At 65.2% G+C, this 57099-nt stretch carries 53 protein-coding genes (1 of these 53 only partly in view); 37 read left to right on the top strand and 16 right to left on the bottom strand.

The window, feature by feature from the left end:
- From ACE3SS_RS00005 to ACE3SS_RS00015, 3 genes are all read left to right on the top strand, one after another.
- Positions 1–228: acyl-CoA dehydrogenase C-terminal domain-containing protein (locus ACE3SS_RS00005; protein ID WP_374589990.1), on the top strand; the 228-nt coding region annotated here is incomplete at its 5' end.
- 63 nt (positions 229–291) lie between these two features.
- Complete coding sequence (locus ACE3SS_RS00010; RefSeq protein WP_374589992.1) at positions 292–609, top strand: Dabb family protein; 318 nt, start codon at positions 292–294, stop codon at positions 607–609.
- Entirely contained in the window at positions 606–962 is a 357-nt protein-coding gene (locus tag ACE3SS_RS00015) for a DUF1304 domain-containing protein (protein ID WP_374589994.1), read from the top strand. The genes ACE3SS_RS00010 and ACE3SS_RS00015 overlap by 4 nt, the downstream gene beginning before the upstream one ends.
- Positions 963–969: 7 nt before the next feature.
- Here ACE3SS_RS00015 and ACE3SS_RS00020 read toward each other — a convergent pair whose 3' ends face one another.
- From ACE3SS_RS00020 to ACE3SS_RS00045, 6 genes are read right to left on the bottom strand one after another with little or no spacing between them, the layout of a single operon-like run.
- A complete protein-coding gene (locus ACE3SS_RS00020; protein ID WP_374589996.1) occupies positions 970–1470 on the bottom strand; it encodes a hydrogenase maturation protease in 501 nt (166 codons plus the stop codon).
- Positions 1467–2966: a Ni/Fe hydrogenase subunit alpha gene (locus tag ACE3SS_RS00025; RefSeq protein ID WP_374589998.1), complete on the bottom strand. Its 1500-nt coding sequence runs from the start codon at positions 2964–2966 to the stop codon at positions 1467–1469. Before ACE3SS_RS00025 ends, ACE3SS_RS00020 begins: the two co-directional genes overlap by 4 nt.
- A gap of 7 nt (positions 2967–2973) precedes the next feature.
- Positions 2974–3516, bottom strand: coding sequence for an NADP oxidoreductase (locus ACE3SS_RS00030; protein WP_374590000.1), 543 nt, complete (start codon positions 3514–3516; stop codon positions 2974–2976).
- A 2-nt stretch (positions 3517–3518) separates the two neighbouring features.
- Complete coding sequence (locus tag ACE3SS_RS00035) at positions 3519–4229, bottom strand: 2Fe-2S iron-sulfur cluster-binding protein (RefSeq protein WP_374590002.1); 711 nt, start codon at positions 4227–4229, stop codon at positions 3519–3521.
- A 20-nt stretch (positions 4230–4249) separates the two neighbouring features.
- Positions 4250–6052, bottom strand: a complete 1803-nt coding sequence (locus ACE3SS_RS00040) for an NAD(P)H-dependent oxidoreductase subunit E (protein ID WP_374590004.1) — start codon at positions 6050–6052, stop codon at positions 4250–4252.
- Between the two features lie 43 nt (positions 6053–6095).
- The gene (locus ACE3SS_RS00045) at positions 6096–6644 is read right to left on the bottom strand and encodes a hemerythrin domain-containing protein (protein ID WP_374590006.1); all 549 of its coding nucleotides are present in this window, start codon (positions 6642–6644) and stop codon (positions 6096–6098) included.
- A 145-nt stretch (positions 6645–6789) separates the two neighbouring features.
- On the opposite strand from ACE3SS_RS00045, the gene imuA reads away from it, so the two are divergent.
- The 3 genes from imuA to ACE3SS_RS00060 are packed head-to-tail and all read left to right on the top strand — an operon-like array spanning position 6790 to position 12401.
- Positions 6790–7650 (top strand): translesion DNA synthesis-associated protein ImuA, encoded by an 861-nt coding sequence (imuA, locus tag ACE3SS_RS00050; RefSeq protein WP_374590008.1) that lies wholly within the window; start codon positions 6790–6792, stop codon positions 7648–7650.
- Entirely contained in the window at positions 7616–9088 is a 1473-nt protein-coding gene (locus ACE3SS_RS00055) for a DNA polymerase Y family protein (protein ID WP_374590010.1), read from the top strand. Before imuA ends, ACE3SS_RS00055 begins: the two co-directional genes overlap by 35 nt.
- A complete protein-coding gene (locus ACE3SS_RS00060; RefSeq protein WP_374590012.1) occupies positions 9081–12401 on the top strand; it encodes an error-prone DNA polymerase in 3321 nt (1106 codons plus the stop codon). Before ACE3SS_RS00055 ends, ACE3SS_RS00060 begins: the two co-directional genes overlap by 8 nt.
- A gap of 24 nt (positions 12402–12425) precedes the next feature.
- On the opposite strand, the gene ACE3SS_RS00065 is transcribed toward ACE3SS_RS00060, so the two are convergent.
- Together ACE3SS_RS00065 and ACE3SS_RS00070 are read right to left on the bottom strand one after the other, a co-directional pair.
- Positions 12426–14735 (bottom strand): sensor histidine kinase, encoded by a 2310-nt coding sequence (locus ACE3SS_RS00065; RefSeq protein WP_374590014.1) that lies wholly within the window; start codon positions 14733–14735, stop codon positions 12426–12428.
- Positions 14736–14757: 22 nt separating this feature from the next.
- Positions 14758–15516, bottom strand: a complete 759-nt coding sequence (locus ACE3SS_RS00070) for a LuxR C-terminal-related transcriptional regulator (protein WP_374590016.1) — start codon at positions 15514–15516, stop codon at positions 14758–14760.
- Between the two features lie 236 nt (positions 15517–15752).
- Between ACE3SS_RS00070 and surE the strand changes: the two genes are divergently transcribed.
- The 5 genes from surE (at position 15753) to rlmD (ending at position 20926) form a co-directional block, all read left to right on the top strand.
- Entirely contained in the window at positions 15753–16502 is a 750-nt protein-coding gene (surE, locus tag ACE3SS_RS00075; protein WP_374590018.1) for a 5'/3'-nucleotidase SurE, read from the top strand.
- Between the two features lie 16 nt (positions 16503–16518).
- Complete coding sequence (locus ACE3SS_RS00080; RefSeq protein ID WP_374590020.1) at positions 16519–17454, top strand: protein-L-isoaspartate(D-aspartate) O-methyltransferase; 936 nt, start codon at positions 16519–16521, stop codon at positions 17452–17454.
- A 67-nt stretch (positions 17455–17521) separates the two neighbouring features.
- A complete protein-coding gene (locus tag ACE3SS_RS00085) occupies positions 17522–18424 on the top strand; it encodes a peptidoglycan DD-metalloendopeptidase family protein (RefSeq protein WP_374590022.1) in 903 nt (300 codons plus the stop codon).
- Between the two features lie 25 nt (positions 18425–18449).
- Positions 18450–19427: an RNA polymerase sigma factor RpoS gene (gene rpoS, locus ACE3SS_RS00090; RefSeq protein WP_374590024.1), complete on the top strand. Its 978-nt coding sequence runs from the start codon at positions 18450–18452 to the stop codon at positions 19425–19427.
- A 50-nt stretch (positions 19428–19477) separates the two neighbouring features.
- Positions 19478–20926: a 23S rRNA (uracil(1939)-C(5))-methyltransferase RlmD gene (gene rlmD / locus ACE3SS_RS00095; RefSeq protein WP_374590026.1), complete on the top strand. Its 1449-nt coding sequence runs from the start codon at positions 19478–19480 to the stop codon at positions 20924–20926.
- A 69-nt stretch (positions 20927–20995) separates the two neighbouring features.
- Here rlmD and ACE3SS_RS00100 read toward each other — a convergent pair whose 3' ends face one another.
- The 4 genes from ACE3SS_RS00100 to ACE3SS_RS00115 form a co-directional block, all read right to left on the bottom strand.
- Positions 20996–21946: a C1 family peptidase gene (locus ACE3SS_RS00100; protein ID WP_374590028.1), complete on the bottom strand. Its 951-nt coding sequence runs from the start codon at positions 21944–21946 to the stop codon at positions 20996–20998.
- 114 nt (positions 21947–22060) lie between these two features.
- Positions 22061–23719, bottom strand: a complete 1659-nt coding sequence (locus tag ACE3SS_RS00105; RefSeq protein WP_374590030.1) for a PhoH family protein — start codon at positions 23717–23719, stop codon at positions 22061–22063.
- 203 nt (positions 23720–23922) lie between these two features.
- Entirely contained in the window at positions 23923–24402 is a 480-nt protein-coding gene (locus ACE3SS_RS00110; RefSeq protein ID WP_374590032.1) for a peroxiredoxin, read from the bottom strand.
- A gap of 110 nt (positions 24403–24512) precedes the next feature.
- Complete coding sequence (locus tag ACE3SS_RS00115) at positions 24513–24893, bottom strand: Mth938-like domain-containing protein (protein ID WP_374590034.1); 381 nt, start codon at positions 24891–24893, stop codon at positions 24513–24515.
- 166 nt (positions 24894–25059) lie between these two features.
- On the opposite strand from ACE3SS_RS00115, the gene ACE3SS_RS00120 reads away from it, so the two are divergent.
- The 9 genes from ACE3SS_RS00120 to clpB all read left to right on the top strand — a co-directional run bounded on the left by ACE3SS_RS00120 (position 25060) and on the right by clpB (position 34787).
- The gene (locus ACE3SS_RS00120) at positions 25060–26286 is read left to right on the top strand and encodes a pyridoxal phosphate-dependent aminotransferase (protein WP_374590036.1); all 1227 of its coding nucleotides are present in this window, start codon (positions 25060–25062) and stop codon (positions 26284–26286) included.
- Positions 26287–26341: 55 nt separating this feature from the next.
- Positions 26342–27652 (top strand): homoserine dehydrogenase, encoded by a 1311-nt coding sequence (locus ACE3SS_RS00125; protein ID WP_374590159.1) that lies wholly within the window; start codon positions 26342–26344, stop codon positions 27650–27652.
- 17 nt (positions 27653–27669) lie between these two features.
- Positions 27670–29082, top strand: a complete 1413-nt coding sequence (gene thrC / locus ACE3SS_RS00130) for a threonine synthase (protein WP_374590038.1) — start codon at positions 27670–27672, stop codon at positions 29080–29082.
- A gap of 20 nt (positions 29083–29102) precedes the next feature.
- On the top strand, positions 29103–29660 hold the full coding sequence (mobB, locus tag ACE3SS_RS00135; protein WP_374590040.1) for a molybdopterin-guanine dinucleotide biosynthesis protein B: 558 nt from the start codon (positions 29103–29105) through the stop codon (positions 29658–29660).
- Positions 29635–30912 carry a gephyrin-like molybdotransferase Glp gene (gene glp / locus ACE3SS_RS00140; protein WP_374590042.1) on the top strand — a complete coding sequence of 426 codons (1278 nt, stop codon included), beginning with the start codon at positions 29635–29637 and terminating at the stop codon, positions 30910–30912. Before mobB ends, glp begins: the two co-directional genes overlap by 26 nt.
- Positions 30909–31178, top strand: a complete 270-nt coding sequence (locus ACE3SS_RS00145) for a MoaD/ThiS family protein (protein WP_374590044.1) — start codon at positions 30909–30911, stop codon at positions 31176–31178. The genes glp and ACE3SS_RS00145 overlap by 4 nt, the downstream gene beginning before the upstream one ends.
- A gap of 22 nt (positions 31179–31200) precedes the next feature.
- Complete coding sequence (locus ACE3SS_RS00150; RefSeq protein ID WP_374590046.1) at positions 31201–31710, top strand: molybdenum cofactor biosynthesis protein MoaE; 510 nt, start codon at positions 31201–31203, stop codon at positions 31708–31710.
- 13 nt (positions 31711–31723) lie between these two features.
- The gene (gene crcB, locus ACE3SS_RS00155) at positions 31724–32101 is read left to right on the top strand and encodes a fluoride efflux transporter CrcB (protein WP_374590048.1); all 378 of its coding nucleotides are present in this window, start codon (positions 31724–31726) and stop codon (positions 32099–32101) included.
- 91 nt (positions 32102–32192) lie between these two features.
- Positions 32193–34787 (top strand): ATP-dependent chaperone ClpB, encoded by a 2595-nt coding sequence (gene clpB, locus ACE3SS_RS00160; RefSeq protein ID WP_374590050.1) that lies wholly within the window; start codon positions 32193–32195, stop codon positions 34785–34787.
- A gap of 89 nt (positions 34788–34876) precedes the next feature.
- Here the strand turns inward: clpB and ACE3SS_RS00165 are convergent, their stop codons facing one another.
- Positions 34877–35854, bottom strand: coding sequence for an NADPH:quinone oxidoreductase family protein (locus ACE3SS_RS00165; protein ID WP_374590052.1), 978 nt, complete (start codon positions 35852–35854; stop codon positions 34877–34879).
- 94 nt (positions 35855–35948) lie between these two features.
- On the opposite strand from ACE3SS_RS00165, the gene nadB reads away from it, so the two are divergent.
- Both nadB and ACE3SS_RS00175 read left to right on the top strand, forming a co-directional pair.
- On the top strand, positions 35949–37571 hold the full coding sequence (gene nadB / locus ACE3SS_RS00170; protein WP_374590054.1) for an L-aspartate oxidase: 1623 nt from the start codon (positions 35949–35951) through the stop codon (positions 37569–37571).
- 94 nt (positions 37572–37665) lie between these two features.
- Positions 37666–38550: an acyltransferase gene (locus ACE3SS_RS00175; RefSeq protein WP_374590056.1), complete on the top strand. Its 885-nt coding sequence runs from the start codon at positions 37666–37668 to the stop codon at positions 38548–38550.
- A gap of 56 nt (positions 38551–38606) precedes the next feature.
- Here ACE3SS_RS00175 and ACE3SS_RS00180 read toward each other — a convergent pair whose 3' ends face one another.
- Positions 38607–38897 carry a hypothetical protein gene (locus ACE3SS_RS00180; RefSeq protein ID WP_374590058.1) on the bottom strand — a complete coding sequence of 97 codons (291 nt, stop codon included), beginning with the start codon at positions 38895–38897 and terminating at the stop codon, positions 38607–38609.
- 258 nt (positions 38898–39155) lie between these two features.
- On the opposite strand from ACE3SS_RS00180, the gene ACE3SS_RS00185 reads away from it, so the two are divergent.
- The 10 genes from ACE3SS_RS00185 (at position 39156) to ACE3SS_RS00230 (ending at position 51708) form a co-directional block, all read left to right on the top strand.
- Positions 39156–41507, top strand: a complete 2352-nt coding sequence (locus ACE3SS_RS00185; RefSeq protein ID WP_374590060.1) for a Tex family protein — start codon at positions 39156–39158, stop codon at positions 41505–41507.
- Between the two features lie 28 nt (positions 41508–41535).
- Positions 41536–42636: a phospholipase gene (locus ACE3SS_RS00190; protein WP_374590062.1), complete on the top strand. Its 1101-nt coding sequence runs from the start codon at positions 41536–41538 to the stop codon at positions 42634–42636.
- A gap of 45 nt (positions 42637–42681) precedes the next feature.
- On the top strand, positions 42682–43992 hold the full coding sequence (locus ACE3SS_RS00195) for a hemolysin family protein (protein ID WP_374590063.1): 1311 nt from the start codon (positions 42682–42684) through the stop codon (positions 43990–43992).
- Complete coding sequence (locus tag ACE3SS_RS00200) at positions 43989–44264, top strand: DUF1653 domain-containing protein (protein ID WP_374590064.1); 276 nt, start codon at positions 43989–43991, stop codon at positions 44262–44264. The genes ACE3SS_RS00195 and ACE3SS_RS00200 overlap by 4 nt, the downstream gene beginning before the upstream one ends.
- Positions 44265–44448: 184 nt before the next feature.
- The gene (locus ACE3SS_RS00205) at positions 44449–45186 is read left to right on the top strand and encodes a TetR/AcrR family transcriptional regulator (RefSeq protein ID WP_374590066.1); all 738 of its coding nucleotides are present in this window, start codon (positions 44449–44451) and stop codon (positions 45184–45186) included.
- Positions 45187–45228: 42 nt separating this feature from the next.
- Positions 45229–46623 carry a 3-oxoacyl-ACP reductase gene (locus ACE3SS_RS00210; RefSeq protein WP_374590068.1) on the top strand — a complete coding sequence of 465 codons (1395 nt, stop codon included), beginning with the start codon at positions 45229–45231 and terminating at the stop codon, positions 46621–46623.
- An 11-nt stretch (positions 46624–46634) separates the two neighbouring features.
- The gene (locus tag ACE3SS_RS00215) at positions 46635–47519 is read left to right on the top strand and encodes a MaoC family dehydratase (protein ID WP_374590070.1); all 885 of its coding nucleotides are present in this window, start codon (positions 46635–46637) and stop codon (positions 47517–47519) included.
- A 56-nt stretch (positions 47520–47575) separates the two neighbouring features.
- A complete protein-coding gene (locus ACE3SS_RS00220; RefSeq protein WP_374590072.1) occupies positions 47576–48865 on the top strand; it encodes an acetyl-CoA C-acetyltransferase in 1290 nt (429 codons plus the stop codon).
- Between the two features lie 154 nt (positions 48866–49019).
- Complete coding sequence (locus ACE3SS_RS00225) at positions 49020–50771, top strand: AMP-binding protein (RefSeq protein WP_374590074.1); 1752 nt, start codon at positions 49020–49022, stop codon at positions 50769–50771.
- An 82-nt stretch (positions 50772–50853) separates the two neighbouring features.
- Entirely contained in the window at positions 50854–51708 is an 855-nt protein-coding gene (locus ACE3SS_RS00230; protein WP_374590075.1) for a YbgC/FadM family acyl-CoA thioesterase, read from the top strand.
- Here ACE3SS_RS00230 and ACE3SS_RS00235 read toward each other — a convergent pair.
- On the bottom strand, positions 51703–52536 hold the full coding sequence (locus ACE3SS_RS00235) for an NRDE family protein (RefSeq protein ID WP_374590077.1): 834 nt from the start codon (positions 52534–52536) through the stop codon (positions 51703–51705). The genes ACE3SS_RS00230 and ACE3SS_RS00235 overlap by 6 nt on opposite strands.
- 39 nt (positions 52537–52575) lie before the next feature.
- Positions 52576–53544 (bottom strand): folate-binding protein YgfZ, encoded by a 969-nt coding sequence (locus ACE3SS_RS00240; protein ID WP_374590079.1) that lies wholly within the window; start codon positions 53542–53544, stop codon positions 52576–52578.
- Positions 53545–53637: 93 nt separating this feature from the next.
- Here ACE3SS_RS00240 and mltG point away from each other — a divergent pair, with 93 nt between their 5' ends.
- The 5 genes in view from mltG to ACE3SS_RS00265 are tightly spaced (at most 59 nt apart) and all read left to right on the top strand, a layout consistent with a single transcriptional unit that may run on beyond the window.
- Positions 53638–54684, top strand: coding sequence for an endolytic transglycosylase MltG (gene mltG, locus ACE3SS_RS00245; protein ID WP_374590081.1), 1047 nt, complete (start codon positions 53638–53640; stop codon positions 54682–54684).
- Positions 54684–55355: a dTMP kinase gene (gene tmk / locus ACE3SS_RS00250; protein ID WP_374590083.1), complete on the top strand. Its 672-nt coding sequence runs from the start codon at positions 54684–54686 to the stop codon at positions 55353–55355. The genes mltG and tmk overlap by 1 nt, the downstream gene beginning before the upstream one ends.
- A gap of 2 nt (positions 55356–55357) precedes the next feature.
- Positions 55358–56416 (top strand): DNA polymerase III subunit delta', encoded by a 1059-nt coding sequence (locus ACE3SS_RS00255; RefSeq protein WP_374590085.1) that lies wholly within the window; start codon positions 55358–55360, stop codon positions 56414–56416.
- A 26-nt stretch (positions 56417–56442) separates the two neighbouring features.
- The gene (locus ACE3SS_RS00260; protein WP_374590087.1) at positions 56443–56844 is read left to right on the top strand and encodes a PilZ domain-containing protein; all 402 of its coding nucleotides are present in this window, start codon (positions 56443–56445) and stop codon (positions 56842–56844) included.
- A 59-nt stretch (positions 56845–56903) separates the two neighbouring features.
- Positions 56904–57099, top strand: partial view of a TatD family hydrolase gene (locus tag ACE3SS_RS00265; RefSeq protein ID WP_374590089.1) — the 5' portion only. It continues 578 nt past the right edge of the window; only the first 196 of its 774 coding nucleotides appear in the window; the start codon lies at positions 56904–56906; the stop codon falls past the right edge of the window.

Below are 57099 nucleotides of genomic sequence, written 5' to 3' on the forward strand. Positions count from 1 at the left end.
GCCAACGCCACGCCGTATCTGCAAGCCTTCGGGCACACCGTGCTGGCCTGGATCTGGCTGGAGCAAGCCGTGGCGGCGTCGCAAGGCGAGCCGACGGCGCTCAAGCAGGGCAAGTTGTCGGCGGCGCGTTATTTCTTTCGCTACGAGCTGCCTAAGATCGAGCCCTGGCTGGCGGTGGTGTCCACCCGCGACGACACCTGCCTGAACATGTCGCCAGATTGGTTCTGAGCAGAAGAGCCACGTTGCTGCAACCGGCGACGACATCCATCAACTGACCAAAAAAACACCTACATGATTCGCCATATCGTGATCTGGTCCATGCACCAGCCAACAGACGCTCCGCGCTTCAAGGCGCTGCTCGAAACCTGCGCCGGCATCGTGCCCGGCATCATCGAGTTCGACGTGGGCATTCGCACCGACGGGCTCGAAGCCAATGCCGACGTGGTGCTGGTGTCCACCTTCGAGAGCCAGGCCGTGCTCGACGCCTACCAGGTGCACCCGCATCACAAAGGGGTGCTCGGCCAACTCGGCCCGCTGCGCAGCGCGCGGCATGTGGTGGACTATTTCGTGGACAACGTCGGCGCCTGCATCCAAGGATCTTGCTCATGAATCTCGCAGCGAACGTGCTGATCGGTCTGGTCGCGGCCTTGCACGCCTACTTTCTGGTGCTTGAAATGTTCTTGTGGGACAAGCCCGCCGGCCGCAAGGCCTTTGGCTTGAAGCAGGACTTCGCGACCGCAACCAAGGTGCTCGCCGCCAACCAGGGCTTGTACAACGGCTTTCTGGCCGCCGGCCTGGTGTGGGGGTTGCTGCAGGGCGATGCCGGGCGGCCCGACAAGGTTTTCTTTCTGGGCTGCGTGATCGTGGCCGGGGTGTTCGGTGCCGCCACGGCCAGCCGCAAGATTCTGTTCATTCAGGCGCTGCCGGCCGCGGCGGCGCTGGCGGCCGTGTTGCTGGCCTGAGCCGCGACTAGCGAATCTGGCGGGTCTGGTCGTCCACCCACGCCTGCAGCCGTGTCCAGGCGGCTTCCAGGCGCTCGCGTCCGGCGGCCGAGAGCGCGGCGCCCAACTCGAAGCCATCCGCCACCACGGCCAGCAATTCGGCCGGGGGCGGCGTGGCCCGCATGTGCGCCCGAAACAGTCCGAGCAGATCGGTCGGGCTCACGCGGTGACTCGTCACCACCGGAGCGAGCGCCGGCTCGAGCGTGATCAGCGAGACCGGCTCGGCGCCTTGTGCGGCCGCGTCGAGAAACAAGGCAGCCTGACGCCCGACCAGATCGAGCACGTGCTCCACCACCAATTGCTGCTCCGCGATCACCTCGACCTGCGCTTGCGCCGGCCAGCCTCGCCGCGCCAGCTCGGCTTGCAGCCGCTCGCCCAGCAGCGGGCCGATGGCGTCGTCGCCCCGGCTGGGGTTGCCAATGGCGAAGACGACGATGGGCGCAATGCCCGAGGCCGTGGGGGCGGTCATTCGACGGCGGGGCGTTCGATGCGACCGTCTTCGTGCTTGAACAGCAGGTCGAGCGGGCGCTCGTGCTCGTCTACCAGCTCGACTCGCAGCGGCATCTTGCCCACGGCGTGCGTGGCGCACGACAGACAGGGGTCGTAGGCGCGAATGGCCACCTCGATGCGGTTGAGCAGACCTTCAGTCAGCTCGCGGCCATCGAAATACTGGGCCGCCACACTGCGCACGGCCTCGTTCATCGCGTGGTTGTTGTGCGTGGTCGAGACGATCAGGTTGGCGTGGCTGATGAGGTCGTTTTCACCGATGCGGTAGTGGTGAATCAGCGTGCCGCGTGGCGCCTCGATGATGCCCACGCCTTCGCGTAGCGGCTCGCCGGAGGCCATCAGATCGGTGCCGGTGATGTCGGGGTCGTGCAGCAGGCGCTCAATGCTCTCGGCGCAGTGCAGCATGTCGATCATGCGGGCCCAGTGCTGGGCGAGCGACGCGCCCACCGGCTTGCCGCCGCCCCAGGCGACGAAGGCCTGCCGGGCGGCTTCGGCGCGCGGGGTGTCGAAAAAGCTGGCGTTGTTGACGCGCGCCAGCGGCCCGACGCGATACCAGCCGTGCTCGGGGCCCAGCGCGCGCAGGTGCGGGAACTTCATGTACGTCCACGGCTTGACTTCTTCGACGATCAGCGACGCGTAGCTCGCGTTGGCTTCGTGGTCGAACACGATCTGCCCGTTGGCGTCTTTCACGCGCAGCCCGCCGTCATACAAGTCGCCCGCGCCGTCCGGGCGCACCAGCGACATGAAGAGCGACGGGAAGTTGGCGAACGCCCCTTGCTCGTCGATCTTGGCCAGAAATACGTCGCGGGCCAGGTCGAGCGCGGCGGCGCACCAGTCGATGATCTGGCCGATCTCGGCACGCAGCGCATCGCGGTCGGCCACGCTGAGCGCGCGGTTGAAGCCACCGGGCACCGAGCCCGTGCCGTGCACGCGCTTGCCGGTGAGGGTGCGGATCACCTCTTGCCCGTACTTGCGGATCTTGATGCCCTGCAGGCCCAGCTCGCGGTGGTCTTGCAGCACGCCGACGATGTTGCGGTGGGGCACGGCATCGTCAAACCCGAACAGCAGGTCGGGCGAGGCGAGGTGGAAGAAATGCAGCGCGTTCGACTGCAGCACCTGCGCCACGTGCAGCAGGCGGCGCAGCTTTTCGGCGGTGGGCGTGATGCGGTTGGAGCCGATGACGAACGGGTCGCACGCCTTGCTGGCCGCCAGCAGGTGGCTGACGGGGCAGATGCCGCACAGGCGCTGCACGAGCGTCGGCACCTCCCAGTAGGGCCGGCCCTGGATGAAGCGCTCGAAGCCGCGAAACTCGACGATGTGCAGGCGCGCCTGCTTCACGCGGCGCTGGGCATCGAGCAGCAGGGTGACCTTGCCGTGGCCTTCGACCCGGCTCACGGGCTCGATCACCACGCGCTGCAGGCCGTCGGTGGAGGCTGCGGTTTCGAGATGCTGGTTCATGGCGGGGTCAGTCAAAGTGCCGGGCCTCGCGCGGCAGCGTGGCGGCGCGGTGTTCGAGTTGGGCCACGATCAGCTCGCGGAACGCGGCAGCGGGTGGCGGGCAGCCGGCCAGCGTCACGTCGATGGCCACCACCTCGTGCAGCGGCAGCACGTTCTTGAGCAATGGCGGCAACTCGGGGTCGCAGGGCACCTGCGGGTTGAGCAGGTCGGCGCCCAGGTAGGCCTCGTGGACCAGCTCGGCCACCGGGATGCCGTTGCGCAGCGCGGGCACGCCGCCGTACATCGCGCAGGCGCCCACGGCCACCAGCAGCGTGCAGCGGGCGCGGAATTCGCGCAGCACCTCGACGTTCTCGCGGTTGCACACGCCGCCTTCGATGAGGCCGATGTCCACGTGCTCGCTGCAATGTTTGATGTCGGTGAGCGGGCTGCGGTCGAACTCGATGTGCTCGATCAAATCGGCCAGGGCCTCGTCCACATCGAGGAAGGACATGTGGCAGCCGAAGCAGCCGGCCAGCGAGCAGGTGGCGATGCGGAGTTTCGGGTGCGCCATGGTCAAGTCTCGTGCGGCTGCTCGCCAATATCGGCGTGGTCAAAGGCGCGCTGGCCGATGGGCGTCTTGAAGCCCACGCGCTTGACCATCAGGGCGCCCACCGGGCAGACCGACATGGCGCGGTCGGTGGCGGCGATGGCGCTGTCTTTCAACTGGCCGCTCGGGCTGTTGATGATGAGCTCGGTCTGGAGGCCGCGTCCGGCCATGGCGAACACGCTCTTGCCATCGACGTCGCGGCTGGCGCGCACGCACAACTCGCACAGCACGCAGCGGCTGCGGTCCAGAAAGACGTCGGGGTGCGAGGCATCGACCTCATGCCGCGGGTAGACGTGCACGAAGTGCGTGTCCTGCATGCCGAAGTGGTAGCCCAGTGCCTGCAGGTGGCAGTCGCCGCTCTTTTCGCAGAACGGGCAGTGGTGGTTGCCTTCAACGAACAGCATCTGGATGAGCCGTTTGCGCTCGGCGTTCAGCTCGGGTGTTTCAGACTCGACCACCAGCCCCGCGCTGGCCGGCCAGGTGCACGAGGCGGCATGCCGCCCGTTGATCTTGACGCTGCAGACCTTGCAGCTGCCGATGGGCGAGAAGTCAGGGTGGTGGCACAGGTGCGGCACGTAGACGCCCGCTGCCTGCGCCGCCTGCATCACGGTCTGACCGGGCTCGAAGGGCACCGCGCGGCCATCGAGCGTGAAGGTGGGGCGGGTGGCGTCGCTCATTGGATCGCTCGTTGCATCGTTCATGAGATGGCTTTCATGTCGACCACGGCGGCGTCGAGGTCGAAGGCCTGGGCATCGTCCACCAGACGGCGCTGCACTTGATCGGGGAAGTGCGCCAGCACGTCGAGCAGCGGGTTGGCGGCAGTCTGGCCCAGGCCGCAGTGGCTCATGGCGTGCATCAGATGGCCGGTTTCGAGCAGGCGGTCTACATCGCGCTGGCTGGCGTGGCCGCGCACCAGGCGGTCGGCGGTTTCGACCAACTGGCCGCAGCCCACGCGGCAGGGCGTGCAGAAACCGCACGATTCATTGGCGAAGAAGTGCGTGTACTGACGCGCCACGTCGAGCAGGTCGCGGCTGGTGTTGAACACCGTGAAGGCGCCGCCGGTGGGCAGGTCTTCGAAGCTGATCTGGCGCTGCAACTGGCTGGCGTCGATCAGCTTGCCCGAGGGGCCGCCGACGAGCACGGCTTGCACGTCCGCCTGGGTTGCATCCACGCCAGCCCAGTCCAGCACCTGCGCCACGGTCACGCCCCAGGGCACCTCGTAGAGACCGGGCCGGGCCACGTCGCCCGAGACGCTCAAGATGCGCGTGCCACGCGAGTGCTCGGTGCCGTGCTGCGCGAACCACTCGGCGCCGTGCAGGGCGATCTGCGCCACTTGCACGAAGGTCTCGACGTTGTTGTTGACGGTGGGCTGGTTGAGATAACCGCGATCGACCGGGAAGGGCGGGCGCGAGCGGGGGATGCCGCGTTTGCCTTCGACCGACTCGATCAGCGCGGTTTCTTCGCCGCACACGTAAGCGCCCGCGCCGAGGTGGATCTCGATGTCGAAGGCCTGGCCGCTGCTCAACACGTTGTCTCCCAGCAATTGGGCGGCGCGGCGCGCGGCCAGCACGGCTTGCAGCGCGGGCTCGATGAAGGCGTACTCGCCACGCAGATACAAGAAGCCTTGCGCGGCGCCCACCGTAAGCGCGGCGATGGTCATGCCTTCGAACACCTCGTGCGCCCAGTGCATCAGCAGCATGCGGTCTTTGAAGGTTCCGGGCTCGCCTTCGTCGGCATTGCAGGTGATGGCACGCGGGCCGGGGGCGTTGCGACAGGCCTGCCATTTCTGCCAGGTGGCAAAGCCGGCGCCGCCACGGCCACGCAGGCCTGCATCGCGCAAGGTCTGCAGCATCGTTTCGGGGCCACCAGTCAAAGCCGCGCGCAAGGCGGCTCCCGGCGCGATGGGGTGGCTCAGCGTGGCCCCGGTGCGCCAGATCGGGTTGTGGATGGCAAACCAGTCGGCGGGCCATTGCGCCAGCGGCACGTCGGCGTCGATGAGTTGCGCCATCTGGCGAGCCCGCTCGGGCGTCAGGCGGGTGAGGGGCTGGCCGTTGACGAGCCCTGCCGGCCCCTGGTCGCACAGCCCGGTGCACGAGGTGCGGTGCAGCGACACGCGGCCATCGGCGCGCGTCTGGCCTTCTTGCACGCCGAGCGACTGGCACAGCGCCTCGATCACGGCCTCGTTGCCCTGCATGCGGTCGGTGGGGCTGTCGCTGATGTAGATCGTGAACGCGCCGCGCGGCTCGAAACTGAGGAAGTGATAGAAGCTCACCACGCTGCGCACGGCGGTCAGCGGCAAGGCCCAGGCTTGGGCGATGGTGCTGATGGCGGCGGGTGGCACGTGACCATGCTCTTGCTGCACCTGCCGCAGCACTTGCAGCAGCGAGCGGGGGCCGGCCTGGTAGAGCGGCAGCAGACGCTCGACCCATGCTTGCACGGTTGCATCGCTTGGCGCGTCGGGTTGGAGCGGGCTGACAAGAGTGGGCGGCGAGACGGTCATCGGCTAATCGGGCGGGCGAGACGGCAGCCGTGGCGGGCTGGGATCAGGCTGAGCCAAAGGGCACGCCGCGTCGTTGCGCCATGGCCTGCCCGAGTTGCGTCAGCTCGTCGGGTGTCAACATGGCTTCGCCGGGGTCGTACACCTCGCGCTCTTCCAGCTCGATATGTTGCGCGTAGAGCGCGACGAATTCGTGAACCTGAGCAGGCTGGTAGGCCGTGGCGTCGCCCTCGGTCAGCTGCAGCAGCGCCACGCGCAGGGCGGCCCAGGCCTGCTCCATGCGGCGGTGGTCGCGCTCCAGCTGTTCGATGCCGGCCAGCACGCCCGCGTAGCCCGGGGCGGCGGTGTGGGCGCGCAGCAGCGGAAAGAGGTTGTCTTCTTCGTCGGCATGGTGGTGCACGCCGGCGATGTCGAAGTAGCGCAGCACGGCCTGGGCGGCCTGGCGGGCCTGTTCGTCCGCGCCGTGTTGAGCCAGGTGTGCTTCCAGTCGTTGCAGCGTCTTGCACTGGCGTTGAATGCGTTCGTGGCAGGCGCGCAGCACGGCCAGTGGCTGGTCGAACCCCGCCGCGGGGCTGCTGTTGAGAAGGCTGTTCATGCAACGCAGCATAGCGAACCCGGTGCCTCGCCGGTTTGATGAGCCTCGTGGCGGGGCGGATACCGGGGCGGTTACATAAAACCTCCCCGCGCGGCCGGCATCCCCGTATACTGTACATAAATACAGTATCTGTGCGGCGCCTCGCATGAATGCCTTCACCACCATCCAACGCACCCTGGTTCAACAAGCCTTGACGCAACTGCCTCACGAGGTCGCTTCAGCCTTGTGGCGAGGCGATCAATTGCAGGCCGGGCATGCCGCAGGCTCGGCCGTCGTGTGCTCGAGCGGGTTTGCCGCGCTCGACGCCGAGCTGCCGGGCGGTGGCTGGCCCACACGGGTCGTCACCGAGATTCTGCAGCCGCACGACAGCTGGCTCGAATGGCGCCTGTTGCTGCCGGCCTTGCAGCGCTGCGTGGCTCACCATCAGATCAGACGCGGTCGCCCGCTGATCCTGTTGGGGCCGCCGTGGCCGCCGCATCTGCCGGGGTTGGTGCAGGCCGGGCTCGACGCGCGTGACGTGATCTGGGTGCGCAGCCAGGGGCCGCGCTTGCTGTGGGCGGCCGAGCAGGTGATCAAGGCCGAAGGCGCCGGCGCGGTGCTGGCCTGGTTGCCACACGCGCGGCCCGACCATCTGCGGCGTTTGCAAACGATGGCGCAGGCCTGCTCGGCGCCGGTGTTCGTGTTTCGCCCGGCCAGCGCGCAAGCCGAATCGTCGGCCGCACCGTTGCGGGTGTTGCTGAGCCTGGGGCAGGCAGCGGGGCCGGCGGCCTTGCAGGTGCAGATCCTCAAGCGGCGCGGGCCCACGCATGCCGAGCCATTGGCGCTCACGGCCTGGCCCTTGGGTCTGGCGGATCTGGTGCGTTTGCCATCCGTGTCCGCAGAACTCGCTGCACCTGACGGCGTGGCGTCGGTTGGCGGCAGTCGGCGCCCGGTCGAAAAGGTGTCGGCTCAACCTCCAGCGGTGCCTGCTCATGCTGTGGCTGTCGATCTTTCCATGGTCAGCTGACGAGGTCGCTGCAGGGGGCGGTGGAGCGGCGCGTGAGGCCGACCTGGCCACACGCTGTCTGCCGCTGGCCTGGTGGGCCTTGCAATTCACGCCGCGGGTGGCTTGCGTCGAGGGGGCGGTGCTGCTGGAGGTCGCCGCCAGCCTGCGCCTGTTCGGCGGGGCAAATGCCTTGCGCCACACCCTGCTGCATCAGCGCGAGCGCGGTTGGGCGCCAGCGTTCGAGGCGCTGGCCTGGGCGCCTACTGGCTTGGCGGCGCTGGCCTGGTCGCGCCACATCCGGGCGCAGTCGGCCGTGCGAGGAGAGGGTGCCGCGCAGCCTGCCCCGGTGTGCGACGACGCAACCGAGCGGCCCCTGGCTGATCAACTCGATGCGCTGCCCTTGCACACGCTCAGTGCCGTCGCGGCGCACCGCCCGATGCTGGAGCGGCTGGGCTGCCGAACCCTGGGCGAGGTGCGACGCTTGCCGCGAGCCGGGCTGGCCCGGCGTTTTGGCAGCGAACTCTTGCAGGCGCTCGACCAAGCCTATGGCCTGCAGCCCGAGGCCTACACCTGGGTGACCTTGCCCGACGTGTTTGATGAGCGGCTCGAATTGCCCTGGCGGGTCGACTCGGCCCCGGCCCTGATGACGGGGGCCGACGTGTTGCTGCGCCGCTTGCAAGCCTGGCTGATGGCCCGCCATGCCGGTGTGCGCGCCGTGGTGCTGCGCTGGCAGCACGACTTTGGCGCCCGGTCCGCCGGGGCCGGGGGCGAGTTGACGGTGCGTACGGCGCAGCCGGCTCAGCAGGTCGATCACCTGGCGCGGCTGCTCGCCGAGCATCTGGCGCAGACCACCTTGCTCGCGCCGGTCGGCGAGCTGGCCTTGCAGGCGGTCGACATCGAGCCTTTGCCGCCCAGCGTCTGGTCACTCTTGCCGCCCGACGTTTCGGCCTGGTCCGCCACCGACGAGGCCGGCGCCCGGGCCTGGCAAACCGTGGCCGAGCGGCTCAGCGTGCGGCTGGGGGCGGCGCAGGTGCTGCGCCCCATGCTGCAAGACGACCACCGCCCCGGCCACCTGCAGCGCTGGGAGCCGGTCTGCGCCGAGCAGTTGGCTGGCGTGACCGCGCCGATGCGGGTAGCCGAGCCTCGTGCCCCTTACGGACCGCACTGCCCGGCTGACCACACACCGCAGCCGTGCTGGCTGCTCGACGAGCCGCAACCCCTGAGCGTGCATCAAGACCGGCCGCACTACCAAGGCCCGCTGCGCTTGCTGGCCGGGCCGCACCGGGTTGAGAGCGGCTGGTGGGACGTGGCCGAATCGGGCGGCGCTCCCGGTGCTTTGGGCGCTTCGGGTGGCAGCATGGCGCGCGACTACTTCGTGGCCGCGTCCCCCCGGGCCGGGCTGCTGTGGATCTTTCGCAGCCACGCCTGCGGCTGGTTCTTGCACGGCATCTATGGCTGATGACATCACCCCAGCGGGCTTGCCGGGCTACGCCGAGCTGCACTGCCTGTCGAGCTTCAGCTTCCAGCGCGGGGCTTCGCAGCCGGCCGAGTTGGTGGAGCGCGCGGCCGAGCTCGGCTACGAGGCCATCGCGATCACCGACGAATGCTCGCTGGCCGGCGTGGTGCGGGCGCATGCCCGGCTCAAACAGCTGAAGGCCGAGCGAGACCAGGCCCGGGCGGCCCGGCACGACCCGACCGGCTACGCCGCCGATACCGGCCGGGCTCCGGTTGCCGAGGCCGGGGGCCCGGCCTTGCCACGTCTCATCGTGGGCAGCGAATTCGTGATCGACCTGTCGGCGGTGCTGGACGAGGAAGGCGACGCGGACGATGCCGGTGACCGCGCCGGACCGAATGTCTTCAACGATTGGCGTCTCGTGCTGCTGGCGCGCAACCGCGCCGGCTATGCGCAGCTCAGTCGTCTCATCACCCAACTTCGGCGGCAGGGCGAGAAGGGCCGCTATCGCCTGACTGCAGAACACATTGCTCAGGCTGAGTCCTTGCCCGATTGCGCCGCGCTGCTGGTGCCGGCGCGGGCCGCGTCTGACGAGGCGCTGCAACGCGGCGTGGCCTGGGCGCGCTCGCTCTTTGGCGGGCGCTTGTGGCTGGCGGTCGAGCAATTGCTGTCCCTGGACGACGCGGCTTGGTTGCGGCGGCTGCGGCTCGTCAGCCGGCACCTGGGCGTGCCCCTGGTGGCGGCCGGCGACGTGCAGATGCACCTGCGCTCGCGCAAGCCCTTGCACGACGTGCTCACTGCGATCCGTCTCGGGCGCCCGGTGTCGGTGTGCGGCCGTGCCTTGCAGCCGCACGCCGAGCGGCACCTGCGTTCGCGCCTGCGGCTGGCTCGGCTCTACCCCCCCGACTTGCTTGCCGCCACGCTCGACGTAGCCCGGTCATGCCAGTTCAGCCTGGATGAGCTGCGCTACGAATATCCCGATGAGGTCGTGCCGCCGGGTCACAGCGCCGGCTCGTATCTGCGGCAGGTGACAACCGAGGGCTTGCAGCGGCGCTATCCCCTTGGTGTGCCACCGACGGTGGTGCGGCAAGTCGAGCATGAGTTGAGCCTGATTGCCGAGCTCGGTTTCGAAAAATACTTCCTCACCGTCTACGACATCGTCCGCTTTGCGCGCGACGAGGCCGGCATCCTCTGCCAGGGGCGCGGCTCGGCGGCCAACTCGGCCGTGTGCTACTGCCTGGGCATCACCGAGGTCGACCCGTCATGCAGCAACCTGCTGTTCGAGCGCTTCATCAGCCGCGAGCGCAACGAGCCGCCCGACATCGATGTCGATTTCGAGCACCAGCGTCGCGAAGAGGTGATCCAGTACCTCTACAACAAATACGGCCGCGACCGCACCGCGCTGGCCGCCACCGTCATCACCTACCGCACCCGCAGCGCCGTGCGCGACGTGGGCAAGGCGCTGGGTTTCGGGCTGGACGTGGTCGATGCCATGGCCAAGAGCCACCAGTGGTGGGAAAGCCGCGAGGCGCTGGCCGAGCGTTGCGCGGAGCTGGGGCTCGACCCCGACGACCCGCGCGTCCAGCATTGGCTGGCCCTGACCGGGCAGATCATCGGCTTCCCGCGCCACCTCAGTCAGCACGTGGGCGGTTTCGTCATCGCCAAGGGCCTGCTCAGCGAACTGGTGCCGATCGAGAACGCGGCCATGCCCGAACGCACCGTGATCCAGTGGGACAAGGACGACCTCGAATCGCTGTGCCTGATGAAGGTCGACGTGCTGGCCCTGGGCATGCTCAGCGCCATCCGGCGCGCGCTCGACCTGATCGGCCAGCGGCGCGGTCAAGCGTTTCGCATGCAGGACGTGCCGCGCGAAGACCCGGCCACCTACGCCATGATCTGCCGCGCCGACACCATCGGCGTCTTCCAGATCGAAAGCCGCGCGCAGATGAGCATGCTGCCCCGCCTGCAGCCGCGGGCGTTTTATGACCTCGTGGTGCAGGTTGCCATCGTGCGGCCCGGGCCCATCGAGGGCGGCATGGTTCACCCCTATCTGCAAAGCCGCGAGGCGCAACGGCGCGACCCGGGCTGGCAGCCGCGCTACCCCCGGGTACTGCGCCGCGCGCTCTGCCGCACGCTGGGCGTGCCGATCTTTCAAGAGCAGGTGATGCAGATCGTGATCGACGGCGCGGGCTTCACGCCCGGCGAGGCCGACCAGTTGCGCCGCGCCATGGCCGCCTGGAAGCGCAAGGGCGGGCTCGGCCCGTTCGAGCATCGCATCGTCGAAGGGCTGGCCTTGAGCACGGGCGATCGCGTTTTTGCCGAGAACATTTTCAAAATGATCAAAGGTTTCGGCGAGTACGGCTTCCCGGAGTCGCACGCCGCCAGCTTTGCGTGGCTGGCCTACGTGAGCGCGTGGCTCAAGCGACACGAACCAGCGGCCTTTCTGGCGGGGCTGCTCAACTCGCTGCCGATGGGCTTTTATTCGGCCAGCCAACTGGTGCAGGACGCCCGGCGCCACGGCGTCGAGGTGCGGCCGGTCGATGTGTCGCACAGCCACGAGCACAGCAGCCTGGAAGAAAACCTCGGCGACGAGTCGGGCACGCCTGGGGCGCAGCCCGCGGTGCGCCTGGGGCTGGACCACATCGCCGGCTTGGGCGCGGCGGCCTCGGCGCGCATCGTGGCCGCGCGCCGTGAGCGGGCTTTCGACGGCACCGATGATCTGGCCCGCCGCGCCCGGCTCGATGCCGCCACGCTGCGCACGCTGGCCGCTGCCGATGCGCTGGCCAGCCTCGCGGGGCACCGTCGCCAGCAGGTCTGGCAGGCGGCGGCCTGGCAGGCGCCACCGGCCTTGCTGCACGAGGCGCCGGTGCACGAGGCGGGTTTGTTGCTGCCCCCCGCGCCCGAGGGCGAGGAGATCGTTTTCGACGTGGCCGCCACCCGCCTCACGCTGCGGCGCCATCCGCTCGCCTTGCTGCGCCCGCGTCTGGCGCGGCATCGCCTGCAGCCGGCCGAGGTGCTGCACACCTATCCGAATGGTCGCCTGGCCCGCGCCTGCGGCATCGTCACCATGCGCCAGCAGCCCCAAACGGCCAAGGGCACGATCTTTCTGTCGCTCGAAGACGAAACCGGCTCGGTCAACGTGATCGTCTGGCCCTCGCTGCGCGATCGGCAGCGCTCGGTGCTGTTGCAGGCGCGGTTGATGGCGGTGTTCGGCATCTGGCAAAGCCAGGGCGGGGTGAGCCATCTGGTGGCCCGGCATTTGGTTGATTTGAGCTCAGCGCTGGGCCGGCTGGGCACGAGTAGCCGGGACTTTCGCTAAGCGGCTCGGCCACTCGAAACAAGCTCAGCGCATGTTTTCGTTGCACTTCGAGAGCCGGGGCACATGCACACGGCAGACGATGCCCTTGGGTTCGTTGCCGAGCCACTCCACCACGCCGCCGAGTTGCTTGACGCGCTTGCGCACGCCCCCCAGGCCCAGGCCGTGCGGCCAGTTCTCGGGCGTGCTGCCATTGCCGTTGTCCGCCACGCTCAGGTTCAACTGGTCGTTGAACAGCGCGATATCCACCGCCACCCGGCTGGCGCGGGCGTGGGCAATGGTGTTGCTGACCAGCTCGCGCAAGATGCGCGTCATGGCCGACCACTGCACCATCGTCAGCTCGATGTCCTGATCGAACTCGAGGTGCCATTGCAGGTCGCAATGCGCCAACGCCAGGCGCTGGCTCAGGTCGGCCTTCCACTCGCCGGCGGCGTCAGACAGCCGATGGTTCTGCGCCGCCAGGCCGCGGGTGAGCGTCTTCAGGTCTTGCAGCGTGTGCCGGATGTAGTCTTCGATGTCCGGGTTGGGAGCCTGGTACATCAGCGTCAGCAACCGTGCGCCGATGTCGTCGTGCAAATCCTGGGCGATGCGGGTGCGCTCTTCGCTGCGGCCTTGCTCGACGGCCCGGTCGAACGCGACGGCGCGGTGCAATTGCTCGACGATGCGGTCGGTGAGGCGGGCGTCCTCGGAGGTGAACAGATGCTGCCCCTTGCGGGCGTGCCTCACCAGCAGCGAACGGATGTTGGCTTCGCCCGGCTGCATCTCGCCCAGCAACGGAACCGGCACCACCAGCCCCGCGCCGTTGCTGACGACACGCGAGCTCAAGACGGCATCGCGCAACTGCACCACCTCCAGCGGCTCGAACAACTCGCGCAACAGCCGCGTCACCAAGGCGGGCGAGCGCTGCGGCTTGGCTTCGAGCTCGCGGGCCATGCGGTACAGCCGCTCGAACAGCCGCTCCATCGTCAACTTGCTGTTGCCCAGCAAGTGGCTCAGGATCCATTGCCGCGCCACCAGGTAGACCCCCAGCGACAAGAACAAGGACAGCGTCATCGAGGTGAACGGGCCCAGCGAGAACACCGCCACGAACAGCAAGTCGAGCGACGTGGCGACCGTGCTGGTGGCAGCCAGCAGCGAGAACTCCCGCAGGATCTGCTGCGAGCGCGACAGATACGGCACCAGCAGCAGCAGCGAGGCCAGAAAGACGTACCAGATCATCGAGCCGATCGACGCAACGTTGACGCGCAAGTCGGGTCGATTGAGCGACGCGGCCAGGGCGCAGGTCAGCAGCAGCCACGACCCCAGTGTGATGATGCCGAAGCGCCGCAGCACCAGCCGAAAGGGGTGGGGCGCCCGGCGATTGGCGAGAGAAATCAGCAGCAGTGCGGCCGCGCCCAACGCCGCGCAGCCGACCTGCACCCACCACCAGGCATGCGGCACGAGCCGTACATAGCAGGCCCAGGCGATTGCCAGCGCCGCCAGCCAGCCCAGCGCTGACCACAGGCGATGCATCGGTGCGCGTGTCGGGTGCATCGCGGCAATTTGCAACATGGCGGCGGCTGTGACGAGGTCGAAGCAGCCGCGCGCAACCCAGTCCCAAGACGGAAACGCCCGAGGCATGGCGACACCCAGGCTGGCTTCCAGCGCAATGAACAACAGATTTCCGCATTGAGCCAGCGCCATCAGCGCATAAGCCAGATTCACCGCGCCCGGCCCCGCGAGGATCACCACCATCGCAACCAGATACAGCACCAGCGCCAGCGAACACAGCACCCAGTACACCAGCGGCAGGTCGGCCAGGCCACGAGCAGCGGGCGTTACGCGAACCTGCGAGCCGTCGGTGAATTTCAGCGTGAGACCGGTCTCGCTGCCGCCAGCGGCAAACGGTCGCGACAGGGCTGCACGGGCCCGGTAGTAGCGCTCGCGCTGCAGGTCGTCGTCGATCCAGCGTGACGAGCGCTCGAAGATCACTGAATCGACCGGGATGATGTGGCCGCCGGCGCCGATCACTTCTTCGACGGTGCGCCCCTCGAATGGTCGCAGCGCGAGGTTGTCGGTGGCGCCGACCTGGATGCGTCCTTCGTGCGACAACACCCAATGGGCATGCAGATGAGTCTGCCGGGTCAGCCAGAGAGTCTGGCCGAACAGCCCCAGGCACCCCGCCAACACGGCGACCACCAGCAGGCGCAACCGCCAGCCGATCCAGCGCGGCAGGTGCGCGCCGTCTTTCAGGATGTCGTCGAGCGAGCGGGGCGTCGGCTCGGCGTCGCGCGCGTCGCTCGCCCGAGCTTGCGGTGCGCCGGTGGTGCCCGAGTCGGGGCAGGTGGCGGACGCCATCTTGACGGGCCCCGCCCGATCCTCAGACCAGGCCTTGCTTGCTGGCCAGCACGGCGGCTTCGGCGCGGCTGGATACGTTGAGCTTCTTGTAGATCGACTTGATGTGATCGTTCACCGTGAACCACTTGATGCCCATCAGGTTGGCGATCTCCTTGATCGTGAACCCCTTGCTCAAGTAGGTCAGCACCTCGTTCTCGCGCGGGGTGAGGCGTTCGTGATCGGGAGCCTGGCGCTCGATGGGCGCGGGGCGGCTGTGCTGAAAGTCGGGAGCCTGGTAGCCCGATGTCTGGAACCCGGAGTTCTGGAAGCCACGCTCGCCATGCGCCGGGTCGCCTTGCCGAAAATGCGTCAGCAGACGCCGCGCAATGGCTGGCGACAACGGGGGTTGCCCACGCACGATCTTCTGCAGCTCTTCAACGAGCACCTCGAAGCGGTCTTCCTTGAGCAAATAGCCATCGGCACCGCACTGCAGCGCCGGAAAGAGATGCTCGTCGTCCGAATACAGCGTGGTCACGATGCGCGTGGCAGGGTAGGCGGCCAGCTCGCTCAGCAATTCGAGACCGCTGCCGTCGGGTAGCTCGAGATCGACCAGCACGAGCTTGAAACCGTCGGGCGTGGCCGAGGCGCGCTGACCGGCTCGATGCCCCAACAGATGGCGCGCTGCTTCGAGATCGCCGGCCTCGACGATGCCGGAGACATCGCTGAAGCTCTCACGAACCACTCGGCTCAAAAAGCCCCGCGCCACCGGGTTGTCTTCGACGATAAGTACTTTGACGCCCATAGGTCGCTTGCCTTGCCGCGATCGGATGGGCCGAAGCGCATCGATGCAGCCACGAAAATGATAGAGATTTGTTCGATGGTTACAGCTGCGAGCGATTATCCACGTTCGCTTCTGCATAACCAGCGATGCGCCTCGCCGTGGCGGACGGCCCGCTCATGCAGGGGGTGTGCCGATGCAATGCCATTGCATCCGCATACGACGACCGACGGATGAGGGGACTGCCTACAATGCACGCCATGCGTATCCTGGTTGCCAACGATGACGGCTATCTGGCCCCTGGCCTGCAAGCGCTGGTGCGCGCCTGCGAAGGCTTGGGCGAGATCGATGTTTTTGCACCCGAGCAGAATGCCAGCGGCACATCGAACTCGCTCACGCTCAACCGACCACTGAGTCTGTACACGGCGGCCAACGGCTTCCGCTACATCAATGGCACGCCTTCCGACTCGGTTCACCTCGCGCTCACGGGTCTCCTGCCTGTCAAGCCCGATCTGGTGGTGTCCGGCATCAACAACGGGGCCAACATGGGCGACGACACGGTGTATTCGGGCACCGTGGCCGCCGCCATGGAAGGCTATCTGTTTGGCGTGTCCGCGATCGCGTTTTCCTTGACCGAGAAGGGGTGGCCGCATCTCGATGAGGCTGCCGCCGTGGCGCGGCGCGTGATCCAGCAAGCCATCGAACGTCCACCGACCGCGGGGCCTTGGCTGCTCAACGTGAACATCCCGGCGCGCGTTGGTGTCAGTCGGGCTCCTTGGGTCGTGACGCGTCTGGGGCGCCGGCATGCCAGCGAGCCGGTGATCGCGCAGACCAATCCGCGCGGCGAGCCCATCTACTGGATCGGCGCGGCCGGCGATGCCCGCGAAGCCGGAGAAGGCACCGATTTCCATGCCGTGGCGCAAGGCCATGTCTCCATCACTCCGCTGCAGGTCGACTTGACGCACCACGCTGCGTTGCCCGCTATGCGGCAATGGGCGTCCGGCGCCTGAGCCACAACAGTCCGGCATGAGCAGCCAAGATTCCCCCAAGGGCCGACGCGGCGGGCAATTTCCGCTGCGGCTCGATCAGGTGTCGGCGCCCGCGGCGCGTCGACTGGTCGATCCGGATCAGGTCGTGCCGCCAGGGGTGGTTGGCCGCAAGGCAGCTCCGGTTGGCGCGGCAGCCTCATCCAGACTCGTGACGCCTCCGGCGCATCAGCCCATGCTGCGGCCGCAAAGGCCGGTATCCGAAGCTGCCCGCGATCAGCGGCTGGTGCACAGCCCGTCTGGTCTGGGGCTCGACTCGGCCGGCGTGCGTCGTCGCATGGTCGAGCGATTGCAGCAAGGCGGCGTGCAAGATCCTCGCGTGCTGATGGCCATGGACGCGGTGGAACGTCACGCCTTTGTCGATACGGCGCTGGCTGGCCAGGCATACGAAGACACCAGCCTGCCGATCGGGTTGGGGCAGACCATCTCGAAGCCGTCGTCGGTTGCGCGCATGATCGAGCTGCTCTGCCAGCGCCCGAACGCGGCGGCCGAATCGCCGACTCCGCTTGGGCGGGTGCTCGAAATCGGCACCGGCTGTGGTTATCAGGCCGCAGTGCTGGCTCGTTTGGCCAAGCAGGTCATTTCGATCGAGCGGCTGAAGCCCTTGCATGAGAAGGCCCGTCACCACTTGCGAGCGCTGCACGCACACAATCTGCGACTGGTGTACGGTGATGGCATGCTGGGGCATGGGCCAAATGCGCCTTACGACTGCATCATCGCGGCGGCGGGCGGGCAAAACCTGCCGCAGTCCTGGCTCGACCAACTGGCTCCCTGCGGACGCTTGGTCGCGCCGATCGAAGATGCCCGCGGTGGCGGGCAAAGCCTGTTGATCGTCGATCGATTGGTCAGCGGGGAGTTGGTGCACAGCACCCAGGAAGCGGTACATTTCGTCCCCCTAAAATCTGGAGTCGTCTGAAACGCGCTGAAGCTGTCCGAGCGCGAGTTCGGCGTTCCATTCGCTGCTCAAGCAGCCGAAGTCATTCATGAACATGCAACTAGTTTCACGCCCCTCGTACTCTGCGCTTGTCTGCCGCACCACGGTTTGGGGCTCGACGCTTGCGCTGCTGATGCTGGCTGGTTGTGCCACGCGCACGCATCAGGCACCCGTCGAAGACCGAGGCGGCGCCTCGTCGTCTGAGGCCAGTTCCAGTGCAGCGGCCAAGCCGCTGCCGGGCACCGAGAACGCCGGCAAGCCGGGCTACTACACGGTGAAGCAGGGCGACACGCTCATCCGCATCAGCCTGGAGTCGGGGCAGAACTGGCGCGACCTCGTCAAGTGGAACAATCTTGATAACCCGAACCTCATCGAGGTGGGGCAGGTGCTGCGCGTGGCGCCGCCCGGCGTCGAGGCGCCTTCCGCCGTGGCCGCCAAACCGGTTGCCACGGCAAAGGTGGATGCGCGGCCGTTGGAGAGCAAGCCACTGCCCCCGGCTTCCGCGACCTCGACACCCGCGCCGGCGGCGGTTGCGTCTTCCGGTACTTCGGCGGCGTCCGGCGCCGCAGCCAAGGATGGAGACGACGACATCGCCTGGGCTTGGCCGGCCGGCGGTTCGGTGGTCGGTGCGTTCGATGACGTGCGCCACAAAGGAATCTCGGTGGGCGGCAAGGCCGGTGACCCGGTCGTGGCTGCCGCAGATGGTCGCGTGGTCTATGCCGGATCGGGCTTGCGCGGCTACGGCAATCTCATCATCATCAAGCACAACGCGACGTATCTCAGTGCCTATGCTCACAACCAGGTCTTGCTGGTCAAGGAAGACCAGGCCGTTCGTCGCGGCCAGAAGATTGCCGAGATGGGTTCGACCGAGGCAGACCGGGTCGAACTGCACTTCGAGATCCGGCGCCAGGGGCGGCCGATCGATCCCATGAAACTGTTGCCGGCCAAGTAGCCGGGATCGCGTCGGGAGATTCATCATGGCCAGAAAAAGCTTGACTCCCGATGCAACGTCCAACCGAGCCGCGCAGATCGATCAAAGCGGCGCGCCGCGGACGGTGAGTCTCGATGACCCCGGCTCGGCGAGTTCGGCGCTTGACGCCCTGGATGGCGAGGCTCTCGACACCCTTCAGCTGTATTTGCGCGAAATTCGCCGCGTCGAATTGCTCGCCCCGGACGAAGAATTTGCCACCGCCGTGCGGGTTCAGGCCGGCGACTTCCAGGCGCGGCAGCTCATGATCGAGCGCAACCTCCGACTGGTGGTGAGCATCGCTCGACACTACCTGGGGCGAGGGCTGGCGCTGGTTGACCTGATCGAAGAAGGCAACCTGGGCCTCATGCACGCCATCGTCAAATTCGAGCCCGGTCGCGGGTTTCGCTTCTCGACCTACGCATCGTGGTGGATCAGGCAAGCCATCGACCGGGCCATTTCGCATCAGGCGCGCCTGATCCGACTGCCGGTGCACGTGGTGCGGGAGCTCAATCAGGTGTTGCGCGCCCTGCGCACTCTGGAGGCCAATGCAGCCTTTGAAGGCCAGCCAGGTGGCGTGCCGATCGAGTGGGTGGCGCAATCGGTGGGCATGAGCGTGCAGCACGTCTCCGGCCTGCTGAAATTCGCCGAGTGGCCGACTTCGCTCGACGAGCCCCTCGAACGCGACAGCGTTGAAACTTTCCTGGATCTCGTCGCCGATACGCAGGCGCAAGACCCGGCGGGCGTGACGTTGCATCACGAGCTGGAGCGGCATCTCGTGCTGGGGCTGGGTGAGCTGAGCGAGCGAGAACGCGAAGTCGTGGCCGGTCGCTTCGGACTCGACGAGCGGGAGCCCGAGACGCTGGAGATCCTGGCCGAGCGGCTGGGCTTGACTCGCGAGCGCATTCGCCAGATCCAGCAAGAAGCGCTGCACAAGCTCAAGCGGCGCATGCTCAACCAAGGCATCGATCGCGATTCGGTGTTTTGATAGCCGGCATGGTCGCTGGGTGGGGCGGCCCGACCTGAGACAATTCGGCCATGAGTTCCGAACAGTTCGCCCATCCTTCAAACGCTTCCCCCATCGACTCATCGTCTGCCGCGTTCAACGAGCCGAGTGCTGCCGTCGTCAACAAGATCCCCGTTGATTCGCAAGCATGGTTGACCGTCGAGTCGCTCGATCTTGAGGCGCAGGGCGTGGCCCACCGCGCAGACGGCAAGGTTGTTTTCATTGACGGTGCCTTGCCAGGCGAGCAAGTGCGGGTGCATGTCAACCGCAAAAAGAACAACTGGGAGCAGGCCACCATGACCGAGCGTCTGCGCGACAGCTCGCAGCGTGTGGTGCCGGGGTGCCGCTATTTCGGCCTGTGCGGCGGCTGCGCCATGCAGCACTTCCATGCGGCCGCGCAGCTCGCGGTGAAGCAGCGCACGCTCGAAGACAACCTCTGGCACCTCGGCAAGGTCAAGCCCGAGATGGTGTTGCGCCCCATCGAAGGGCCGTCCTGGGGCTATCGTTTCCGGGCACGCCTGTCGGTGCGCTATGTGCCCAAGAAGGGCAAGGTGCTGATCGGCTTCCATGAACGCAAGTCTCGCTACGTGGCGGACATGGAAAGCTGCGAGATCCTGCCCAGGCACGTGTCTGGCCTGATGATGCCCTTGCGCGATCTGATCGCCGGCATGGACCAACGCGACCGCCTGCCGCAAATCGAGTTGGCCATCGGCGAAGACGTGACCGCGCTGGTGCTGCGTCATTTGGAGCCCTTGTCGGCCCCCGATCTGCAGCGCTTGCGCGCCTTTGGCCAGGCCCACGCCGTTCAGTGGTGGCTGCAGCCCAAGGGGCCCGACACCGTGCATCGGCTCGACGATGGCCCCGACCTGTTGCGTTACACCTTGCCCGAGTTCGGCGTCACCATGCCGTTCAAGCCCACCGATTTCACCCAGGTCAACCACCAGATCAACCGCGTGATGGTGTCGCGCGCCTTGAGTCTGCTCGACGTGCAGCCGCACGAGCGCGTGATCGACTGGTTCTGCGGCCTGGGCAATTTCACCTTGCCATTGGCCACCAAGGCCCGCGAGGTGCTGGGCATCGAAGGCAGCGAGGCGCTGGTGGCGCGCTCGCGGGAAAACGCGGCCTTCAACCAGTTGCAGGACAAGACCCGCTTCGAGGCGCGCAATCTGTTCGAGATGGAGGCCGCCGATCTTGTGTGCTACGGCGTGGCGGCCAAATGGTTGGTCGATCCGCCGCGCGAAGGGGCCTTCGCCTTGGTGAAGGCATTGGCTGACGTGCACCAGAATGCGTCGAGCTGGCCTGACTACACCCCTCCTCGGCGCATCGTCTACGTGAGCTGCAACCCCGCTACGCTGGCGCGCGACGCAGGTCTGCTGGTTCATCAAGCCGGCTATCGATGCGTGGCGGCCGGGGTCATCAACATGTTCCCGCACACGGCGCACGTCGAGAGCATCGGGGTGTTCGAGCGGGACGCCGTTTGATCCGATTGGGGCTGCTCTGCAAGGAAAAAGCCGAGGTGAGTGCCTCGGCTTTTTTGTTGGTTGGCGAGATCAAGCCTCGATCAGACGAATGGTCCAGAAGTCGTCGGACAGTCCTTCCTCGGTCAAGTAGGCGTAGGGCATGTAGAAGTAGCCCTTGTCCTGGTTCTTCGCCCCCCAGGAGTTGCGCACGATGAAGACCTGTTTTGCGTCGTCATAGCCAACGGCCAACACCGCGTGGCCTCCCAGCAATTGGTCTTTTGGACCAGGCAGCAGCACCGTGTTGAGCGGCTTGCCGTCGGCGCCATACAAGTTCTCGTACACCGAGAAGCCGAACACGAACGGGTAGCCCTCGGCCAGCACGCCCCGGAAAGCATTCAGTGTGCGCGGCAAGCGCTGGTACGAAATGGCCTGGTATTTGGCGGCCTCGGTGTAGGCGGCAGCAGACGGTTTTTGTGCCGGCTTGGCACCCGTGGGCCAGGGGCCGCCGTCCGACAGGGCGGGGGTGTCGTCATAGGCCCAAAGTGATTCGGGAGGCACGCCCAGCTTGGCTACTTGCTTGATGCCGTCGCGAATCTGTGCGCCAGAATCGGTCGTGATCGATCCTTCGACCGCCCGCTCGTTGTAATAGACGAACAAGCGAGACGGCACGAAGTCCGGCTTTTGCTTGTTCTTGCTGCGATCGAATTGAATGGCTGCTGCGATTGCGTTGGCGGTGCAACTGCCGATGCGCCCCTGATCGTAGACCGGCGGAAGTTTTGCTCGCAAATCGACCTTGGCTGGCAGTTTCTTCAGGACGGCCGGAATGGCGGCGTAGATGTGGTCGCGATGATCGGGGATGTCGGGGGTCCAGCCGAATCGGGCGATCTGACGCTGTGTCGACGCCTTCGGTGTCGTCTTCTTTGCCTTGCGGGTCACGGCCTTCTTGGCCGGGGTCTTGTTGCCTGCAGCTGCCATGGTCTTGCGCTCCTGTGTCGATGCGTGATTGATGACCGTTGCAGCGTAGACCGGCCCCGCAAGCACAGCAAGACGGCACCCCTAGGTTGTCAGAAACAAGCGACCCCGCCAGGCAAGCGCACAGGCGGGGTCGATGAGGGGGCTGCGGCAAAGGCGCCGGCAGACTGTTCAGTCCAGGCTCTACAGCACCTCGGAGGCAAAGTCTGCCAAGCGTGAGCGCTCCCCGCGCGCCAGCGTCACATGTCCGCTGTGCGGCCAACCCTTGAACCGGTCGACCGCATAGGTCAGCCCCGAGCTCCCTTCTGTGAGGTAGGGTGTATCGATCTGCGCCAAGTTGCCCAGGCAAACGATCTTGGTGCCCGGCCCAGCCCGTGTGATCAGCGTCTTCATCTGCTTGGGCGTGAGGTTCTGCGCCTCGTCGATCAGCACGAATTTGTTCAAGAAGGTGCGGCCCCGCATGAAGTTCATGCTCTTGATCTTCACCTTCGACCGCACGAGCTCTTGCGTGGCTGCGCGGCCCCACTCGCCCGCGCCGGAATCGGTGCGCGCCAGCACCTCGAGGTTGTCATCCAGCGCGCCCATCCAGGGCGACATTTTTTCTTCTTCAGTGCCGGGCAGGTAACCGATGTCTTCGCCCACCGGCACGGTTACGCGCGTCACGATGACTTCGGTGTAACGCCGGTCGTCAAGGATCTGCGACAGCGCCGACGCCAGCGACATCAACGTCTTGCCCGTACCGGCCGTGCCGGTGAGGGTGACGAAGTCGCACTCCGGGTCCATCAGCAGATTGAGGGCGAAGTTCTGCTCGCGGTTGCGCGCGGTCACGCCCCACACGGCATTCTTCTGGTGCGAGTAGTCCTTCAAGGTCTTGAGGACGGCGGTCTTGCCCGTGATCTCGGTCACCTTGGCGTACAGCGGCGCCACGCCTGGGCTTTCAAGGTAGACAAATTGGTTGACCAGCAGCGATGGCACCAGCGGCCCGCTGATGCGGTAGAACGTGGAGCCGCCTTGCTGCCAGCTTTCCATCGTCTTGCCATGACGATCCCAGAAGTCGCCCGGCAGCGGTAGCACGCCGGTGTAGAGCAGGTCGCCGTCCTCAAGCGTCTTGTCGTTGAAATAGTCTTCGGCGGGCAGGCCCAATGCGCGGGCCTTGATGCGCATGTTGATGTCTTTCGACACCAGCACCACGTCGCGATCTTTGTGCTGATCGCGCAGCGACTGCACGACCCCGAGGATCTGGTTGTCAGCCTTGCCCTGCGGCAGCCCGACGGGCAGTTGAACGTTGAGCAGCGTGGTCTGGAAGAACAACTTGCCCAGCGCCTCGCGATGTCCGGTCTTGGCCAGCGCGATGCCTTCGCCCGAGCCAAGCGAGCTGTTGACAGCCAGCGCGTCGAGCTCGCGGCTGACCTGGCGGGCGTTGCGCGCCACCTCGGTCATGCCCTTCTTGTGGTTGTCGAGCTCCTCGAGCGTGATCATCGGCAGGTAGACGTCGTGTTCGTCGAAACGAAACAACGACATCGGGTCGTGCATCAGCACGTTGGTATCCAGCACGAAGATCTTGGGTGGCCCGACATGACGAGGTTTGCGTTCGCGTGTGGCTTTGGTCGCGACTTTGGGGGCGTCGCTCACCACTGATGCGACCGGGGGCCGCACTTTCTTGACGGCCTGCGCGGCAGCGGCAACCGGAGCAGCGGGTTCAAGCAACTCGAGCAGCGCCGGCGCGGCCGGCGGCTCAGATTTTTGCGTCGAGCCTTTGCGAGGACGAGGGGCCGCCTGGTTTTCGTAGTCTTGCGGGCTGAGGATGGATGCGCGCTTGGCAGGGGGCTTGGGCAGAGGCATGTTTGAACGTCAGCAGGCTTTGAAAAGCAAAAAGCCGCTCGGGCAACCGAAGCGGCTTTTTGGTGGGGACTCATTGAGTTCGCTCAAGAGCATGTGTGCATTATGCATACACAACTCACCAGATGCGGTGCGGCAAACTCGCGTCGTGAAAAAGGTACATGAGCGATAACCAGCGGTGAGCCGGTTGGCTCACATGAGCCAGGTTAGGCGGCTTCCTTCTTGAGCGTCTTGACAGCCTTGAGCACTTCATCGACGTGTCCGGCAACCTTGATGCCGCGCCATTCTTCACGCAGCACGCCATCGCCATCGATCAGAAAGGTGCTGCGTTCGATACCCTTGACCTTCTTGCCGTACATGATCTTGTTCTTGACCACGCCGAACATGTGACACAGTTTTTCTTCGGTATCGGCGATCAGCTCGAACGGCAACTCAAGGTTCTGCTTGAACTTGTCGTGAGATGTCATGTTGTCTCGCGACACACCGAAAACGACCGCGCCAGCCTTGGCGAAGTCCTTGTGCTTGTCGCGAAACTGCATCGACTCGGTGGTGCAGCCTGGTGTATGGTCTTTTGGGTAGAAATAAAGCACCACGATCTGACCGGCGAAGGCTTGGGGGCTGAACTTCACGCCTCCGGTTGCAAGCGCTTCAAATTCCGGCAGAGGTTTGTTGAGAGCTGGCGTCATGAAGTTTGGGGATGAATGCCGTCACGTGAATAGTCGGCGATTATAAATCTTTGTGCCGGCTTTCTTGCGAAAACGACATGCAATGGCTGAGCCCGGCGTATGAATTGGCTTCAGGTCGACGCCTGCAGCAGCAAGGCCGCCACGACGTTGCGCCCCTCGGCGGCCAGCACGTTGAAGGTTCGGCACGCGGCGGCGGTGTCCATGGTTTCGATGCCGATGCGGCGCGCCATCAGCGCGGTCAGCAAGATTGGCTGAACGAAACGCAAGCGTGGGCCGCTGCCAAAAATCACCAATTCCGGCGACACATTCAGGATCCGGCCAAAGTGTTCGACTGTCAGGTCTTCGTGATTCGTCACGTGCCATGGCAGGACGGTTCCGCTGGCTGGCAAAAGCACGGACTCACGCCATGCTTGCCCGTTGATCACGATGTGCTCGTTGGTGCACGCGTTCACCACGTTGACGCCGATGGCGCGATCAGGCTGGAGTTTCAAGGTTCAGGGCACTTGTTCGATGGGCCGCACCACATTCGCGCCCGGGGCGCGTCGTGGCCTGTGTGGTTTAATTTTATCTTTTCGCGCCTGCGCAACACAGGCACCGGCGTGGCGCGGCCGGATCGGTTCAGTGCGTGTGTCTTTCTCTTCTATCTGGAGCCATCCCTTGAAACCCGTCGTGAAGTCCAGCAAGCTCGCCAACGTGTGTTACGACATTCGTGGACCCGTGCTGGCGAAGGCGCGGGAGATGGAGGAAGAGGGGCAGAAGATCATCAAGCTCAACATCGGCAACCTGGCCGTGTTCGGGCTGGAGCCGCCCGACGAGATCGTGCAGGACATGATCCGCAATCTGCCCGACGCCGCCGGCTATACCGATTCGAAGGGTCTGTTCGCGCCGCGCAAGGCTGTGGTGCATTACTGCCAAGAGAAAAAGATCGGCGGGGTGACTGTCGATGACGTCTATCTGGGCAATGGCGCGTCCGAATTGATCGTGATGGCGATGAACGCCTTGCTGAACGACGGCGACGAAGTGCTGCTGCCGGCGCCCGATTACCCGCTCTATACAGCTGCGGTGTCGTTGTCGAGTGGACGCCCGGTGCATTACCTGTGTGACGAGCAGAACGAGTGGCTGCCGGACATCTCAGATATCCGGGCCAAGATCACACCGCGCACCAAGGCGATCGTCGTCATCAACCCGAACAACCCGACCGGGGCGTTGTACCCCGAGTCGATCCTGCAAGAGATCGTGCAGGTGGCTCGCGAGCACGATCTGATCGTGTTTGCCGACGAGATCTACGACAAGACGCTGTTTGATGGCAACACGCACACCAGCATCGCCTCGTTGGCCGACGATGTGTTTTTCGTGACCTTCAACGGGTTGTCGAAGAACTACCGTTCCTGCGGCTACCGTGCCGGCTGGATGGTGGTGTCGGGCGAGAAGAAGCACGCCAAGGACTACATCGAGGGTCTGAACATGCTGGCTTCGATGCGCCTGTGCGCCAATACGCCGGGGCAGTTGGCGATTCAGACTGCACTGGGCGGCTACCAGAGCATCAAGGATCTGGTCGCGCCGACCGGTCGGCTGTGCCGCCAGCGCGATCTGGCCTACGAGATGCTCAGCGCCATCCCGGGCGTGAGTGTCGTCAAGCCCAAAGCGGCTTTGTACATGTTCCCGCGGCTCGACCCCAAGATGTATCCGATCGAGGACGATCAGCAATTCGCTTATGAGTTGCTGGCCGAAGAGAAGGTGCTGATCGTGCAAGGCTCGGGCTTCAACTGGCCGGGCACCGACCATTTCCGGCTGGTCTTCTTGCCGAATTCGGACGACCTGGCCGAGGCCGTGAAGCGCATCGGGCGCTTCCTCGACGGCTACCGCAAACGTCACGGTCAATAAAACAACATCGTCGCCAGCTCTCGGCGACTGGAGCATCAAGATGAAAGCACCCTCCCTGGGCCCCATCCGCGTCGGCTTGCTCGGCATCGGTACCGTTGGCAGCGGCACCTTCAATGTGCTGCGCCGCAACCAAGACGAAATTCGCCGTCGCGCCGGGCGTGGCATTGAAATCACTGTGGTGGCCGATCTCGATGTGGAGCGCGCACGCGCCATCGTCGGCGACGGCGTGAAGGTGGTGGGCGACGCCAAGGAGGTGATCGCCGACTCGAACGTCGATATCGTCATCGAGTTGATCGGCGGTTATGGCGTGGCACGCGCTCTGGTGCTGGACGCCATCAAGGCTGGCAAGCACGTGGTCACCGCCAACAAGGCCTTGCTGGCCGTGCACGGCACCGAGATTTTTGCCGCGGCCCGAGAGCGCGGCGTGATGGTGGCTTTTGAGGCAGCGGTGGCCGGGGGCATCCCGATCATCAAGGCACTGCGTGAAGGCCTGACCGCCAACGAGATCCAGTGGATCGCCGGCATCATCAACGGCACGACCAACTTCATCTTGAGCGAAATGCGCGACAAGGGGCTGGACTTCGACGTCGTGCTCAAGGAAGCTCAACGCCTGGGCTACGCCGAAGCCGACCCCACCTTTGACATCGAAGGCGTGGACGCTGGCCACAAGGCCACGATCATGAGCGCCATCGCGTTCGGCGTGCCGGTGCAGTTCGACAAGGCTTACGTCGAGGGCATCACCAAGCTGCAGGGCGCGGACATCGCTTACGCCGAGCAACTGGGTTATCGCATCAAGCTGCTGGGCATCACGCGGCGCCGTGAGCACGGCATCGAGTTGCGCGTGCACCCCACGCTGATCCCGGCCAAGCGCCTGATCGCCAACGTCGAAGGCGCGATGAACGCCGTGGTGGTGCAGGGCGATGCCGTGGGCACCACGCTCTACTACGGCAAGGGTGCGGGCTCCGAGCCCACTGCCTCGGCTGTCATCGCCGATCTGGTCGATATCACCCGCCTGCATACCGCCGACCCCGATCATCGCGTGCCGCATCTGGCCTTCCAGCCCGACGAGCTGTCGAACACGCCGATCCTGCCCATCGAGCAGGTTCGTACTTCGTTCTACCTGCGCCTGCGCGTGGCCGACCAGACCGGCGTGCTCGCGACGCTCACGCGCATCCTGGCCGACAACGAGATCTCGATCGACGCGGTGTTGCAGCGCGAGGCCGGCGAGGACGAGAAGCACACCGACCTGATCATCCTGACCCACGACACCGAAGAGGGCCGCATGAATCAGGCGCTGGCTCAGTTGCAGGCGCTGCCAACCGTGCTCGCACCCATCGTGCGGATCCGCAAAGAAGAATTGGCCTGATAGCGGCCTGACTGACCATGAAATACATCAGCACCCGTGGCGACCAGGCGGCGCGTGGTTTTTCGGAGATCCTGCTTGAAGGTCTGGCCCCGGATGGCGGGTTGTATCTGCCGACGCATTACCCCAAGGTCGATGACGCCACGCTTACCAAGTGGCGCAACCTGCCGTATCACGAGTTGGCGTTCGAGATCCTGTCGCTCTATATCGACGACATCCCGGCCGCCGATCTGAAGGCGCTGACGGCCAAGACGTATACGCAGCAAGTGTTTGGCACCCCGCAAATCGTGCCACTCAAGCCGCTCGAAGCGGGCGTGCAGCTCGAAGCCTTGTCCAACGGCCCGACGCTGGCCTTCAAGGACATGGCCATGCAGTTGCTCGGTAACCTCTTCGAGTACGAATTGGGTCGCCGTGGCGAGCAGCTCAACATCCTGGGTGCCACCTCGGGCGACACCGGCAGCGCGGCCGAATACGCCATGCGCGGCAAGAAGGGCGTGCGCGTGTTCATGCTGAGCCCCCACGGCCGCATGAGCCCGTTTCAGCAGGCCCAGATGTTCAGCCTGCAAGATCCGAACATCCACAACCTCGCCGTTGAAGGTGTGTTCGACGACTGCCAGGACATCGTCAAGGCGGTCAGCAACGACCTCGAATTCAAGCGCCAGTACAAGATCGGTACGGTCAACTCGATCAACTGGGCGCGTCTGCTGGCGCAGGTCGTTTACTACTTCGCGGGTTACTTCCAGGCCACGAAGAACAACGACGAAAAGATCAGCTTCACGGTGCCATCGGGCAACTTCGGCAACATCTGCGCGGGCCACGTGGCTCGCCAGATGGGCCTGCCGATTCACAAGCTCGTGGCGGCGACCAACGAGAACGACGTGCTCGACGAGTTCTTCCGCACCGGCACCTACCGCGTGCGCAAGGGCGCCGAGACGTACGAAACATCGAGCCCGTCGATGGACATCTCGAAGGCCTCGAACTTCGAGCGCTTCGTGTTCGACCTGCTGGGCCGTGATGGCCATCGCACCCGCGCCTTGTTCAAGGACGAAGTCGAGCAGCGCGGGGCCTTCACGCTCGCGCCGGCTGAATTTGGCCGGGTGACGCAATTCGGCTTCGCGTCGGGCAAGAGCACGCACGCCAACCGTCTGGCGACCATCAAGGACACCTTCGAGCGCTTCGGCGTGATGATCGACACCCACACGGCCGACGGCCTGAAGGTGGCGCGCGAACACCTCGACCCGGGCATCCCGATGCTGGTGCTCGAGACCGCCTTGCCGGTGAAGTTCGCCGAAACCATTCGCGAGGCGTTGGGGCGCGATCCGGTTCGACCGGCAGGGTTGGAAGGGCTCGAAGCCTTGCCCAAGCGCTTTGTGGTCAAGCCGGTCAACACCCAGGCGATCAAGGACTACATCGTTCAGCATTGCGCTGACTGATCGCCATCCGGGTTGGTTCGATGTCCGTCATTCGCGTGATTGGCTTTGCAGGGTGGTCCGGCTCGGGCAAGACCACGCTGATCGAGCAGGTGATCCCGCTGCTGTGCGAAGCGGGGTGCTGGGTAGGCGTCATCAAGCATGCCCATTGCCGCTTCGACATGGATGTGCCGGGCAAGGACTCCTGGCGGCATCGGCAGGCCGGTGCCAGCGAGGTGGTGGTGGCCTCGGCGCGCCGCACGGCCGTCTTGCGTGAGCACGCTGTCGAGGCCGAAATGAGCCTGCCGGACCTGCTGAGCGAGTTGCGCCCGCCGCGTGACGGCTCGCCAGCCTGGGTGCTGGTCGAGGGGTTCAAGTACGACCCGATTCCGAAAATCGAGGTGTGGCGCGCTGTCTGTGCCCAGCCGTTGCGCCATCTGAATGACCCGCAAATCGTGGCGGTGGCAACCGACCCTGACCCTGTCTGGCCCGATTCCGGCGTGCCGGCTTTGCCCGTCTTGAACCTGAACGACCCCAAGGGCGTCGCCGCGTTTCTGCTGGACAATGCAGGCCGCTATGAATACCCCTTTCCCTTCCGCTGAGCCCGCGTCGCCCGGCCAGCCGGCTGGCAGCAAAAGCCTGATGACGCTCGACGCCGCACTGGCGCAGGTGCTGGCCACCATATCCGGGCCGACCGATATCGAGTTGAGCGACACTTTCGACGCGCTAGGCCGCACCTTGGCGCAAAACCTGCACTCCACCGTTGACGTTCCGCCACTCGACAACAGCGCGATGGACGGCTACGCCGTGCGCTGTGCCGACGTGGCCGAGGCGGGGCAGAGCCTGCCAGTCAGCCAGCGCATTCCAGCCGGCACGATCGGATCGGAGCTGCAGCCGGGTACGGCTGCACGCATCTTCACCGGCGCGCCGGTGCCCCCCGGAGCCGATGCCGTCGTCATGCAAGAGCAATGCGAAGCCAGCGGCCAGGGCGTCGATCTCGTTGTCAAGGTGATGACGGTGCCTCGCCCGGGACAGAACATCCGCCGCCGCGGCGAAGACATCGCACAAGGTGGCGTGGTGCTGCCGCAAGGGGCGTGCTTGTCGCCTCAGGCGCTTGGAGTCGCCGCATCGGCCGGCTTGGCGAAGGTGCCGGTGTGGCGCCGCCCCCGCGTGGCGCTTTTCAGCACGGGCGACGAGCTGGCCATGCCCGGGCAGCCGCTCAAGCCGGGCGGCATCTACAACTCCAACCGCTTCACCTTGCGAGGGCTGATCCAGGCGGCAGGTGCCGAGTGCATCGATCTGGGCATCGTGGCCGATTCGCTGGACGCCACCCGAGCGGCGCTGCGCCAGGCGGCCCAGGGCGCCGACCTGATCGTGACCAGCGGCGGCGTGTCGGTGGGCGAAGAAGACCACCTGAAGCCCGCCGTGCAGGCCGAAGGCGAGCTGTCGTTGTGGCAGTTGGCGATCAAGCCGGGCAAGCCGCTGGCTTTTGGCCGCGTGGCCCGTACGCCCTTCATGGGCTTGCCGGGCAACCCGGTGGCCAGCTTCGTGACGTTCTTGATCGCGGTGCGGCCGGTGCTTGCCAAGCTGGCAGGTCGAGCCCAGGTTGCGCCAACCCATCGGATGCTGCGTGCCGATTTCGACTGGCCCAAGGCCGACAAGGCGCGGCGCGAATTCTTGCGGGTGCGACGAAATGAGCAAGGCGGCGTCGAGCTGTATCCCAACCAGGGTTCCGGCGTGCTGACCTCGGCCGTGTGGGCCGATGGCTTGGTGGACCTGGCGCCCGGCCAGGTGGTGCAACGCGGCGAGTTGGTTCGATTCATCGCGTTTTCAGAGTGGGGCTTGGGAGCATGACGACCGTACGTGTGCAAGTGCGCTATTTCGCTTCGGTCCGCGAGGCATTGGGCGAGGGCGAGGTGCTCGACGTGGCCGATGGCACGACGCTGTCGGCCTTGCGCGACCAGTTGATTGCCCGCAGCGCCGCTCACGCCGAGGCATTGGCGCACGACCGCCCACTGCGCTGCGCGCTGAACATGGACATGTGCAGCGATGCCGAACCCATCCGCGCTGGCGGGGGGGCGGTCGAGGTAGCGTTCTTTCCGCCGGTAACGGGCGGCTGACCGGCGGCAGGTGAGAGACTCTATGAGCTGGCAGGTACGCATCCAGACCGAGGACTTCGATCTCAGCCGCGAAGTGGCGGCGCTGCGGGCGGGCGACCTCGAAATTGGCGGCGTGACGGCGTTTGTCGGCACGGTGCGCGACGTGGCGCCGGCCGGCAGCGAGCCCGGTCTGCAGGCCATGGAGCTGGAGCACTACCCGGGCATGACCGAGCGGGCCATCGAGCAGATGATGGGCGAGGCCCGTCGCCGCTTCGATCTGCGCGCCGGCCTGGTGATTCACCGGGTCGGGCGGCTGTTGCCGGGCGAGCAGATCGTGCTGGTGGCGGTGGCGTCCAGGCACCGTCATGCGGCCTTTCAAGGTGCCGAGTTCTTGATGGACTGGCTCAAGACCGATGCGCCGTTCTGGAAGAAGGAACACACGGCCCAAGGTGGTCAGTGGGTGTCAGCCCGGCAAAGCGATGACGAAGCCGTGGCTCGCTGGGGCGTGCGCTCGGGCAACGCCGGGGTCCAACCGGTGCCGAAGCAGGAGTGATGCGGTGGGCAGCATGAACCTGATGCAACTGTTGGCCGTGGTCATTGGCTCAGCCTTGGGCGGGGTGGTGCGGTGGCGGGCGGGGCTCTGGCTGAATCCGGCTTGGCATGGCTTTCCACTGGGCACCCTGGCCGTCAATTGTGCGGGCGGCATGTTGGCAGGCATGGGGCTGGTCTACTTTCAGCGCAGCCCGAACGAAACGCTGCGGCTGCTGTGCGTGGTCGGTTTTCTGGGCGGGCTGACCACGTTTTCGACCTTCTCGGCCGAGTCGCTGTCGCTGCTGCTCAAGGGGCGCTTCGAGCTGGCCGCGTTGCACAGCTTTATCCACGTTTTCGGCGCTTTGGCGGCTGCGGCGGCGGGCGCGCGCTGGATGCGCAGCTGGCTGGCCTGACGCACCGCACAAAAAACACGGGGTTCACCGCAAGACCGGGCTTGAAAAGTCGCCCACACTCCCTATCTGCTGAGCAGACCAAGGAGACCTTATGCGACTCGACAAGCTCACCACCAAGTTCCAAGAAGCGCTGGCCGAAGGCCAAAGCTTGGCACTCGCGCGAGACAACCCCTACATCGAGCCGGCGCACGTGCTGCTGGCGATGATCCAGCAGACCGACGGCCCCAAGGCCCTGCTGGCCCGGGCGGGCGTCAACACCGCTGGCTTGGCCAAGGCCCTTGAAACCGAGCTGAGCTGCATCCCCCAAGTGCAAGGCGGCGAGACGGTGCAGGCCGGGCGCGACACCGTGGCGCTCATCCAGGGCGCCGAGAAAGAAGCCCTCAAGCACGGCGACCCCTACATCGCCAGCGAGATGTTCTTGCTGGCGCTCACCGACCACAAGGGCGACACCGCCAAGCTGGCGCGCGAGCACGGCCTGACCCGCAAATCGCTCGAAACCGCCATCGAGGCGGTGCGTGGCGGCCAGAAGGTGGACAGCCCCGATGCCGAGGGCCAGCGCGAGGCGCTCAAGAAATACACGCTCGACCTCACCGAGCGCGCCCGCCTGGGCAAGCTCGACCCGGTGATCGGTCGCGACGACGAAATCCGCCGCGCCATCCAGGTGCTGCAGCGTCGCTCGAAGAACAACCCGGTGCTGATCGGCGAGCCGGGCGTGGGCAAGACGGCCATCGTCGAGGGCCTGGCCCAGCGCATAGTCAATGGCGAAGTGCCCGACACCCTGCGCGATAAGCGCGTGCTGGTGCTCGACATGGCCGGCCTGCTGGCAGGCGCCAAGTTCCGCGGCGAGTTCGAAGAGCGCTTGAAGGCCGTGCTGAAGGAGGTGGCACAGGACGAAGGCCGCATCATCCTGTTCATCGACGAGATCCACACCATGGTCGGGGCTGGCAAGGCCGAAGGTGCCATCGACGCCGGCAACATGCTCAAGCCCGCCCTGGCGCGCGGCGAGTTGCATTGCATCGGCGCGACCACGCTGGACGAGTACCGCAAGTACGTCGAGAAAGACGCCGCCCTGGAGCGCCGCTTCCAGAAGGTGATGGTTGACGAGCCGACGGTGGAGGCGACCATTGCCATCCTGCGCGGCCTGCAAGAAAAGTACGAGGTGCACCACGGCGTGGAGATCACCGACCCGGCCATCGTGGCGGCGGCCGAGTTGAGCAATCGCTACATCACCGACCGTTTCTTGCCCGACAAGGCCATCGACCTGATCGACGAGGCCGCAGCCAAGATCAAGATCGAAATCGACTCGAAGCCCGAGGCGATGGACAAGCTCGACCGCCGGCTCATCCAGCTCAAGATCGAGCGCGAGGCCGTGCGCAAGGAGAAGGACGAAGCCTCGATCAAGCGCATGGGCCTGATCGAGGAAGAAATCTCGAAGCTCGAGCGCGAATACGCCGATCTCGAAGAGGTCTGGAAGGCCGAGAAGGCCCAGGCCCAGGGCTCGGCGCAGGTCAAGGAAGAGATCGACAAGATCAAGTTCCAGATCGAAGAACTCAAGCGCAAGGGCGACTTCAACAAGGTCGCCGAGCTGCAATACGGCAAGCTGCCGGAGCTGGAAAAGCGCCTGAAAGAGGCGCAAGCCAAAGAAGCGTCCAAAGAACAGGGCGGTTCCGGGCCGAAGCTGCTGCGCACCCAAGTGGGCGCTGAAGAAATCGCCGAGGTGGTGGCGCGTGCCACGGGCATCCCGGTCAGCAAGCTGATGCAGGGCGAGCGCGAGAAACTGCTGCAGATGGAAGGCAAGCTGCACGAGCGCGTGGTGGGGCAGCACGAAGCCATCGTGGCCGTGAGCAATGCCATCCGCCGTTCTCGCGCGGGGCTTAGCGACCCGAACCGGCCGCTGGGCAGCTTCTTGTTCCTGGGCCCGACGGGCGTGGGCAAGACCGAGCTGTGCAAGGCGCTGGCCGGCTTCTTGTTCGACAGCGACGACCACATGGTCCGCATCGACATGAGCGAGTTCATGGAGAAGCACTCGGTCAGCCGCCTGATCGGCGCGCCTCCGGGCTACGTAGGCTACGAAGAAGGCGGGGCGTTGACCGAGGCCGTACGGCGCAAGCCCTACAGCGTGGTGTTGCTCGACGAGGTCGAGAAGGCCCACCCGGACGTCTTCAACGTGCTGTTGCAGGTGCTTGACGATGGTCGCCTGACCGATGGCCAAGGGCGCACGATCGACTTCAAGAACACGGTCATCGTGATGACGTCAAACCTGGGTTCGCACCAGATCATGCAACTGGCCGGCCAAGACCCCGAAATCATCCGCGAGGCGGTGTGGGTCGAGGTGAAGCAGCACTTCCGCCCCGAGTTGCTCAACCGCATCGACGAGACGGTGGTGTTCCACGCGCTCGACGAAGCGAACATCAAGTCGATCGCGAAGATCCAGCTCAAGGGCCTGGAGCGGCGCCTCGAAAAGATGGAGATGAAGCTCGAAGTGAGCCCGGCCGCGCTGGCCGAGATCGCCAAGGTCGGCTTCGACCCGGTGTTCGGGGCGCGTCCGCTCAAGCGGGCCATCCAGGCGCAGATCGAGAACCCGGTGGCCAAGCTGATCCTGGAAGGGCGGTTCGGCGCGAAGGACGTGATCCCGGTCGAGGTGAGCGAAGACGGCAAGTTCACCTTCGGGCGCACGGTGCACTGAAGCGGGCAAGCCTCACGGCCTTGAGTCCAACGAAAAGCCCCGCGCGGTTGCGGCCGCAGCGGGGTTTTTTTATTGCGAGCAGAGCGGGCTCAGTCGTTGAGCAGCACCACCTTGCCGTGGACCTTGCGAGAGGCCATCAGCGCAAACGCTTCTTTGAGTTCGGTCATCTTGAACTGGCTCTCGACGACCGGCTTGATCTTGCCCTCGGCGTACCACATGGCCAGTTGCATGACCACGCCCACGTTGTTCTGCGGCTCGCGCTTGGCGAACTCGCCCCAGAACATGCCCATGATGCTGGCACCCTTGAGCAGTGGCAGGTTGAGCGGGATGGCCGGGATGTTGCCTTGCGCGAAGCCCACCACCAGGTAGCGACCGCGCCAGCCGATCGAGCGGAAGACCGGCTCGGCCAGGTCGCCGCCCACCGGGTCGTAGACCACATCGGGGCCCTTGCCGTCGGTGAGCTGCTTGATCTGCTCGCGGATGTCGCCCTGGCTGTAGTTGATGGTGGCGTCTGCTCCCAGTTGTTTGCAGAACGCACATTTGTCGTCCGACGAGGTGGCGGCAATCACCTTGGCACCCGCTGCCTTGGCGATCTGGATGGCCGCGGTGCCCACGCCACCCGCGGCGCCCAGCACCAGCACCGTCTCGCCTGCCTTGAGCGCGGCGCGGTCCATCAGCGCGTGGTAGGTGGTGCCGTAGGTGCACAAGAAGGCAGCCGCGTCCGCAAAGGTGAAGTTGGGCGGCAGGGGCATGAGCACGGCGGCAGGCGCCACGACGTGGGTGGCAAAGCCGCCCAGGCCGCCGAAGCCCGCTACGTTCATGCCCGGTGCAAGGTGCTTGACGCCTTCGCCCACGGCTTCGACCACCCCAGCGAATTCGGCGCCCGGCACGAATGGCGTGGGCGGTTTCATCTGGTATTTGTTCTGCACGATGAGCAGATCGGGGAAGTTCAGGCTGGCCGCCTTGATGGCCACGCGCACTTCGCCCTTGCCGGGTTCTGGCGTGGGTTGCTCTTTCCAGGTCAGGGCTTCGGGGCCGGTGGGGTTGTCGCAGATCCAGGCTTGCATGATGGGGTGTCCTCGGTACGGATGTTGTTCGTTGCTGCGGCCGGCATGCTAACGCGGTCAAGGTGGATCGAGGGGGTCGATAGAATCGCGCGCCATGAGCATGCCTTCTGCTGAACTTCCTGTTGTTGTGGTGGGTGCCGGTCTGGCGGGCCTCACCGTGGCTTTGCATCTGGCGCAATCCCGCCCCGTGATCGTGCTGGCCAAGCGACAGCTCGAAGAAGCCGCCACGGCCTGGGCGCAAGGCGGCATCGTTGGGGTGCTGGGCAGCGACGACAGCATCGCCAGCCATGTGCGCGACACGCAAGAAGCCGGTGCCGGGCTGGTGGATCAGCACACCGCCGAGTTCATCGCCCAGCACAGCGCGCGAGCCATCGAATGGCTGGTGGCGCGCGGCGTACCGTTTTCGCCCGACCCCGAGGGGCCATTGGGCCTGCACCTCACGCGCGAGGGCGGCCACACCGTGCGGCGCATCGCTCACGCCGCCGACGCCACGGGCAAGGCGATCCACGATGTGCTGCTCGCCGAGGCGCGTCAGCATCCCAACATCACGCTGCGCGAGCGCTGGATTGCGATCGATCTCATCACCGGGCGGCATCTCAAGAAGAGCGACACGACCCCTGATCGCTGCTACGGCGTCTATGCACTCGACATCGATGGGCAGCGCGTCGAAACCTTGGCCGCGAGTGCCGTGGTGCTGGCCAGCGGCGGCGTGGGCAAGGTCTACCGCTACACCACGAACCCCGACACCTCGACGGGCGACGGCATCGCCATGGCGTGGCGGGCAGGCTGCCGCATCGGCAACATGGAATTCGTGCAGTTCCACCCGACCTGCCTGTATCACCCGCAAGAGCGCAGTTTTCTGATCACCGAGGCATTGAGAGGCGAGGGCGCCATTTTGCGTCTGCCCGATGGCACACGGTTCATGAAGGACCACGATGAGCGAGGCGAGTTGGCGCCGCGCGATATCGTGGCCCGCGCCATCGACTTTGAAATGAAAAAGCATGGCCTGGATCATGTGTGGCTCGATGCCACCCACCTGGACGGCGATTTCTTGCGAGAGCACTTCCCGACCATCTACGCACGTTGCCTGTCTTTGGGCATCGACATTACCAAGCAGCCGATTCCGGTGGTGCCCGCCGCGCATTACACCTGCGGCGGCGTGGTGACCGATCTGCACGGCCGCACCGACTTGCCGGGGCTGTACGCCGTGGGCGAGACCACCTACACCGGACTGCATGGTGCCAACCGGCTGGCCAGCAATTCGTTGCTCGAGTGCGTGGTGCTGGGACGTACCTGTGCTGACGACATCCTGGCGCGCACCGCCGATGCGCAGACCAAACTGCCCGCCTGGGACGAAAGCCAGGTCGAAGACGCCGACGAGGAGGTCGTGATCTCGCACAACTGGGACGAACTGCGCCTGGTGATGTGGAATTACGTGGGCATCGTGCGTACCACGCGCCGTCTGGAGCGCGCCTTGCATCGCATCAAGCTGCTGCGCAGCGAGATCGACGACTACTACGCCAACTTCCGCGTCACGCGCGACCTGCTGGAATTGCGCAACCTGGTCGACTGCGCAGAGCTCATCGTGCGATCGGCGTTGGCGCGCCGCGAGAGTCGGGGTCTGCACTTCAGCCGCGACTACCCCTACACGCTGCCGGTGAGCTTCCCGACCGTGCTGTCGCGCAAGCCCAAACGCAAAGACGCGTGGCTGCCCTGATTTCTGGCGTACCGCAACAGAAATTTGACGTAGCGCAGTTCTTGCAAGCTTGAACGGTTCCGATAATCCGCACCTTTCGTTGTCAGATCCAACCATGCCGAACCGTTTCATCGCCGCGATCAAAGGGTCCATTGCCAGCGTGTTGCTGGCCACCAATGTGCTGGTGATCTTCACCGCCATGATTCCGCCAGCGCTGATCAAGGCCGCCATTCCGTCCACGGCGGTACGCAAGGCGTGCGACCATCTGCTCAACGCCTTGGCTCAGACTTGGGTTGGGTGCAATGGCTGGTGGATCGCCTTGATGCAGCGCGTGCGCTGGGACGTCTCGGGGCTCGACAAGCTCAAGTCGCGCGGCTGGTACCTGGTGAGCAGCAATCACCAGAGCTGGGTCGACATCCTGGTGCTGCAGAAGGTCTTCTCCGGCAAGATTCCGTTTCTGAAATTCTTTCTCAAGCGCGAGTTGATTTATGTCCCGGTGATGGGGTTGGCCTGGTGGGCGCTCGACTTTCCGTTCATGCGCCGTCAGGGCGACAAGCGCAGCATGGCACGCGACATGGCCGAGACGCGCAAGTCGTGCGAGCGCTTCAAGCTCATTCCGACGTCGGTGATCAATTTCATGGAAGGCACGCGCTTCTCAGCCGCCAAGCACGCCGAACAGAAGTCGCCATATCGCAACCTGCTGCGCCCCAAGCTGGGCGGCATGACGATGGCGTTGGCCACGATGGGGGATACCTTCGACGCGATGCTCGACGTGACCATCGTCTACCCCCGCGGCGTACCCACGTTCTGGGATCTGCTTTCGGGCAAAGTGAGCGACGTGATCGTCCGCGTCAATGAGGTGCAGATTCCAGCTGACCTGAGGGTTGGCGAGCGTGCGCTGGAAAAAGACTTCAGAGTCCATCTCCAGTCCTGGGTGGGCGAACTCTGGTCTGAAAAAGATCGCTACATCGACGAGATCAAGACGTCCTTCAAGCCTTGATGGCAAAAATTCGGTGGCGGTCGGCGAATCGATTTCGATTTCTTGCGGAAGCCGGATCAACCCGCGTCTGGTGGGGTGCGCAAAAAATCGGTCAGAAGGTCCTGCAATCGATGCAGATTGCCCAGCCGGTTGGCAGGACGCAACTGCAACGGCAACGTGACAGGCGGCACGTCTGGCATCGCAGCGGCCGTCTTTCCGGTATCTTGCTTGACGGCTTCCAGCGCGCGCATCACGACCTTGGTGGTCGACGCGTGAGCCGCCCGATCCCAATGTAGCGCTCCCGCGCCGCGCTGCGGCATGGCTGCCGGCGCGAGCTTGACGGTGGGGTGGCGGCTGAGCAGGTACATCGGTGTGCGGCGTGGTGGAGTGGCTTTGCTTTGCAAGGCTTGTGCATCCAGTTTCGTCAAATTGGTCACACCCCTTAAGGGGGAATAACGCAGATAGCGTGGCGTATTTCCGGTTCGAACGATGTGGCGGAGCTAGCACAAGCCCACCTCCTGACGCTCGGTGCGGCTATGGCAAACTGCCGCGCGCTTCGCAGTGCGCGCCAAGCTGCGCCTGCTGTTTTGTCGACGAAGTTGTCGACGCTTTCTCGTCAAGCCACCTTGGAAAAGATCCTCCTGCAAATCGCGGCCGAGCTGAAAGTCCGGCCTGCCCAAGTCAATGCTGCGGTTCAACTGCTGGACGGTGGTGCCACCGTTCCGTTCATCGCCCGCTACCGCAAAGAAGCCACTGACGGCCTCGACGACATCCAGCTGCGCGAGCTTGAAGTGCGCTTGTCCTATTTGCGCGAACTCGAAGACCGCCGCGCCGCGGTGCTCAAGAGCATCGACGAGCAGGGCAAGCTCACGCCCGAGTTGCGCGCCGCCATCGAGGCCGTGCCGACCAAGCAGGAGCTTGAAGACCTCTATTTGCCCTACAAGCCCAAGCGCCGCACCAAGGGCATGATCGCCCGCGAAGCCGGCATCGAGCCGCTGGCCGACAAGCTGTTTGCCGACCCCACGCTCGACCCGCAAGCCGAGGCCGCTGCGTTCGTGAATGCCGATGCCGGTTTTGCCGACACCTTCGCCGTGCTCGACGGTGTGCGCGACATCCTCAGCGAGCGCTGGGCCGAAGACGCGACGCTGATCGGCAAGATGCGCGATTGGCTTTGGAGCGAGGGCTTGTTCAAGTCCAAGCTGATGGACGGCAAGGACGAGAACCACCCCGACGTCGCCAAGTTCCGCGACTACTTCGATTACGACGAGCCCATCCGCACCGTGCCGTCGCACCGCGCGCTGGCGGTGTTTCGCGGCCGCACGCAAGAGATCCTCGACGCCAAGCTGGCGCTCGATGAAGAGCCGGTGCCTGGTCAACCCAGCCTGGCCGAAGGCCACATTGCCCGCCACCTGGGCTGGAGCCACGCCAAGCGGCCGTCTGACGACCTGATCCGCAAGTGCATCGCCTGGACCTGGAAGGTCAAGCTCAGCCTGAGCCTGGAGCGCGACCTGTTCGCCCGCTTGCGCGAAGAAGCCGAAGCGGTGGCCATCAAGGTGTTTGCCGAAAACTTGCGCGACCTGCTGCTGGCCGCGCCGGCCGGCAAGCGCGTGGTGATGGGGCTGGACCCCGGCATCCGCACCGGCGTGAAGGTGGCCGTGGTGAGCGACACCGGCAAGGTGCTTGATACGTCCACCGTCTACCCGCACGAGCCGCGCAAGGATTGGGACGGCTCGATCCACACGCTGGGCCGTTTGTGCGCAGCCCACGGCGTCAACCTGATCGCCATCGGCAACGGCACGGCCAGCCGCGAGACCGACAAGCTGGCCGCCGACCTGATCAAGAAGATCCAGCAGCTGGCGCCGGGCACGCCGATCGAGAAGGTGGTGGTGAGCGAGGCCGGTGCGTCGGTCTACTCGGCGTCTGAGTTCGCCAGCAAGGAGCTGCCCGATCTGGACGTGAGCTTGCGCGGTGCGGTCTCCATTGCCCGCCGCCTGCAAGACCCGCTGGCCGAGCTGGTGAAGATCGACCCCAAGAGCATCGGCGTCGGCCAGTATCAGCACGACGTGAACCAGAGCGAGCTGGCGCGCACGCTGGGCACGGTGGTCGAGGACTGCGTGAACTCGGTGGGGGTGGACCTCAACACCGCGTCGGCGCCGCTGCTGTCGCGCGTATCGGGCCTGAGCTCGACGGTGGCCGCGAGCATCGTGCGCTGGCGCGACGCCAACGGCGCGTTCAAGAACCGCAAGCAGTTGATGGAAGTCGCCGGCCTGGGCGCCAAGACCTTCGAGCAGGCGGCGGGCTTCTTGCGCATTCGCGGTGGCGACAACCCGCTCGATCTGTCTGGCGTGCACCCCGAAACCTACCCGGTGGTCGAGAAGATCATCGCGGCGGCGCAGCGCCCGATTCAAGAGTTGATTGGCAACACCGACGTGATCCGCAAGCTGCGCCCCGAGGCTTTCGCCGACGAGCAGTTCGGCGCCATCACGGTCAAAGATATCTTGGCCGAGCTCGAAAAGCCCGGCCGCGACCCGCGCCCCGACTTCAAGGTCGCGCGCTTCAACGACGGCGTCGAAGACATCAAAGACCTGAAAGAGGGCATGACGTTGGAGGGCACGGTCAGCAACGTCGCGCAGTTCGGGGCCTTCGTCGATCTCGGCGTGCATCAGGACGGCCTGGTGCACGTGAGCCAGTTGTCGAACAAGTTCGTCAATGATGCCCGCGAGGTGGTCAAGACGGGCGACATCGTCAAGGTCAAGGTGCTTGAGGTGGACTTGGCGCGCAACCGCATCTCGCTGACGATGAAGCTCGATGCAGCGACCGGGCCCAAGTCGGCCGGAGCAGGGCGGGGCGACAACAACTTCCGCCCGGCGGCGCGCAATGAGCGCTTCAACGCGCCGCGCGGCCAGCAGCCGGCGGCGCAGGGTGGGGGGCAGTCGGCCATGGCGGCGGCGTTCGCCAAGCTGCAGACCAAGCGCTGACCCGGCCGGGGCAGAACGACGACCAGCCATGCCAGCCTTGCGCATTCATGCCGGCCCTGCTGCGCGGCGCCACATCGAGCGGCATGGGCTGAGCCCGAAGGACGTGCGACTGATCGCCGGTGCGGCGGGCGGGCCCAAGGGGCTGATCCTGGGGCCGCTCGACCGCTTCGTGTTCGGCGAGTGGCTGCGCCAGTCCAGCCACACCGTGCATCTGCTGGGCGCCTCAATCGGCGCGTGGCGCATGGCCACGGCGGCCATGCAGGACCCGGCCACAGCCTTTGCCGCCTTCGAGCACGCTTACATCCACCAGCATTACGACCCCGAGCCCGGTCGCAAGCGGCCCTCGGCGGCGCTGGTGAGTCGCAAGTTCGAAGAGGGGCTGTATCAATTCTTCGGTGGCGATGTGCCCGGCATCCTGCAGCACCCGCGTTATCGGCTGCATGTGGTTACGTCGCGGGGCCAGCATGTGCTGGCGCGCGAAGGGCGCTGGCGCACGCCACTCGGCTATCTCGGGCTGGCGCTGAGCAACGCGGTGTCGCGCCGCAGCGTGGGGGCCTGGACCGAGCGGGTGGTGTTTTCGAGCGCCGGCGCGCCCTTGCCGGTGGACTTGCGCGACCTCAGGCACCGCTGCGTGGCGCTGACCGAGCAGAACTTTCACCCGGCGGTGCAGGCGTCGTGCTCGATCCCGTTCGTGCTGCAGGCCGTGCACGACATTCCTGGCGCGCCACGCGGCGCCTATTGGGACGGCGGCATCACCGACTACCACCTGCATTGGCGCTACCACGCCATGAACGAAGGGCTCGATCAGCACGTGCCGCAGGGGTTGGTGCTGTACCCGCACTTTCAGCGCGAACTGGTGCCGGGCTGGCTCGACAAGGCCTGGAAGCGCCGCCACAAGCCCACGTCCGGGCTGGACAACGTGATCGTGCTGGCACCCGATGCAGACTGGGTGCGCAAGCTGCCCAACGCCAAGCTGCCCGACCGCAACGACTTCACCCATTACGGGCTCGACTGGCAGGCTCGTGCCCGTAGCTGGACGCAGGCCGTGAGCGAGAGCCAGCGCTTGGCGGACGAGTGGCAGGCGTGGCTGGAGCAGGGCGCCCCGGTGGAACGCGTGGAGCCTTTGTAGTCGGGTGACATGTGCCGGTTGCGGTGGCCCGGTAAACTGCCGGCCGTGGACCTGACAACCAGCATCCTCCTAAGCGCGGCGTTGATCCTGGCCAGCGCCTTTTTCTCCATTGCCGAAATCTCGCTGGCTGCTGCCCGGCGCCTGCGTTTGCGTCAGATGGCGGACGACGGCGACCTGCGCGCCGCGCGCGTTATCGCCATGCAAGAGCAGCCGGGGCATTACTTCACAGTGGTGCAAATTGGCTTGAACGCCATCGCCATCCTGGGCGGCATCGTCGGCGAAGGCATGCTCACGCCGCACTACGCTCGCCTGCTCGAATTGATCGTGACGCCTCAGCTCGCCGCCCAACTCGGTTTTGTCGCCTCGTTTATGAGCGTGACGGCGTTCTTCATCTTGTTTGCCGATCTCTTCCCGAAACGGCTGGGCATGCTGCAGCCCGAGGCGCTGGCCGTGCGGGTGGTGGGGCCCATGCAGGTGTGCGTGACGCTGCTCAAGCCGGTGGTGTGGGCCTTCAACGTCATCACCGACGCGGTGTTCAAGTTCTTCGGTGTCTCGGTGCTGCGCGACGAGCGCATCACGTCGGACGACATCCTGGCCATGACCGAGGCGGGCCGTCAGGCCGGGGCCGTGGCGGTGCAGGAGCAGGAGGTGATCGAGAACGTCTTCGAGCTCGAAACCCGCACCGTGGCCAGCTCGATGACGCCGCGCGACCGCATCGTTTTCTTCTGCCTCGACGATGACGATGCCGAGGTGCGCGGGCGCATTGCCGCCGAGCCGCACTCGACCTACCTCGTCTGCGGTCGCGACATCGACGATGTGGTGGGCTACGTCGACGCCAAGGACCTGCTGACGCGCGTGCTCACCCAGCAACCCATCAGCCTCAAGACCGAGGGGCTGCTGCACAAGGTGCTGATCATCCCCGACCGCCTGACGCTGGCCGAGGTGCTGGAGCAGTTCCGCCTGGCGCACGAAGACTTTGCAGTGATCGTCAACGAGTACAGCCTGGTGGTGGGCGTGATCACCCTCAACGATGTGATGAGCACGGTGATGGGCGGCCTGGTGTCGCCTTTGATCGAGGAGCAGATCGTGCAGCGCGACGACAAGTCGTGGCTCATCGACGGTGTCACGCCGATCCCCGACGTGCTGCGCGCCATCGGGCTCGACGAGCTGCCGCATCAAGAGGAGTACGCCACCTTGGCGGGCTTCTTGATGGTGATGCTGCGGCGCATTCCGAAGCGCACCGATACCGTGAGCTGGGGCGGCTATCGCTTCGAAGTAATGGACGTGGACAGCTTCAAGATCGACCAGGTGATGGTCACCAAGCTCGACCCGAGCAGCGAAAGTTTCACCGCATGACGCTCAACACCCACGATCGCCCCGTCGCGCCCTTGCCAAGTCTGCCCACGGGCATTTACCGCCACTACAAAGGCGGCCGGTATGAGGTCTACGGCGTGGCGCGCCACAGCGAAACGCTGGAGCCGGTGGTGGTCTACCGGCCGTTGTACGGCGAGCGTGCACTGTGGGTGCGACCGTTTGCCATGTTCACCGAACGCATCGAAGCGGGCGGGGAATCGCGCCTGCGCTTCGAGCTGGAAACACCGCGCGCCGCACGCTGCGATCTGGCGTGAGCGCTTTGGGGGCCAGCCGGCGCCGCGCTCAGACCCCTCATTTGCAGGGCAAACGACCAATTTGATTGGTGCGGCATGGGAATGTCGCTACCATACGCTCGTTTGAATTAAACGCATGTTTTAAACTGCGAGCGGCGGCTGCACGAGATCGACAGCTCAACAGCCAGCCCCATGGAGACACCCTTTGGCGCTTCAATCCGTATCCGGTCGAACGCAGTCGGCCGACACCAAAACCCGCATCCTCGACGCCACCGAAGATCTGTTCGTTGAATTCGGCTACGAGAGCATGTCGCTGCGCCAGATCACATCGGCAGCGCAGGTCAATCTGGCCTCGGTCAACTATCACTTCGGTGGCAAGGAAGCGTTGATCCAGGCGGTGTTGTCACGCCGGATGGACAAGCTCAATGATGAGCGTTTGAAACTGCTGGATGCCCTGCAATCGACCCAAGGCGCCGCGCTGACCTGCGAGCATGTGCTCGTGGCCATGTTTCTGCCGGCCCTGCGCATGGCCGGTTTCGACGAGGCGGGCGGGCCGCGATTCCTGAGATTTCTGGGGCGCGCCTACACCGATGTGTCGTCGGTCGTGCAGGACTTCGTCAACGGGCACTACACGTCGTCGCTCGGGCGTTTTTTCGACGCGTTCCAGCAGACTCTGCCGCAGTTGCCGCGCCAGGAACTCGGCTTTCGCCTGCATTTCGCCATGGGCGCGGTGGCGGGCGTGCTGGCGAGCTCGAACACGAATCGCCTGGTGCATGACTTCACCCGAGGTCAGTCGGATGACGAGGCGGTTGTCATCGGGCGGCTGGCCGCGCTGATGGTGGCTGCTCTCAACGCGCCACTGCCCGACCCCGCGCAATTGGATGCGCTGAAGACCATCATCGCGCGGGCCGACGAATCGCGTGCCGCCGAGTCTTCTCGGTGACTGCCTTCATCTTTTTCTCAACTTTCAACCTCGCTTAGTGTCATGAAAGACGGATACATCGACTTCGCCAACTCGGCCATGGGCGCCAAGCTCGTCAACGCATTGGGCTTGCCCAAGCCGCTGCCCCTGGAGCGCCACAAGGCGGGCGCGCCCGTGCTGTCGGGGCCGGCGCTGATCGGCGCATCGGAGGGCGCTGCGTTGCTCGAGCCCATCGCCAAAGTGCTGGCTGCCATCAAGGCGCAAAGTTATGCCCACGAGCGGGCCGTGCAATGGGTTGGCGTTGCCAACGCGGCGGGGCTGACCACCGGGCGTTGGGGCGGTGAAAAGGTCAAGGCCCTGGTGTTCGACGCCACGGGCCTGAGCGACAGCACGCAGTCCGACGCGCTGTACTGGTTCTTCCATGACGCCGCTCGTTCGGTGCTGCCGTGCGGCCGCATCGTCGTGCTGGGGCGTCCGCCCGAGCAGCAAACCAGCAGCCGCAAGGCGACGGTGCAGCGCTCGCTTGAAGGCCTGACTCGTTCGCTGGGCAAGGAGTTGCGCAAGGGCATCAACGCCCAATTGGTGTACGTGGCCGAAGGCGCCGAAGATCAGGTCGAGTCGACGCTGCGCTTCTTGCTGTCGCCGCGCTCGGCCTACGTATCGGGCCAGGTCATTCGCATCGGCAAGCCGATTGGCGCCTCGCAGGCACCGGCGGACTGGAATCTGCCGCTGTCGGGAAAGAAGGTGTTGGTGACGGGTGCTTCGCGCGGTATCGGCGCATCGATTGCCGAGGTCGTGGCGCGCGACGGCGCCCAGGTCATCGTGCTCGACGTGCCCCAGGCGCAAGCCGGGCTCGACGAGGTGGCCAAGAAGATCGGCGGCAAGGCCCTGGCCCTCGATATCGGCGCGCCCGACGCCCCCCAAAAACTGGTGGACGCCGCCAAGGCCGACGGCGGTTGGGACGCGATCATCCACAACGCCGGCATCACCCGCGACAAGACCATCGCCAACATGAAAGAACACCTCTGGCAGATGGTGGTCAACGTCAACCTGTCGACGCAAGAGCGCATCAACGACGCCATGGTCGAGTCGGGCGCGCTCAAGTCGGGCGGCCGCATCGTCTGCGTCTCGTCGATTTCGGGCATTGCCGGCAACATGGGGCAGACCAACTACGCGGTGTCGAAGGCCGGCGTGGTCGGCATGGTTCAAAGCACCGCCCCGGCGCTGGCCGCCAAGGGCATCACCATCAATGCGGTGGCCCCCGGTTTCATCGAAACCGCGATGACCGCCGCCATCCCGTTTGCCATCCGCGAGGCGGGCCGTCGCATGAACTCGATGAGTCAGGGCGGTCAGCCGGTGGACGTTGCCGAAGCCATCGCCTGGTTTGCAGGCCCGGCATCTGGCGGGTTGACCGGCAACGTCATCCGGGTTTGCGGACAAAGCCTGTTGGGCGCCTGAGGCCACGAATCATGTTGATGCGCACAGCCGAGACCACCATGAAGACCATCGAGATCAGCAGCACGCCTTCGGCGCTCAGCCTCTACAGCTCGGCGCTGCGTTCTTCGAGCAAGCGGCCCGGCTCGGCCGAGTTGCCTGCGGTTCGGCTGGTGCGATCGGGGGTCATGCTCGATGGCGCGCACATCGAGCGCTATGCCCGGGTGTGCGGCTTTCGCATGTCGCAAGGCGTGCCGCCAACGTATCCGCACATGCTGGCCTTTCCGCTGCAAATGAAGCTCATGTGCTCGCCAGCCTTTCCGTGGTCGGTGATGGGCCTGGTGCATCTGGGCAACACGATCGAGCAGCATCGTGCGCTGGCGCCGGGCCAGAAGCTCGACGTCGAGGTTGCCACCGGCGAGCTCATTGCGCATGACAAGGGCCAGGTCTTCTCGCTGCTCAGCCGCGCCACGCGCAACGGTGAGCTGGTGTGGGAGAGCGCGAGCTACTACCTGCGCATGGGCGTGCGTGCCCCGCGCGGCACGCCGTATCAAAGCGCGCTGATCGATGACACCCCCTTGTCGCGCCAGGCCGACTGGCAGGCGCGCGCCGACATCGGCCGTCGCTACGGCAGCGTCTCGGGCGACATCAACCCGATTCACCTGTCGGCCGTGTCGGCCAAGCTGTTCGGATTCAAGCGCGCCATCGCCCACGGCATGTGGACCAAGGCCCGGGCACTCGCGACGCTGCTGCCGCAGGAACCGGTCGAGCACGTGCTGGCGCAAGTCGAGTTCAAGACCCCGCTGTTTCTGCCGGGGCGTGCCACCCTCTGGACTGGCCAGACCCAGCAGGGCGTGCTCTTCGAGGTTCGCAACGGCCGAGGCGACAAGCCTCATCTGCGCGGCAAGCTCGCGCTGTAAGGCGGCTCGCCCAGATTTTCAAGACCAATCAGATTTTCGTTTCAGGAGACAAACTCATGACCGCCATTCGCCGCGTCGCCATCCTGGGTGGCAACCGCATTCCGTTTGCACGCTCCAACACGGTGTACTCGCACGTGTCCAACCAAGACATGTTGACCGCCGCGCTGCAGGGCTTGGTCGATCGTTTCAACCTGCACGGGCTGCGTCTGGGCGATGTGTCGGGTGGCGCGGTGATGAAGCACTCACGCGACTTCAACCTGGTTCGCGAAACCGTGCTCTCGACCACGCTGGCGCCCGAGACGCCCGCGTTCGATATACAGCAGGCCTGTGGCACCGGCCTTGAGGCCGCCATGCTGATCGGCAACAAGATTGCGCTGGGCCACATCGACTGCGGCATCGCCTGCGGCGTCGATACCACGTCCGACGCGCCCATCGGCGTCAACGAGAAGATGCGCAAGATCCTGCTCGAAGCCAACCGCAAGAAGACCACCGGCCAGAAGCTGTCGCAAATCGCCAAGGTGCGCCCGAGCATGCTGATCAAGCCGACGATCCCGCGCAATGGCGAGCCGCGCACCGGGCTGTCGATGGGCGAACACGCCGAACTGATGGCCAAGGAATGGGGCATCACCCGCGAAGATCAAGATCAACTCGCGCTGGCCAGCCACAAAAATATGGCGGCCGCTTATGAGCGCGGCTACTTTGCCGATCTCATCACGCCCTACAAGGGCCTGAGCCGCGACAACAACATGCGCCCCGAACTGACTATCGAGAAGCTGCGCTCGCTCAAGCCGTGCTTCGACAAGAAGGTCAACCCCGGTCAGGGCACGCTGACTCCGGGCAACTCGACGCCGCTGACCGACGGTGCCTCGGCCGTGCTGCTGGCGAGCGAAGACTGGGCTCGCGAGCGCAACCTCCCGGTGCTGGCGTATCTGACTTTCAGCGAGGTGGCGGCGGTGGATTTCTTCAACAAGAAAGAAGGCTTGCTGATGGCGCCGGCCTACGCCGTGCCCCGCATGCTGGCTCGTGCCGGCATCGCGTTGCAGGACTTTGATTTCTACGAAATCCATGAAGCCTTTGCCGGCCAGGTGCTGTGCACGCTCAAGGCCTGGGAAGACGCCAAGTACTGCAAGGAGCGCCTGGGGCTCGACAAGCCGCTAGGTTCGATCGACCGCAGCAAGCTCAACATCAACGGCAGTTCACTGGCTGCGGGGCACCCCTTCGCCGCCACCGGCGGTCGCCTCATCGCGACGCTGGCCAAGATGCTCGGCGACAAGGGCTCGGGCCGTGGCCTGATCTCGATCTGCGCGGCCGGTGGCCAGGGCGTGGTGGCCATCCTCGAGAAGTAACGCTTGCACTCGGCATCACTTGGGTCACGGAGTTGACGCAAGTGACGCTCCGGTATGATCTGCAACGCGCGGTAACGCGCGTACCACATCATGGGCCGACCTGCTGTATCGGGTGACGGTTCCTCCTGAAAACAGGAATAAAGAGGAGATTGAGATGACACAAGCAGCGTATGCGCCGGCAGCGGTCAAGCCATCCGTCTTGAACGCGGATGGCACGACCAACCGAATCTGGCTGTCGAGCTATGTGGCCGGCGTGCCGGCAGAGATCAACCTGAACCAGTACGAATCGCTGAACGCGTATTTCGACGAGTGCATCTCGAAGTTCCGCCCACGCGTGGCCTTCGTCAGCGTGGGTAGCGAACTCACCTACGCCGATCTTGAAAATAAGGTGCAGGCCTTTGCGGGGTGGCTGCAAAGCCAGGGAGTCAAGAAGGGCGACCGCGTCGCCATCATGAGCCCGAACCTGTTCCAGTATCCGGTCTGCCTGTTCGCCATCTTGCGCATTGGGGCGATCGTGGTGAACGTCAATCCGCTGTACACGGCGCGTGAGCTTGCGCACCAGTTGAAGGACAGTGGCGCTGAAACCATCATCGTGATGGAGAACTTCGCCAAGACGTTGCAGGACGCGCTGCCCGGCACGGCCGTCAAGCGCATCGTCCTCACGCAACTCGGCGATCTGCTCAGCGACGGCATCAACCTCAAGGGCCGCGCGCTGAACTTCGTGCTGCGTCATGTGCAGAAGATGGTGCCGGCGTACTCGCTGCCCGGTGCAATCTGGCTACGCACGGCGCTCAAACAAGGCGCCAAGGTCGCCGTCAAGCCTGTGCAGGTCAAGCGCGACGATCTCGCCTTCTTGCAATACACCGGCGGCACCACCGGCGTGGCCAAGGGCGCCATGCTGACTCACGGCAATGTGCTGGCCAATTGCCTGCAAACCAAGGCCTGGGCCGACAACCAGTGGTCCGAGTCCGAAATCGAGACGATGCTGACGCCGCTGCCGCTGTATCACATCTACTCGCTGACGGTGAACTGCCTGATCTTCCTGGGCGTTGGTGGGCGCAACGTGCTGATCGCCAATCCGCGCGACACCAAGCGCGTGATGATGATCATCAAGAACGAGAAGTTCAGCGCCGTGTCGTGCGTGAACACGCTGTTCACGTCATTCCTGGACGACCCCGAGTTCAGCAAGCTCGACTTCTCGAAGCTCAAGCTGGCGATGGCAGGCGGCACCGCGCTGCAACGCTCCGTCGCGGAGCGCTGGCACAAGGTCACGGGCAACTGCATCGTCGAAGGCTATGGCCTGACCGAGTGCTCGCCGATCGTGACGATGAATCCCGTTGACATCTCGAAGCCGATGCCGGTGTTCACCGGTTCGATCGGCTTGCCGCCACCTTCCACCGAAGTGCGCCTGCGTAGCGATGACGGCGCCTGGGTCGAGATCGGCGAGCCGGGCGAGATCTGCGTGCGTGGCCCGCAAGTGATGAAGGGCTACTGGAACCGCCCCGAAGAAACAGCCAAGGTCATCGACGCAGAAGGCTGGTTGTCGACTGGCGACGTCGGCGTGATGGACGACAAGGGCTTCTTCAAGATCGTCGATCGCAAGAAGGACATGATCCTGGTTTCCGGCTTCAACGTGTATCCGAACGAGATCGAGGACGTGATCGCCATGCACGACGAGGTCAAGGAGGTCGCCGTGATCGGCGTTCCGGACGCCAAGTCGGGTGAGGCGGTCAAGGCCATCATCGTGCCGCGTGACCCGAAGCTCACCAAGGAAGCCATCCTGGAGCATTGCCGCGCGAACCTGACGGGCTACAAGATGCCTCGCCACATCGAGTTCCGCACCACCGAGCTGCCCAAGTCGCCGGTCGGCAAGATCCTGCGCCGCGAACTGCGCGACAGCAAATAAACTGCCGGGCAACTACCTTGGCGCCGCGTGTGACTCAGGTCGCACGCGGCGTTTTGTTTTGTGCGCCTGACCGAAGGCTGGCATGAGTTGCAAATTCAATCTGCATCATCGATTGCGGGTGCGTTGGGCGGAAGTCGATCCGCAAGGCATCGTCTTCAATGCCCACTATCTGACGTATTTCGATACCGCCATGACCGAATATTGGCGGGCACTCGGTCTGCCCTACGAGGCGCTGGTGAACCGATTCAAGGGCGACCTGTTCGTCCGCAAGACCACCATCGAGTATCAAGACAGCGCGCGTTTTGACGATCTGCTGACCGTGTCGGCTCGCTGCGATCGGCAGGGGCGGTCTTCTCTGACCTTCGCGTTTGCGCTGACTCGGCAAGACAGCCCGCTGGTGAGTGGTGAACTGGTCTACGTGTTCGCCAGCCAGGCCGCCCGGCAGCCCAGCCCGGTACCCGATGAGCTGCGCGAGCTGATCAACGCCTACGAGGCGGGCAAGCCGATGTACGAGGTGCGTGTGGGCGACTGGAACGCGCTGGGCGCTGATTCGCGGCAGGTGCGTACGGCGGTGTTCATTGACGAGCAGAAGATCCCTCCGGACATGGAGTGGGATGACGCTGACTCCGGCTGTCTGCACGCTGTGGCCTACAACCGCCTGGGCATGCCGGTGGCCACGGGGCGCCTGCTTGAGCATGTACCGGGCGTCGCCAAGATCGGCCGCATGGCGGCGGTACAGGCCGTGCGCGGCGGTGGGGTGGGGCGGCGCGTGCTCGATGCACTGATGCAAGCCGCTCGCGAGCGGGGCGACCGCGAGGCCTTGCTGCACGCCCAGGTGTCGGCGTGCGGCTTCTACGCCCGCGCCGGCTTTGTAGCGCGCGGGCCGGAGTTCGATGACGTGGGTATTCCCCACGTCGAGATGACACGGCTGCTATGAGGTCGGCGTTTCAGGCGGCCAGGCGGGCAAAACGAACTGCTGTTGGGTGGCTGGCTTGCCGGAGTGAAAGGTGCGCTCGAGCACTGCGGTGAGCCAGCCGGTGTCCAGCCGTTCACAGATCAACACGGTGCTGCAGCGGGTGCCGTAGCGTCCGTCGAATAGGTTCACATGAGCGGCCGACAAGGCTCGCTCCGCCTCCAGCGGCACGCCGGTGGACGGCAATTGATCGTCCGGCGCCAACTGGGTGTCTTCGAGCACGGCAAACAGGCGCGCGGCCAATGCATCGCGGTCGACGGCCTCGGTCACGCTGTCGGCCATTGCTCGCTTGAGCGCCTGAACCTTGGGCCAGGGGGTGTCGAGTTCCGCATTGGATAGCCCGTAGACGCCCGAAGCCAACGCTCGCGGCCGTGGATGCCGACTGGAGGCGTACCAGCCGGCCGGGTTCGATGACCCGTTGGCGACGAGGGCACTCAACTCAAACGCCATCAGATTGAATCCGTTGTAGGCGGCGAGATCATGCCGAGTCCAGAATGCATCGAATTGGTCGCGGCTGCGCAGCCATTCCGGCACCAAGGCGCCCCGCGATGCGGCCGTGTCCCGATGTTCGCTGGGGTTGCGGATGTTGGTGAGCAGGGCCAGTCGCCCGGATTCGGACAAACCCAGCCAGGTGCCACCAGCATCGAGATCTCGCCCGGCCAGAATGAACGGCGCGGCATCGGGCCACCACTGCATGGGTTCGGCCTTCCGATCGAAGAACTCGTCGCGATTTGAGGCCAGCACGAACGGAAAGCGCGGGTTCTGACCCAGCGCGACGGCCGCTAGACACATGATGCAAAGACTTCGATGTGGCGGGTGCCGGCCGGGTCGTCAGCCCTGGGCGGATTCGGTAGTTTCGTCGGGCAGCGAATAAGGCAGATCAACGACATGCATAACCGGGCCATCGGGAGAGCCCAGGTGCAAGCCCGCACCCTCTAGCGCAGCCAACTTGGTCTCAACAAGCGCGCTGAAACCACGGGTGGGGTGCGGCGCGATGTTGACGACCATGCCGCAGGGTTGGCCCGAATCCTCGGCGCTGAAGATTTCTTGTCCGGGCTGCGCGGCCGCGTCCGTCTGCGTCAGAACGGCGCGTCGCTTGAGCTTGCCCAAATATTGACTGCGCGCCACGATTTCCTGCCCCGGGTAGCAGCCCTTCTTGAAGTTGACTCCGCCCACCAGCTCGAAATTGACCATCTGTGGAACGAATTGCTCCACCGTGCCGGCCACGATCGATGCCACGCCGCTGGTGACGTCCAGCCACTTCCAGCTGTCGAGCGGCAGGGCGGGGTTGCCGGCCAGCAGGGTGTCGGCCTGGGCAGCCGGCCCGGCCCACAGATAGCGGCGCACATGGGCGCCGTTGGCACTGCCATCGGGCAGGCGGGTCAGCACGCCGTCGGCTTGCGCCACGCTGCTCCACACGGCCAGATCAAGGTCGCCCAGTCGAGCCTGCGCGCTGGGGCCCGTGAGCCCTATCAGCGCCACGTCGCTTGAAGCGTCGTCGAGCTTGACCTTGGCGCGCAGCACGAACATGCTCAAGCGCTTGAGCGTGGCGGGCAGCAAGTCGGCACTGCATGCCAGCCAATACTGATTGGGCTGCGGGCAGATCGCGACGAAGCTGGCCAGCATGCGACCCTTGGCCGTGCAGAGGGCCCCCAGACGCGCCTGATGAGCGGCGAGCGTCTTGATGTCTTGACTCAACTGACCATGCAAGAAGGTGGCGGCATCGTCGCCTTGCGCCCGGATCACACCCCAGTGCTGGAGTCTGACGGCGCCATCAAGTTGAATTGCGGAGGTGTTCACGTGACTAAGAAGCAAAGGCTGAGGACGAAGGGGCGGCGGGCACGGAGCCGCGCCGTCGGATGATTATCATCGCGGGTCTTTGAAGCACCCATCATGAAGCAAAAGAGAAGCAAGCAAGGCGGTCAGGGATTACGTGCGCTGATGGGGTGGTTGATCGCGCTGACGGTCTGTCTCGTCTTGGCCGTGGCAGCCTGGGCCTATTGGCAGGTCACACGGCCGTTGCCGTTGGCCGCGCCCAGCGTCGAGTTGTCCATCGAGCCGGGCACCACGCCTCGTGCGGTCGCTCGCAGCTGGGTCGAAGCGGGTGTACGGGTCGAGCCGTGGGTGCTGTATCAATGGTTTCGCTGGTCAGGCCGCTCGGCAGCGATCCGTGCGGGCAATTACGAGCTCACGCAGGGCATGTCGGCCCGAGATCTGCTGCGCATGATGGTGCGCGGCGACGAACGCTTGAGCACGGTGAAGCTGATCGAGGGCTGGACCTTCAAGCGGTTTCGCGCCGAGCTGGCGCAGGCGGCCGGTCTCAAGAACACCATCGGCGCCCTCAGCGATGCCGAGGTGATGGCGGCGCTCGGCGAGCCTGGTGCCATGCCGGAAGGGCAGTTCTTCCCCGACACCTACACCTTCAGCAAAGGCAGCACCGACATCGCCGTGCTGAAGCGGGCGCATCGCGTCATGCAACATCGTCTGGCCGAGGCCTGGGAACGCCGCGCTGCCGACACGCCGCTCAAGAGTCCGGCAGAAGCCCTGATCCTGGCCTCGATTGTCGAAAAGGAAACCGGGCGTGAGTCAGATCGAGGCTTGGTCGCGGGTGTGTTCGTGAACCGCTTGCGCATCGGCATGCCTTTGCAAACCGATCCGAGCGTGATCTACGGCCTGGGCGATCGTTTCGACGGCAATCTCCGTCGGCGCGATCTGCAGGCCGATACGCCGTACAACACCTATACCCGGGCCGGCTTGCCGCCCACGCCGATCTCGATGCCAGGGCGCGCCTCGCTGCTGGCGGCGGCGCTGCCCATGCCCACCAAGGCGCTGTATTTCGTGGCGCGCGGCGATGGATCGAGCGAATTCAGCAACTCCCTGGCCGAGCACAATCGAGCTGTCGATCGTTTCCAGCGCAATCCAACCAGAAAAGGCCCCTGATGGAGCACGCCGCAACCCCGTCCACACCAGCCCACGGCACGCCCCCCGATGCCGCCCCGCTGCGCGGACGATTCTTGAGTTTCGAGGGCATTGACGGGGCGGGCAAGACCACGCACATCGACGCCCTGGAGCAGCGATGGCGTGCGGCTGGGCTCGATGTGGTTCGCACGCGGGAGCCGGGCGGCACGGCCTTGGCCGAGCGCCTGCGCGAGCTCGTGCTGCATCAGCCGATGGACGCGCTTACCGAGGCGCTGCTGATCTTTGCAGGCCGGCGCGACCACCTGCAGCAAGTCATTGAGCCGGCGCTGCACCGCGGTGCGCTGGTGCTTTGCGATCGATTCACCGATGCCACATTTGCCTACCAGGGCGCCGGTCGAGGGTTCGACATGGCCACGCTCCAGCAGTTGGAACAATGGGTTCAGCAGGGGCGTCAACCCGACCTGACGCTGTGGTTCGATATTCCGCCGGCGGTGGCGGCCGAGCGGCTGGCGTCGGCCCGCCAGCCTGATCGGTTCGAAGCCATGGATCAGGCCTTTTTCGAGCGCGTGAATGCCGGCTATCGGGCGCGCCAACAGGCAGAGCCGCAGCGCTTCTTACGCATTGACGCCAACCAGTCGGTTGACGCGGTGGCGCGGGCGGTGCAAGCCGAACTGGCCGCCAGGGGGTGGTGAGCATGGAGCCAAGTCTGGCGACGGCCGCGACCGGCTTTGTCGGCGCCGATTACCCTTGGCTTGACGTGCCGCTCGGCAAGGCCTTGAGTACCCAGCATGGTCATGCGCTGCTGGTGCACGGGCCGGATGGTGTCGGGCAATTCGAGTTTTGCCTGCGGCTGGCTCAGGCGTGGCTGTGCGAGCACGCAGACCGCGTGCCTGGCGCACCCGCTTGCGGCGTGTGCGCCAGTTGCCACCTGGTGGCCGCGCAAGTGCATCCCGATCTGCTGGTACTCGTTCCAGAAGCGTTGCGTGAACCGCTAGGGTGGGGCGCCGCCGACAACGAATCAGCCGATTCGGGCGAGGAAAAAAAATCCAAGACCAAGCCCAGCGCCGAAATCAAGGTTGATGCAGTCCGCCGGGCGGTCGCGTTTGCGCAGCAAACCTCTGCGCGCGGTTGCTGCAAGGTGATCGTGATCTACCCCGCCGACCGCATGAACGCCGTGTCGGCCAACACCCTGCTCAAGACACTCGAAGAGCCGCCTGGCGCGGCGCGCTTCATCCTCGGTGCGGGTCAAGTCGAGGGTTTGCTCCCCACTATTCGAAGCCGCTGCCAGGCCTTTCGCCTGGATCTGCCCGACGTCAGCGCTGCCCAGAACTGGCTGACTCAGCGAGGGCTGAAACAGCCGGACGTGGCGCTGGCAGCCAGTGGCGGTGAGCCACTGACGGCGCTGGATCATGCCCGGCAAGGGCTCGATGCCGACACCTGGGTCAAGTTGCCCAGGCTGGTGCAAGCCGGGCAGGCCGGGCCGTTGGCGAATTGGCCGGTTGCGCTGGTTGTGGATACCCTGCAAAAACTCTGTCTTGACTTGACGCTCCTGTCGCTCGGGCAAGCGCCGCGCTATTTTCCGGCAAACAGTTTGCCCAAGGGTATTCCCACGCGCAGATTGGTCGGCTGGTCGGGCTCGCTAAGAAAATCCCGGCGTCAAGCGGATCACCCCTTGAATGCCTTGTTGCAAATTGAAAATCTGGTTATGCAAGCACAACAGGCTCTAACTGGTGCAGTATTACCGCCCACTTAATGCGTTCGGCCGGTAAACTGCCCTCCATGAATGAAGTCGTGAGTCGTCCGCCTATGGCCACCGCAGCTGCTGCCCCTGCCGCAGGAGGAGCTCGACCGAGCGTTATTCAGCTCGTATTCCGTGAAAAGGGCGCGCTTTACGCGGCCTATATTCCGGTGTTTGCTGACGGAGGGTTGTTCGTGCCCACCGCACGCGACTACAAACTCGGCGAGGATATCTACCTGCTGCTGTCGCTGCCCGATGATCCGCAGCGTTACCCGGTCGCCGGCAAGGTCGCTTGGATCACTCCCGCCAACGCATCTGGCGGTCGCACCCAAGGTGTGGGCGTCAAATTCCCGTCCGATGAGAAGACACGCTTGTTGCGTGTCAAGATCGAAGAAGTCCTCGGGACTTCGATCTCGTCAGCCAAACCCACCCAAACCCTGTAGCGCGGCGCTCCGCTCGACGCGCCTGGTTTCTGGGGCGCGGGGCCCTTCATCGCTACAGCATGTTTGTTGATTCCCACTGCCATCTGAACTTCCCGCAACTTCGTTCGGAGTTGCCTGCCATTCGCGATGCCATGGCGCAAGCCCAGGTCGATCGCGCGCTTTGCATTTGCACCACGATCGAAGAGTTCCCTGAAGTCCACGCCCTTGCACAGGGATACGACAATTTCTGGGCCACGGTTGGCGTGCATCCCGACA

Source organism: Aquabacterium sp., from assembly GCF_041915145.1.
Classification (GTDB): Bacteria; Pseudomonadota; Gammaproteobacteria; order Burkholderiales; family Burkholderiaceae_C; genus Aquabacterium.

Coding starts and splice junctions, on each gene's coding strand:
- ACE3SS_RS00020 (WP_374589996.1), bottom strand. CDS start 1,470: ATGACCGCCCCCACGGCCTCGGGCATTGCGCCCATCGTCGTCTTCGCC.
- ACE3SS_RS00210 (WP_374590068.1), top strand. CDS start 45,229: ATGAAAGACGGATACATCGACTTCGCCAACTCGGCCATGGGCGCCAAG.
- rlmD (WP_374590026.1), top strand. CDS start 19,478: ATGAGTTCCGAACAGTTCGCCCATCCTTCAAACGCTTCCCCCATCGAC.
- ACE3SS_RS00235 (WP_374590077.1), bottom strand. CDS start 52,536: ATGTGTCTAGCGGCCGTCGCGCTGGGTCAGAACCCGCGCTTTCCGTTC.
- ACE3SS_RS00035 (WP_374590002.1), bottom strand. CDS start 4,229: ATGAGCGACGCCACCCGCCCCACCTTCACGCTCGATGGCCGCGCGGTG.
- ACE3SS_RS00070 (WP_374590016.1), bottom strand. CDS start 15,516: ATGGGCGTCAAAGTACTTATCGTCGAAGACAACCCGGTGGCGCGGGGC.
- ACE3SS_RS00175 (WP_374590056.1), top strand. CDS start 37,666: ATGCCGAACCGTTTCATCGCCGCGATCAAAGGGTCCATTGCCAGCGTG.
- ACE3SS_RS00055 (WP_374590010.1), top strand. CDS start 7,616: ATGCTGTGGCTGTCGATCTTTCCATGGTCAGCTGACGAGGTCGCTGCA.
- ACE3SS_RS00215 (WP_374590070.1), top strand. CDS start 46,635: ATGTTGATGCGCACAGCCGAGACCACCATGAAGACCATCGAGATCAGC.
- tmk (WP_374590083.1), top strand. CDS start 54,684: ATGGAGCACGCCGCAACCCCGTCCACACCAGCCCACGGCACGCCCCCC.
- surE (WP_374590018.1), top strand. CDS start 15,753: ATGCGTATCCTGGTTGCCAACGATGACGGCTATCTGGCCCCTGGCCTG.
- ACE3SS_RS00025 (WP_374589998.1), bottom strand. CDS start 2,966: ATGAACCAGCATCTCGAAACCGCAGCCTCCACCGACGGCCTGCAGCGC.
- ACE3SS_RS00030 (WP_374590000.1), bottom strand. CDS start 3,516: ATGGCGCACCCGAAACTCCGCATCGCCACCTGCTCGCTGGCCGGCTGC.
- glp (WP_374590042.1), top strand. CDS start 29,635: ATGAATACCCCTTTCCCTTCCGCTGAGCCCGCGTCGCCCGGCCAGCCG.
- ACE3SS_RS00260 (WP_374590087.1), top strand. CDS start 56,443: ATGAATGAAGTCGTGAGTCGTCCGCCTATGGCCACCGCAGCTGCTGCC.
- ACE3SS_RS00230 (WP_374590075.1), top strand. CDS start 50,854: ATGAGTTGCAAATTCAATCTGCATCATCGATTGCGGGTGCGTTGGGCG.
- ACE3SS_RS00150 (WP_374590046.1), top strand. CDS start 31,201: ATGAGCTGGCAGGTACGCATCCAGACCGAGGACTTCGATCTCAGCCGC.
- rpoS (WP_374590024.1), top strand. CDS start 18,450: ATGGCCAGAAAAAGCTTGACTCCCGATGCAACGTCCAACCGAGCCGCG.
- ACE3SS_RS00015 (WP_374589994.1), top strand. CDS start 606: ATGAATCTCGCAGCGAACGTGCTGATCGGTCTGGTCGCGGCCTTGCAC.
- ACE3SS_RS00010 (WP_374589992.1), top strand. CDS start 292: ATGATTCGCCATATCGTGATCTGGTCCATGCACCAGCCAACAGACGCT.
- ACE3SS_RS00180 (WP_374590058.1), bottom strand. CDS start 38,897: ATGTACCTGCTCAGCCGCCACCCCACCGTCAAGCTCGCGCCGGCAGCC.
- thrC (WP_374590038.1), top strand. CDS start 27,670: ATGAAATACATCAGCACCCGTGGCGACCAGGCGGCGCGTGGTTTTTCG.
- ACE3SS_RS00165 (WP_374590052.1), bottom strand. CDS start 35,854: ATGCAAGCCTGGATCTGCGACAACCCCACCGGCCCCGAAGCCCTGACC.
- ACE3SS_RS00225 (WP_374590074.1), top strand. CDS start 49,020: ATGACACAAGCAGCGTATGCGCCGGCAGCGGTCAAGCCATCCGTCTTG.
- ACE3SS_RS00060 (WP_374590012.1), top strand. CDS start 9,081: ATGGCTGATGACATCACCCCAGCGGGCTTGCCGGGCTACGCCGAGCTG.
- ACE3SS_RS00085 (WP_374590022.1), top strand. CDS start 17,522: ATGAACATGCAACTAGTTTCACGCCCCTCGTACTCTGCGCTTGTCTGC.
- ACE3SS_RS00220 (WP_374590072.1), top strand. CDS start 47,576: ATGACCGCCATTCGCCGCGTCGCCATCCTGGGTGGCAACCGCATTCCG.
- nadB (WP_374590054.1), top strand. CDS start 35,949: ATGAGCATGCCTTCTGCTGAACTTCCTGTTGTTGTGGTGGGTGCCGGT.
- mobB (WP_374590040.1), top strand. CDS start 29,103: ATGTCCGTCATTCGCGTGATTGGCTTTGCAGGGTGGTCCGGCTCGGGC.
- imuA (WP_374590008.1), top strand. CDS start 6,790: ATGAATGCCTTCACCACCATCCAACGCACCCTGGTTCAACAAGCCTTG.
- ACE3SS_RS00110 (WP_374590032.1), bottom strand. CDS start 24,402: ATGACGCCAGCTCTCAACAAACCTCTGCCGGAATTTGAAGCGCTTGCA.
- ACE3SS_RS00105 (WP_374590030.1), bottom strand. CDS start 23,719: ATGCCTCTGCCCAAGCCCCCTGCCAAGCGCGCATCCATCCTCAGCCCG.
- crcB (WP_374590048.1), top strand. CDS start 31,724: ATGAACCTGATGCAACTGTTGGCCGTGGTCATTGGCTCAGCCTTGGGC.
- ACE3SS_RS00040 (WP_374590004.1), bottom strand. CDS start 6,052: ATGACCGTCTCGCCGCCCACTCTTGTCAGCCCGCTCCAACCCGACGCG.
- ACE3SS_RS00065 (WP_374590014.1), bottom strand. CDS start 14,735: ATGGCGTCCGCCACCTGCCCCGACTCGGGCACCACCGGCGCACCGCAA.
- ACE3SS_RS00255 (WP_374590085.1), top strand. CDS start 55,358: ATGGAGCCAAGTCTGGCGACGGCCGCGACCGGCTTTGTCGGCGCCGAT.
- ACE3SS_RS00190 (WP_374590062.1), top strand. CDS start 41,536: ATGCCAGCCTTGCGCATTCATGCCGGCCCTGCTGCGCGGCGCCACATC.
- mltG (WP_374590081.1), top strand. CDS start 53,638: ATGAAGCAAAAGAGAAGCAAGCAAGGCGGTCAGGGATTACGTGCGCTG.
- ACE3SS_RS00145 (WP_374590044.1), top strand. CDS start 30,909: ATGACGACCGTACGTGTGCAAGTGCGCTATTTCGCTTCGGTCCGCGAG.
- ACE3SS_RS00080 (WP_374590020.1), top strand. CDS start 16,519: ATGAGCAGCCAAGATTCCCCCAAGGGCCGACGCGGCGGGCAATTTCCG.
- ACE3SS_RS00045 (WP_374590006.1), bottom strand. CDS start 6,644: ATGAACAGCCTTCTCAACAGCAGCCCCGCGGCGGGGTTCGACCAGCCA.
- ACE3SS_RS00200 (WP_374590064.1), top strand. CDS start 43,989: ATGACGCTCAACACCCACGATCGCCCCGTCGCGCCCTTGCCAAGTCTG.
- clpB (WP_374590050.1), top strand. CDS start 32,193: ATGCGACTCGACAAGCTCACCACCAAGTTCCAAGAAGCGCTGGCCGAA.